51 protein-coding genes (2 of these 51 cut by a window edge) are annotated in these 56,550 nt (G+C 67.7%); 30 read left to right on the top strand and 21 right to left on the bottom strand.

Annotated elements, in window-relative coordinates; all coding sequences use genetic code 11:
- The 6 genes from H0X90_RS05145 to H0X90_RS05120 form a co-directional block, all read left to right on the top strand.
- Positions 1–356 carry the 3' portion of a porin gene (locus H0X90_RS05145; protein WP_034202728.1) on the top strand. Its footprint begins 703 nt before the window's first position, so 356 of the gene's 1,059 nt are visible here — the last part of the coding sequence; the start codon falls outside the window, past its left edge; it ends in the stop codon at positions 354–356.
- Positions 357–395: 39 nt separating this feature from the next.
- Positions 396–797 carry a BON domain-containing protein gene (locus tag H0X90_RS05140; protein WP_077189671.1) on the top strand — a complete coding sequence of 134 codons (402 nt, stop codon included), beginning with the start codon at positions 396–398 and terminating at the stop codon, positions 795–797.
- 46 nt (positions 798–843) lie between these two features.
- A complete protein-coding gene (locus H0X90_RS05135) occupies positions 844–2,178 on the top strand; it encodes a serine hydrolase (protein ID WP_077189672.1) in 1,335 nt (444 codons plus the stop codon).
- A gap of 341 nt (positions 2,179–2,519) precedes the next feature.
- Positions 2,520–3,266 (top strand): SDR family oxidoreductase, encoded by a 747-nt coding sequence (locus H0X90_RS05130; RefSeq protein ID WP_077189673.1) that lies wholly within the window; start codon positions 2,520–2,522, stop codon positions 3,264–3,266.
- 152 nt (positions 3,267–3,418) lie between these two features.
- Complete coding sequence (locus H0X90_RS05125; protein WP_077189674.1) at positions 3,419–4,273, top strand: DJ-1/PfpI family protein; 855 nt, start codon at positions 3,419–3,421, stop codon at positions 4,271–4,273.
- A 68-nt stretch (positions 4,274–4,341) separates the two neighbouring features.
- Positions 4,342–4,815, top strand: coding sequence for an SgcJ/EcaC family oxidoreductase (locus H0X90_RS05120; RefSeq protein WP_006495616.1), 474 nt, complete (start codon positions 4,342–4,344; stop codon positions 4,813–4,815).
- Positions 4,816–4,915: 100 nt separating this feature from the next.
- Here H0X90_RS05120 and H0X90_RS05115 read toward each other — a convergent pair whose 3' ends face one another.
- Together H0X90_RS05115 and H0X90_RS05110 are read right to left on the bottom strand one after the other, a co-directional pair.
- Positions 4,916–5,863: a GlxA family transcriptional regulator gene (locus tag H0X90_RS05115; RefSeq protein ID WP_006485916.1), complete on the bottom strand. Its 948-nt coding sequence runs from the start codon at positions 5,861–5,863 to the stop codon at positions 4,916–4,918.
- 160 nt (positions 5,864–6,023) lie between these two features.
- Positions 6,024–6,545, bottom strand: coding sequence for a GNAT family N-acetyltransferase (locus H0X90_RS05110; protein WP_077189675.1), 522 nt, complete (start codon positions 6,543–6,545; stop codon positions 6,024–6,026).
- A 359-nt stretch (positions 6,546–6,904) separates the two neighbouring features.
- Between H0X90_RS05110 and H0X90_RS05105 the strand changes: the two genes are divergently transcribed.
- Entirely contained in the window at positions 6,905–7,288 is a 384-nt protein-coding gene (locus H0X90_RS05105) for a hypothetical protein (protein WP_006493487.1), read from the top strand.
- A gap of 167 nt (positions 7,289–7,455) precedes the next feature.
- Here H0X90_RS05105 and H0X90_RS05100 read toward each other — a convergent pair whose 3' ends face one another.
- Positions 7,456–8,313, bottom strand: a complete 858-nt coding sequence (locus H0X90_RS05100) for a helix-turn-helix transcriptional regulator (RefSeq protein ID WP_048988324.1) — start codon at positions 8,311–8,313, stop codon at positions 7,456–7,458.
- Between the two features lie 95 nt (positions 8,314–8,408).
- Here H0X90_RS05100 and H0X90_RS05095 point away from each other — a divergent pair, with 95 nt between their 5' ends.
- On the top strand, positions 8,409–9,302 hold the full coding sequence (locus H0X90_RS05095) for an SDR family oxidoreductase (RefSeq protein WP_060212991.1): 894 nt from the start codon (positions 8,409–8,411) through the stop codon (positions 9,300–9,302).
- A gap of 45 nt (positions 9,303–9,347) precedes the next feature.
- Here H0X90_RS05095 and H0X90_RS05090 read toward each other — a convergent pair whose 3' ends face one another.
- The 5 genes from H0X90_RS05090 to H0X90_RS05070 form a co-directional block, all read right to left on the bottom strand.
- On the bottom strand, positions 9,348–10,337 hold the full coding sequence (locus H0X90_RS05090) for a zinc-dependent alcohol dehydrogenase family protein (RefSeq protein WP_077189676.1): 990 nt from the start codon (positions 10,335–10,337) through the stop codon (positions 9,348–9,350).
- A 123-nt stretch (positions 10,338–10,460) separates the two neighbouring features.
- On the bottom strand, positions 10,461–11,363 hold the full coding sequence (locus H0X90_RS05085; RefSeq protein ID WP_077189677.1) for a LysR family transcriptional regulator: 903 nt from the start codon (positions 11,361–11,363) through the stop codon (positions 10,461–10,463).
- 79 nt (positions 11,364–11,442) lie between these two features.
- Positions 11,443–12,822, bottom strand: coding sequence for an FAD-containing oxidoreductase (locus tag H0X90_RS05080; protein ID WP_006485924.1), 1,380 nt, complete (start codon positions 12,820–12,822; stop codon positions 11,443–11,445).
- A gap of 169 nt (positions 12,823–12,991) precedes the next feature.
- Positions 12,992–13,570 (bottom strand): hypothetical protein, encoded by a 579-nt coding sequence (locus tag H0X90_RS05075; RefSeq protein ID WP_077189678.1) that lies wholly within the window; start codon positions 13,568–13,570, stop codon positions 12,992–12,994.
- 47 nt (positions 13,571–13,617) lie between these two features.
- Entirely contained in the window at positions 13,618–14,082 is a 465-nt protein-coding gene (locus tag H0X90_RS05070) for a GNAT family N-acetyltransferase (RefSeq protein WP_006485921.1), read from the bottom strand.
- A 149-nt stretch (positions 14,083–14,231) separates the two neighbouring features.
- Between H0X90_RS05070 and H0X90_RS05065 the strand changes: the two genes are divergently transcribed.
- Positions 14,232–14,870: a LysE family translocator gene (locus H0X90_RS05065; protein ID WP_012493146.1), complete on the top strand. Its 639-nt coding sequence runs from the start codon at positions 14,232–14,234 to the stop codon at positions 14,868–14,870.
- A 126-nt stretch (positions 14,871–14,996) separates the two neighbouring features.
- Here H0X90_RS05065 and iteS read toward each other — a convergent pair whose 3' ends face one another.
- A complete protein-coding gene (iteS, locus tag H0X90_RS05060; protein WP_077189682.1) occupies positions 14,997–17,297 on the bottom strand; it encodes a S8 family anti-phage peptidase IteS in 2,301 nt (766 codons plus the stop codon).
- The gene (gene iteA / locus H0X90_RS05055) at positions 17,245–18,426 is read right to left on the bottom strand and encodes an anti-phage ATPase IteA (protein WP_227739712.1); all 1,182 of its coding nucleotides are present in this window, start codon (positions 18,424–18,426) and stop codon (positions 17,245–17,247) included. Before iteA ends, iteS begins: the two co-directional genes overlap by 53 nt.
- Before the next feature lie 538 nt (positions 18,427–18,964).
- On the opposite strand from iteA, the gene H0X90_RS05050 reads away from it, so the two are divergent.
- Genes H0X90_RS05050 through H0X90_RS05035 form a run of 4 tightly spaced genes read left to right on the top strand, consistent with a single transcriptional unit; the run spans position 18,965 to position 24,094 of the window.
- The gene (locus H0X90_RS05050) at positions 18,965–19,762 is read left to right on the top strand and encodes a DUF3348 domain-containing protein (protein WP_006494007.1); all 798 of its coding nucleotides are present in this window, start codon (positions 18,965–18,967) and stop codon (positions 19,760–19,762) included.
- A 10-nt stretch (positions 19,763–19,772) separates the two neighbouring features.
- The gene (locus H0X90_RS05045) at positions 19,773–22,820 is read left to right on the top strand and encodes a DUF802 domain-containing protein (RefSeq protein WP_077231273.1); all 3,048 of its coding nucleotides are present in this window, start codon (positions 19,773–19,775) and stop codon (positions 22,818–22,820) included.
- Between the two features lie 3 nt (positions 22,821–22,823).
- A complete protein-coding gene (locus H0X90_RS05040; protein ID WP_006491235.1) occupies positions 22,824–23,468 on the top strand; it encodes an OmpA family protein in 645 nt (214 codons plus the stop codon).
- Positions 23,465–24,094, top strand: a complete 630-nt coding sequence (locus H0X90_RS05035) for a DUF2894 domain-containing protein (RefSeq protein WP_062910032.1) — start codon at positions 23,465–23,467, stop codon at positions 24,092–24,094. The genes H0X90_RS05040 and H0X90_RS05035 overlap by 4 nt, the downstream gene beginning before the upstream one ends.
- 33 nt (positions 24,095–24,127) lie before the next feature.
- Here the strand turns inward: H0X90_RS05035 and H0X90_RS05030 are convergent, their stop codons facing one another.
- The 4 genes from H0X90_RS05030 to H0X90_RS05015 all read right to left on the bottom strand — a co-directional run bounded on the left by H0X90_RS05030 (position 24,128) and on the right by H0X90_RS05015 (position 29,752).
- Positions 24,128–24,700 (bottom strand): NADPH-dependent FMN reductase, encoded by a 573-nt coding sequence (locus H0X90_RS05030; protein ID WP_077189681.1) that lies wholly within the window; start codon positions 24,698–24,700, stop codon positions 24,128–24,130.
- A gap of 54 nt (positions 24,701–24,754) precedes the next feature.
- The gene (locus H0X90_RS05025) at positions 24,755–25,345 is read right to left on the bottom strand and encodes a histone acetyltransferase (RefSeq protein ID WP_171984145.1); all 591 of its coding nucleotides are present in this window, start codon (positions 25,343–25,345) and stop codon (positions 24,755–24,757) included.
- Between the two features lie 575 nt (positions 25,346–25,920).
- Positions 25,921–27,204: an isoprenylcysteine carboxylmethyltransferase family protein gene (locus tag H0X90_RS05020; protein WP_006495601.1), complete on the bottom strand. Its 1,284-nt coding sequence runs from the start codon at positions 27,202–27,204 to the stop codon at positions 25,921–25,923.
- Positions 27,205–27,331: 127 nt separating this feature from the next.
- Entirely contained in the window at positions 27,332–29,752 is a 2,421-nt protein-coding gene (locus H0X90_RS05015) for a collagen-like triple helix repeat-containing protein (RefSeq protein ID WP_196438133.1), read from the bottom strand.
- Positions 29,753–30,114: 362 nt separating this feature from the next.
- Here H0X90_RS05015 and H0X90_RS05010 point away from each other — a divergent pair, with 362 nt between their 5' ends.
- Entirely contained in the window at positions 30,115–30,513 is a 399-nt protein-coding gene (locus H0X90_RS05010) for a carboxymuconolactone decarboxylase family protein (RefSeq protein ID WP_006486153.1), read from the top strand.
- Between the two features lie 72 nt (positions 30,514–30,585).
- Here H0X90_RS05010 and H0X90_RS05005 read toward each other — a convergent pair whose 3' ends face one another.
- Genes H0X90_RS05005 through H0X90_RS04995 form a run of 3 tightly spaced genes read right to left on the bottom strand, consistent with a single transcriptional unit; the run spans position 30,586 to position 34,059 of the window.
- Positions 30,586–31,569, bottom strand: coding sequence for an alpha/beta fold hydrolase (locus H0X90_RS05005; protein WP_006486152.1), 984 nt, complete (start codon positions 31,567–31,569; stop codon positions 30,586–30,588).
- Between the two features lie 7 nt (positions 31,570–31,576).
- A complete protein-coding gene (locus H0X90_RS05000) occupies positions 31,577–33,160 on the bottom strand; it encodes an NAD(P)/FAD-dependent oxidoreductase (protein ID WP_006486159.1) in 1,584 nt (527 codons plus the stop codon).
- On the bottom strand, positions 33,157–34,059 hold the full coding sequence (locus tag H0X90_RS04995; protein ID WP_006496098.1) for an SDR family oxidoreductase: 903 nt from the start codon (positions 34,057–34,059) through the stop codon (positions 33,157–33,159). Before H0X90_RS04995 ends, H0X90_RS05000 begins: the two co-directional genes overlap by 4 nt.
- An 88-nt stretch (positions 34,060–34,147) precedes the next feature.
- Between H0X90_RS04995 and H0X90_RS04990 the strand changes: the two genes are divergently transcribed.
- Together H0X90_RS04990 and H0X90_RS04985 are read left to right on the top strand one after the other, a co-directional pair.
- Complete coding sequence (locus tag H0X90_RS04990) at positions 34,148–34,801, top strand: TetR/AcrR family transcriptional regulator (protein WP_034178474.1); 654 nt, start codon at positions 34,148–34,150, stop codon at positions 34,799–34,801.
- A gap of 45 nt (positions 34,802–34,846) precedes the next feature.
- Positions 34,847–35,332 carry a hypothetical protein gene (locus tag H0X90_RS04985; protein ID WP_006496097.1) on the top strand — a complete coding sequence of 162 codons (486 nt, stop codon included), beginning with the start codon at positions 34,847–34,849 and terminating at the stop codon, positions 35,330–35,332.
- A 15-nt stretch (positions 35,333–35,347) separates the two neighbouring features.
- On the opposite strand, the gene H0X90_RS04980 is transcribed toward H0X90_RS04985, so the two are convergent.
- Positions 35,348–36,301 (bottom strand): LysR family transcriptional regulator, encoded by a 954-nt coding sequence (locus H0X90_RS04980; RefSeq protein ID WP_062885332.1) that lies wholly within the window; start codon positions 36,299–36,301, stop codon positions 35,348–35,350.
- Between the two features lie 126 nt (positions 36,302–36,427).
- Here H0X90_RS04980 and H0X90_RS04975 point away from each other — a divergent pair, with 126 nt between their 5' ends.
- The 11 genes from H0X90_RS04975 (at position 36,428) to H0X90_RS04925 (ending at position 52,737) form a co-directional block, all read left to right on the top strand.
- On the top strand, positions 36,428–37,072 hold the full coding sequence (locus H0X90_RS04975) for a glutathione S-transferase family protein (RefSeq protein WP_006496096.1): 645 nt from the start codon (positions 36,428–36,430) through the stop codon (positions 37,070–37,072).
- A gap of 34 nt (positions 37,073–37,106) precedes the next feature.
- A complete protein-coding gene (locus tag H0X90_RS04970; RefSeq protein ID WP_077189985.1) occupies positions 37,107–39,170 on the top strand; it encodes a pyridoxamine 5'-phosphate oxidase family protein in 2,064 nt (687 codons plus the stop codon).
- Positions 39,171–39,290: 120 nt separating this feature from the next.
- A complete protein-coding gene (locus H0X90_RS04965) occupies positions 39,291–39,494 on the top strand; it encodes a DUF2970 domain-containing protein (RefSeq protein ID WP_006486164.1) in 204 nt (67 codons plus the stop codon).
- A gap of 602 nt (positions 39,495–40,096) precedes the next feature.
- Positions 40,097–42,328: a TonB-dependent siderophore receptor gene (locus tag H0X90_RS04960; protein ID WP_077189986.1), complete on the top strand. Its 2,232-nt coding sequence runs from the start codon at positions 40,097–40,099 to the stop codon at positions 42,326–42,328.
- Between the two features lie 59 nt (positions 42,329–42,387).
- A complete protein-coding gene (pnuC, locus tag H0X90_RS04955; protein ID WP_077189987.1) occupies positions 42,388–43,020 on the top strand; it encodes a nicotinamide riboside transporter PnuC in 633 nt (210 codons plus the stop codon).
- A gap of 36 nt (positions 43,021–43,056) precedes the next feature.
- Positions 43,057–44,247 carry a phosphotransferase enzyme family protein gene (locus tag H0X90_RS04950; RefSeq protein WP_077189988.1) on the top strand — a complete coding sequence of 397 codons (1,191 nt, stop codon included), beginning with the start codon at positions 43,057–43,059 and terminating at the stop codon, positions 44,245–44,247.
- A 241-nt stretch (positions 44,248–44,488) separates the two neighbouring features.
- Positions 44,489–45,799 (top strand): TolC family protein, encoded by a 1,311-nt coding sequence (locus H0X90_RS04945; protein WP_077189989.1) that lies wholly within the window; start codon positions 44,489–44,491, stop codon positions 45,797–45,799.
- Between the two features lie 26 nt (positions 45,800–45,825).
- The gene (locus H0X90_RS04940) at positions 45,826–47,292 is read left to right on the top strand and encodes an efflux RND transporter periplasmic adaptor subunit (RefSeq protein ID WP_077189990.1); all 1,467 of its coding nucleotides are present in this window, start codon (positions 45,826–45,828) and stop codon (positions 47,290–47,292) included.
- A gap of 128 nt (positions 47,293–47,420) precedes the next feature.
- Complete coding sequence (locus H0X90_RS04935) at positions 47,421–50,633, top strand: efflux RND transporter permease subunit (protein ID WP_077189991.1); 3,213 nt, start codon at positions 47,421–47,423, stop codon at positions 50,631–50,633.
- On the top strand, positions 50,633–51,316 hold the full coding sequence (irlR, locus tag H0X90_RS04930) for a heavy metal response regulator transcription factor IrlR (RefSeq protein ID WP_006490455.1): 684 nt from the start codon (positions 50,633–50,635) through the stop codon (positions 51,314–51,316). The genes H0X90_RS04935 and irlR overlap by 1 nt, the downstream gene beginning before the upstream one ends.
- Positions 51,313–52,737 (top strand): heavy metal sensor histidine kinase, encoded by a 1,425-nt coding sequence (locus H0X90_RS04925; protein ID WP_006490474.1) that lies wholly within the window; start codon positions 51,313–51,315, stop codon positions 52,735–52,737. Before irlR ends, H0X90_RS04925 begins: the two co-directional genes overlap by 4 nt.
- 79 nt (positions 52,738–52,816) lie before the next feature.
- On the opposite strand, the gene H0X90_RS04920 is transcribed toward H0X90_RS04925, so the two are convergent.
- Positions 52,817–53,104, bottom strand: a complete 288-nt coding sequence (locus H0X90_RS04920) for a DUF4148 domain-containing protein (protein WP_006490475.1) — start codon at positions 53,102–53,104, stop codon at positions 52,817–52,819.
- A 92-nt stretch (positions 53,105–53,196) separates the two neighbouring features.
- Between H0X90_RS04920 and H0X90_RS04915 the strand changes: the two genes are divergently transcribed.
- Positions 53,197–53,640 carry a hypothetical protein gene (locus H0X90_RS04915; protein ID WP_227739711.1) on the top strand — a complete coding sequence of 148 codons (444 nt, stop codon included), beginning with the start codon at positions 53,197–53,199 and terminating at the stop codon, positions 53,638–53,640.
- 200 nt (positions 53,641–53,840) lie between these two features.
- On the opposite strand, the gene H0X90_RS04910 is transcribed toward H0X90_RS04915, so the two are convergent.
- Positions 53,841–55,001, bottom strand: coding sequence for a porin (locus H0X90_RS04910; RefSeq protein WP_077189992.1), 1,161 nt, complete (start codon positions 54,999–55,001; stop codon positions 53,841–53,843).
- Between the two features lie 315 nt (positions 55,002–55,316).
- Between H0X90_RS04910 and H0X90_RS04905 the strand changes: the two genes are divergently transcribed.
- Both H0X90_RS04905 and H0X90_RS04900 read left to right on the top strand, forming a co-directional pair.
- Positions 55,317–55,592 (top strand): DUF4148 domain-containing protein, encoded by a 276-nt coding sequence (locus H0X90_RS04905; RefSeq protein ID WP_077189993.1) that lies wholly within the window; start codon positions 55,317–55,319, stop codon positions 55,590–55,592.
- A 27-nt stretch (positions 55,593–55,619) separates the two neighbouring features.
- The gene (locus H0X90_RS04900) at positions 55,620–56,123 is read left to right on the top strand and encodes a hypothetical protein (RefSeq protein WP_006490470.1); all 504 of its coding nucleotides are present in this window, start codon (positions 55,620–55,622) and stop codon (positions 56,121–56,123) included.
- Positions 56,124–56,148: 25 nt separating this feature from the next.
- On the opposite strand, the gene H0X90_RS04895 is transcribed toward H0X90_RS04900, so the two are convergent.
- Positions 56,149–56,550, bottom strand: partial view of a ZIP family metal transporter gene (locus H0X90_RS04895; protein WP_077189994.1) — the 3' portion only. Its footprint extends 321 nt past the window's final position; only the last 402 of its 723 coding nucleotides appear in the window; its start codon lies off the right edge, out of view; the stop codon is at positions 56,149–56,151.

Raw genomic sequence — 56,550 nt, 5'->3', positions numbered from 1 at the left:
GCTATGCGTCGCTGAACGTGCGCGCGAACAAGGCCGGCGCGCCGTCGCGACGCGACGATATCCCGTCGTTCGGCGTCGTCGTTCAGCCGCTGCCGTCGGTGCAGTTGAGCGCGGCCGCGTTCTACGATCGCGCGCGCAATCTCGGCAACGTATCGGGCGCGGACGGCCACAAGCTGACGACCTACGCGATCGCCGAGTATTTCCTGTCGAAGCGCACCGAGCTGTATGTCGAAGTCGACCGCAACGGGATGACGGGCGCGTACATGCGCGATCCGGCGACGATCGCGGCGCTGAACCTGCGGCGCGGCGCGAGCGCGACGACCGGCGTGTCGATCGGGCTGATGACGCAGTTCTGAAGTCTTCCCTTCAACGATTTTCAGGAGCGTGATCCGATCATGCGTACTTCATCCAGATTTACCATGGGGCTGCTGGTGGCAGCGTGCTGGACCTTGGCCGCCCATGCGCAACCCGATGCCGCGAGCGCGGCGATTCCAGCGTCATCGACTGCGATCGCACCGGAATCCGCGCAAGCGCAAGCACCAGCGTCGGCCGGCGTGCCGCCCGCGCAGCGCAAGGCGGCCGACCGCAAGCTGAAGCGCCGCGTCAGCACCGCGCTCGCTCGCACGAAAAACCTGAACGCGACACGCATCCTCGTGCGGGTGCGCGACGGCGGCGTGACGCTCGCCGGCTCGGTCACCGATACGACCCAGGTGAATCTCGCGGCGGTGGTCGCGCGGCGGGTCGACGGCGTGACGTCGGTATCGAACCAGTTGCGCATCGATGGCCAGCAGCCGTGATGTTGCGCGTATCGCGCGATCCTTTTCCACTACGAGGCATGATTCGATGCGAATTCATCGACGCTTTACCCCGACCCGGCGAGGCCGCCGGCTGGCCGGCACCTTCGCGCTGGCCGGCGGGCTCGCGCTCGCGGCGACGGTTGCCGTCGCAGCCGACGGCGCGGCACCGACCGGCATGATGCAGGGCTTCCCGCCGCCGGCCGACCGGATCGTCGACAAGGCGAACGCGTTCACGCCGGCCCGGTTGCGCTGGGCGTTGAGCAACACGCGGCTGCTCGCGCCGACGGCCGGCATCCGGCATGCGGCCGCGCCGATGCCGCTCCCCGAGCAACCGGCGTCCGGTCTCGACGCGCTGCCCGTGACGATCGGCGGCGAGACGCTGACGCTCGACGCGTACCTGCGTGCGACCCACACCGACGGGTTCATCGTGCTGCAGCGCGGCCGGGTCGTCTACGAGCGCTACTTCGACGGCTTCCGGCCCGACCAGCAGCATGCATGGGCGTCGATGACGAAATCGGTGACGGGGCTGCTCGCCGCGCAGATGATCGAATCCGGCGTGCTCGATGCGAATGCGCCGTTGTCGCGTACGGTGCCGGAGCTGACCGACACGCCGTTCGGCAGCGCGACGCTGCAGCAGAACCTCGACATGGAAGTGCCCACCGCCTATGCGCCGGGCATCCCGCCCGATCTCGGGCTGTTCGGCGCGGTCGGGCTCGTGCCCCACCGCGAAGGCGCGCCGGCGAGCATCGTCGATTTCCTGCTGACCGTGCGGCGTGTGCCGAACGCCGCGCCGGGCAGCGTATGGTTCTACCAGAACGGGTCGCCGGAAGCCGTTTCGTGGGCGATGCAGCGTGCGACGGGGCAGTCGTGGAGCGCGTTGGTCGAGCGGTGGCTGTGGCGCGATTTCGCGGAAGACGATGCGTACGTCGCGGTGGATCGCAATGCAATGGCGATGGCGAGCGGCGGGCTGTACACGACGCTGCGCGACGCCGCGCGCTTCGCGGAACGCGTGCGCACCGGGCTCGGCGGCGCGCGCGGCACGCTGCCGGCCACGACGATCCGCGCGGCATTGCAGCCGGCGCACAACGCGGCGCTGTTCGCGAAGGGCAACGTGGTGCCCGGCAAGGACGGCTACGCGTATCGCGACTACTGGTATCAGGTGAACGACGGTGATGGCTCGTTAGCGGCGGCGGGGCGCTTCGGGCAGGCGATCCTCGTCGATCCGAAAACCGCGCTGACGATCGTGAAGTTCTCGGCGTCGCCGGACTTCGCGCCGCGCGCACTCGATGCGCAGCGCGAGGCGACCCGGCCGCGCGCGGCGCTCGAGCGCGGCGATGCGCTGAGCGCGGTGGCGCGCGCGGTGGCGGAGAGGCTGCGGTAACGCGACGCCCGGACGCGCGATAAGCGGGCTATCGGGGAAAGCCGTATAGCCGCGTCGCGCGTTGCCGTTTGTCAGCTTGCTCATGCAAGCCATTCACGTCAGATCGAAGCGCGCACGGTCCAGCGGGCCTGCGCGCTTTGGCTTTTCCAGCAGCGTCTCCCGCGCCTGCTCACTTTTCGTCCATTCGCTGATAATGGCGTATTTCGAGGGTTATACGACCTTTGAGCCATTTGCGTCCCGTTCCATACTTCACATGAACGAGCAAGCCGGAGCCCGCACACAAACGCGATGACGCGTCGCATATCCGGCCTGATCAATCACGACATGAAAAGGAACGGAAGATGCGACTCAAGAGCAAATCGGCATTGATCACGGGCGGCACCAGCGGCATTGGTCTGGCCACCGCGAAGCTGTTCATTTCAGAAGGCGCGCGCGTCGCGGTGACGGGGCGCGACGAGGCCGTATTCGAGCGGGTGAAGGCGGAGCTTGGCGAGCATGCGATCGTGCTCAAGGGCGACGTACGGTTGCTCGACGACATGCGCGCGATTGCAGACGAGGTCAACGACACGTTCGGCGGCCTCGATGTCGTGTTCGCCAACGCGGGCTGGGCGTTCCCGTCTGCCGTCGACGACATCGACGACACGCTCTACAACGACATCATGGACGTCAACGTCAAGGGCGTGGTGTTCACGCTTCAGGCGGCGCTGCCGTACTTGCGCGAAGGTTCGTCGGTGATCCTCAATACCTCGTTCGTCGCGCAGACCGGCAAGCATGGCATCTCGTTGACCGCCGCAGCGAAGGCCGCCGTGCGATCGCTGGCCCGCAGCTGGTCGTACGAATTTCTCGACCGGAAGATCCGCTTCAACGCGATCGCGCCCGGCGCGATCGACACACCGCTGCTCTCGAAGTGGGGCAAGCCCGCCGAATGGGTGCGCGCCCGCAAGGCCGAATTCGCCGAAACGATTCCGGTGGGCCGCATGGGCACGGCGGACGACATCGCCTACGCCGCGCTCTATCTCGCCAGCGACGAATCGTCGTACGTCGTTGGCACCGAGCTGGTCGTGGATGGCGGCGCGTCGCAGCTTTAAGCCCGCGCGTCACGTTCCCCGAGCCCGGTAGGTCGTCCCGGCGCGTTCCCCTCCCGATTTCACGTCCGCCGCGCGGTTCGCCGTGGCGGTTATTTCATCCGGCCCGGCGGGGTTGCGCTCGCCCATGGGCCGAAGTGCAAGGAGCAATCATCTTGACCGACAGTAGCGACAACCATGCGCCCACCGGGCCACTCACGCGGGCAGGCCGTTCGCGCCGCGATGTCCTGAAGTTCGGCAGCGCCGCCACCCTCGGCGCCGTGCTGGGCGGCAGCGCGTTGCTCGGGCACGCCGCGGCTGCGCCGACACCGACAGGCAGCGCAGGGCTGCTTGCGCCGAACGAGCCGCTCGACATCCTGATCGTCAATTACGACGGCGGCACGCTGCTCGACTTCGCGGGCCCCAGCGAAATCTTTCACCGGCTGCCGAATACGAACGTTCGCTACGCGAGCCTCGATGGCGGCAACGTGACGCTCGAATTCGGCGTCGTGTACGGGAAGACCGAGCGATTGGCGGATATCGACAAGACCGACGTGATCCTCGTGCCTGGCGGGTCCGATTTGTCGGCGCCGATGCGGCCGGCGTATCAGGCGCAGATCCGGCGTCTGGCGGAAAGGGCGAAACACGTGACGTCGGTGTGCAACGGCTCGCTCGTGCTCGCCGCGACGGGCGTGCTCGAGGGCAAGCGCAGCGCGTGCCATTGGGCGTTCGTCAACAAGCTGGCCGAATACGGCGCGATTCCCGTTCCCGACCGCTTCGTCGAAGACGACAACGGCCGCTTCATGAGCGGTGGCGGCGTGACGGCGGGCATCGATTTCGCGCTGCGCGTGGCGGCGAAGCTGCGCGGCCAGCCGGCCGCCGAATACACGCAACTCGTGATCGAATACGATCCCGCTCCGCCGTTCCACTCCGGTCATCCGAGCGATGCACGGCCCGAACTCGTCGCGATGGTCGACAAGAAGCTGCCGGGCGCATCGAAGGGCCTCGCACGCATCCCCGGCGTTCGCTGACACGTTTGCCGGCGACCCGTGCAGGGTTGCCTGCCTCTTCAATTCAAACCCTATTCGGAAATCACTCGATGCGACAGATTCATCCGTGTACGGCTGCGCTTGCAGCCTGCGTGTCCTTTTTCGCACTCGCGACGCCGGCGCTCGCCGCAGGTTCGCAACGCCCGCCCGAAGCGGCCATCAAGGCCGAAAACGCGCGATGGGCGGATGCCTTTGCGCGAGGGGATTACGACGCGATCGGCCGCCTCTATACCGACGACGGCGCGCTCTTGCCGCCGGGAGGCGATAAAGTCACGGGCCGCCGCGCGATCACCGAGTACTTCACCAACGGGTATGCCGGATCGAAACCCGGCACCGTATCGTTCAGCCATTACGAGTTCTACGGCAATGAGCGGGTCGTGACGGAGGTGTCGGATGCGGAGGTTCGCGACGGTGATGGAAAGCTGAAGGTCCGCGCCAAGCAGACGCTCGTCTTTCTGAAGCAGGGCGGCGTGTGGAAGCTGCATCGCGACATGTGGAACGCTTACCCGCCGGTCAAGGATTGACGATCGTCGACGTCCGGCGAAAGGACGCGCGACGTGCCCACGCGCCCATCGCCGGTTAGCGGGAAGCGGGCCACGCAGCGCGCTGATCGGCAGGGCTCGATCAGCGCGCTGCGTTCGTTCTGCTCTCGCGTCGAATTGCTTGCGGCGGATGCCCGTGCAGCTTGATGAACGCTCGGCGCATCCGTTCGGGATCGGTGAATCCCACCGCCAGCGCAATCTGTTCGATCGGTTCGCTGCCGCCCTGCAGGCGCAGCCTTGCGGCTTCGACGCGCAAACGCTCGACGGCCCGCGCCGGCGTTTCACCGGTTTCCCGGCGAAACGCGCGGCCGAACTGTCGCACGCTCAGGCTGGCGGCATCGGCGAGCCGTTCGACCGGCAACGCTTCGGCCAGATGTTCGCGGGCGAAATTCAGCGCAATGCGGATGCGATCCGATTCCGGCTCCATCTGCGACATCGCGGAGAATTGCGACTGCCCGCCGGGCCGCCGATACGGAACGACCAGCAGCCGCGAGACCTCGCGCGCGATCTCCGCGCTCATGTCCCGTTCGATCATGCCGAGCGCCAGGTCGATGCCGGAGGCAATACCCGCCGACGTCCAGACGCGGCCATCGACGACATAGATGCTGTCGCCGTCGACCCGCGTGCGAGGGAAACGCGACTGCAATTGCGCCGCGTATCGCCAGTGCGTCGCGGCTCTCAAACCGTCCAGCGAGCCGGTTTCGGCAAGCAGGAACGCGCCCGTGCACACGCTTGCCACCCGCGACGCCTTGGCGGCCAGTTTTTTGGCCGCGGCGATATTGTCCGAGGTCTGCATCGGCGCGATATCGCCGCCGACGAACACGACGGTATCGAACGCGCGTCTTCCGATCGGCTTCGTGTCGATCGAAAGGCCGGTATTGCCGGGAATCGGGCCGCCGGTTGGCGAGATGACGTGAAGCGCGTAGGGCGTATGGCCGGCGGCCGTGGCCACCTGATTGAAGGCCGACAGCGGGCCGCCAAGATCGAGCGCGTCGTAGCCACGGCAAACGAAAAATCCAATGCGATGCATCACGAAGCCATTGATCGATAACCCCGGAATGGCGAATTCTACCGGGAACCCTCGAATTCTGTCGTTTGACTCGAAACGAGGGAAAACCGTCGTTTACGTCGCCGTCGATCAACTGTATTCGTTTGCGCCGTGCTGATGCGATGCCGACGGAAAGCGATGCTCAGCGACGGTAGATGAACTCCAGATCGGTCGATTCGCCGACCTTGAAATCGTACGTGCCGACCCGCTTGAAGCCGGCCTTCTCGTAGAACGCGATGGCCTTCGCATTGCCGGACCACACGCCCAGCCATACCGGGCCGGGGCGCGTCGCGGCGAGATACGCGAGCGCGGCGTCGAACAACGCCCGTCCGGCGCCGGTTCCCTGCGTGCCGCGGCGCAGATAGATCTGATGGATCTCGCCCGAGCCGTCCGCCACTTCCGGGTGCGGAAGCTTGCACGGCCCCGCGTGCGCATACCCGACCAGCGTGCCGTCGTCGCCTTCCGCGACCCACGTCCGGCACTGCGGGTCGCCGAGCTGTTCGGTGATCGCGGCAACCGAGTAGGTGCGGGCCTCGTACTCGGCCAGATCGTTCGGCGGATAGTCGATGCCGAAGCCGTCCTGCAGAAAGGTTTCGCGAAACGTATCGCGTTTCAGTTCGGCAAGCGGTATGGCATCGGCCAGGGTCGCAACGCGGATCAACATGGCGCTTCTCTCGGTTCGGTATCGGGCCGACAGTTTATCCCGGGTGATGTCGAGCAGCCGCTTCGTCGCCTGCCGACCGGCGACCGCCGCAGTCGGACGCACGGCGGCCTCGTTCACGTCGACATCGGCAGGCCGCGCGATCGCTTCCGGGTCGGGCAGCGATGTTGCGCGCGGTCGTGCAGGCGGCTTCCCGATGCGGAAAAAAGCGCCGATTTTGCAGCGCAGCGAAAGGCGCCGACGCTCGGCTGGCCCGGCCCCCGTAACCCACGGAAACCGCCGGCACGGTCATCATGCGGATGCCGATGGTTGACCGCCGGCGGACATGCTAGGATTTCCGTCAAACAACTCCGGAGACTGCGATGCCGTTCATCTGCGAAAACGTTGAATGTCGTGCCGTGCTGGCTCGCGGGCAGGTCAGGCACCATCAGGAGGGCGCCGGCTGGTGCTTCTACTGCCCGGACTGCAACACCAGAAACGAGTTGATGAATATCGGCACGCTCAGCGGCCCTGTCGAGCTGGTTCAGCCGGAGCGGGCCAGCCCGCCGCACAAGGTCGTCGCGACGGCCCGGCCGCTGGATGACGGCCGATACGCGGCGCAGTTGAGCGTCCAGCGGGCGCTCGCCGTGAAAGGCACCTATGCGGCCGAAGAGCACTGGGATGAACTCGGCGTATTCGGCGACGCGCAGGAAGCCGTCGCGCACGCGAAGTCGTTCGCCACGGACCTGCTGCAGCGCGCCGCGTAGCCGGCGCTTTTCCGTGAACGAACAAAGGGGCGTCGCGCATTCGTGCGCGACGCCCCTTTACGTTTTTCGCGCGCGTTCGTCAGTGGTGGATATCGAACGACGAGGTTTGCCTCGTGATCCGCCGATACGTGTCGTCCTGAATCAGGCTCCCGGGAAAGCGAGAGAGGTCACGCAGCCGGCGCCGGCGTTGCGCGGGCCCGTTCGCGCACCGCGACGAGTTCCCTGATCCGCGCGCGGTCGGCCGGCGTCGCCGGCGTGAAGATCACGAGGCTCAGGTCCGGGCGGCCGGTAACCGAGAACGTCGAATGTTCGAGCGCGATCCGGCCGGCTCGCGGATGGCGGATCTCCTTCGTGGCTTCTTCGTGCGTACGGATATCGTGGTCGCGCCACATCGCGTCGAATTCGGCGCTGGTCGCGCGCATCTCGTCGACGAACGCCTGCACGGCCTGCGTCGCGCCGCTGCGCGCGACGTCCGCACGAAACCCGCCAACCGCGAACCGCGCGACGCGCTCCCAGTCCGACTGGGCATGGCGCACGCCCGCGTCGACGAAGATCAGCCGCAGGATGTTGCGCGCGGCCGGCGGGAGCGTCGCATAGTCGGTGAGCGTCGCGGCCGCCGCGTCGTTCCACGCGGCGACGTCCCACGTCGCGGTGCGGATGATCGCGGGGCTCGCGTCGAGCGAATCGAGCACGTGCTGCAGGCGCGGCGTCACGCCGGCCGGCGCGTGATAGCGCACCTCGGGCGGATGGCCGAGGCCGATCAGGAACAGGTGCTCGCGTTCGGCCTCGTTGAGCATCAGCGCGCGGGCGAGCCGGTCGAGCACGTCGGCCGACGGCGCGCCGCCGCGCCCCTGTTCGAGCCACGTGTACCACGCGACGCTCACGTGCGCGCGCTGCGCGACTTCCTCGCGCCGCAGGCCCGGCGTGCGGCGGCGCGTCGCCGGCAGCCCGAGCGCGGCCGGGTCGAGTTTTTCGCGGCGGTCCCGCAGGTACGCGCCGAGCAGGTTGTCGGGGGCGTCAGCCATATCCTGTTAGTTCGTTTACCGGTAAACCGTCACGACTTCACCGCGCGCGGCCATCGGCAGATAGTAAGCCTCCATTTCATCCGGAGGTGCTGAACATGCGTGTCTTTGTTACGGGAGCGTCGGGCTTCGTCGGCTCGGCCGTCGTGGCCGAACTCGTGGCCGCCGGCCACTCGGTGCTGGGGCTCGCGCGCTCCGACGCGGCCGCGGCGTCGGTTGCCGCGGCCGGCGCCGACGTCCATCGCGGGTCGCTGGAGGATCTCGACAGCCTCACGCGCGGCGCCGAAGCCGCCGATGCGGTGATCCACACGGGATTCAATCACGACTTCTCGCGTTTTGCGCAGAACTGCGAACTCGACCGCCGCGCGATCGAGACGATCGGCGCGGCGCTCGTCGGTTCGGCGCGGCCGCTGATCGTCACGTCGGGCCTTGCGCTCGTCGCGCCCGGCCGCGCGGCGACGGAGGACGATCCGCACGTGCCGGTGTCGGAAAATTATCCGCGTGCGTCCGAAGCGACGGCGGTCGCGCTCGAAGCGCGCGGCGTGCACGCGTCGGTCGTCCGGCTGCCGCCGTCCGTGCACGGCGACGGCGATCACGCGTTCGTGCCGCACCTGATTGCGTTCGCGAGGGAGAAGGGCGTGTCGGCGTACATCGGCGACGGCGCGAACCGCTGGCCGGCCGTGCACCGGCTCGACGCGGCGCGCGTGTATCGGCTCGCGATCGAGCGCGGCGCAGCCGGCGCGCGCTATCACGCGGTCGACGATACGGGCGTGCCGTTCCGCGAGATCGCCGAGGTGATCGGGCGGCGGCTGAACGTGCCGGTCGTCGCGAAGTCGGCGGCGGAAGCCGGTGAGCACTTCGGCTGGTTCGCGAGATTTGCGGGGATGGATGCGCCCGCAACCAGCGAGCGCACGCGGGCATCGCTCGGCTGGGCGCCGACGCAGCCGAAGTTGCTGGCCGATATCGACCGGCCGCGGTATTTCGAAAGCTGACGAGCGGCGCGCGCCGCTCGCCATGGGGGCGGCTCGGACAGCCGCTCACACCGTGACGACGATCTTCCCGACCTGCGCACCGGCTTCCATGTAGCGGTGCGCGTCCACGATGTCGTCGAACGCGAACGTGCGATCGATCCGCGGCTTCAGCGTGCCGGCCGCGAGCCCGTCGACGATGAAGCGCTTCGCGCGTTCGAGCCGCCGCGCATCGCCGGTGATCTCGAACAGCTCGTAGCCGCGCAGCGTCAGGTGGCGCGCGAGCAGGTCCATCACCGGCACCGGGATGTCGCGCGTATCGAGCGCGCCGTACTGGAAGAACGTGCCGTGGGTGGCCAGCGCGCGCAGCAGGTTCGCCGCGTCGGGGCCGCCGACCGGATCGAACGCGAGGCGCGCGCCGACGCCGCCCGTGAGTTCCGCCACCTGCCGCGGCAGGTCGGCGGGGCTGCCGACGATCACGTGCCGCGCGCCGGCGTCGAGCAGTGCCTGGCGCTTCGATTCGCCGCGCGTCAGCGCGATCGGCACCGCGCCGACCTGGTTCGCGACCTGGATCGCGGCCTGCCCGATGCTGCTCGACGCGGCGCCGATCAGCACCGCGTCGCCGCGCTCGAGCCCGCCGAGTTCGATCAGCGCGCCGTAGGCCGTCACGAACATCATCCACGTCGCGGCCGCCTCCTCGAACGACAGGCTGTCCGGATGCTTGACGACCGCATGCGCGGGCACGTTGACCACCTCGCCGTACATCCCGTAGTCGGCGAACGAGAACGCCGGCACGACGCTCACCGCGTCGCCTTCCGCGAACGCCGTCACGTTGCGGCCGACCGCCGCGACGATACCCGACGCCTCGTAGCCGAGCGATGCCGGAAAGCGCGGCATGAACGTGTATTCGCCGCGGCGGAACATGACTTCCGCGCGATTGACGCCGATCGCCTTCACGCGCAGCTGGATGTCGTCGGGGCCCGGCGCGGGCACGTCGACGGTGTCGATCTGCAGGACTTCGGGGCCGCCGATGCGGTGGAAACGGACGATGCGGGTCATGGAGCGCTCCTTCGATGAACGGGTGTCGATGAAGCCGCATCGTAGGCGGGCGCCCGCGCCGGATAAACGCGCGGCCGGATCATTGATTGTTATTTGACGAATAACAATCGACGCGAACCCGTGCTACGCCGGATAACGCCGTGCGAACAGCTCGGTCAGCCAGTCGATGAACGCGCGCACCTTGTCGGGCAGATGCGCGCGGTTCGGGTACAGCACCGACACCGGCTTCGGCACGGCCGGCACGCCGGGCAGCAGCTCGACCAGCTGGCCCGAGTCGATGCTCGGCTGCAGCGCGGGCCGCAACGCGTGCACGATGCCGAGACCGGCGAGCCCGCACGACAGCAATGCTTCCGAGTTGTCGGTGAGCAGGCTGCTCGCGAGCTTCACCGCGACGGTGTCGCCGTGCGGGCGGAACGTCCATTCGAGCACGCGGCGGTTGCGGCCGGTGAAGAAGTTGACCGCGCGATGCATCCGCAGATCGTCGAGCGTACGCGGCAAGCCGTGGCGCGCGATATAGGCCGGCGACGCGCATGTGGCCATCGGCACCGCGCCGACGGTGCGCGCGACCATGCTCGAATCCTTCAGCGTCCCGACCCGCACCACGCAGTCGATGCCTTCGCCGATCAGGTCGGCCGGCTGGTCGCTCGCGCCGAGCACGAGCTCGATCTGCGGATAGCGCTGCTGGAAGTCGGGCAGCGCCGGAATCACGACCGTCTTCGCGAGCGCGAGGGCAACGTCGATCCGCAGCCGGCCCTTCGGCACCGCGCGTTGCTTCGGGAACGACGCGAACGCATCGTCGATGCTGCCGAGCAACTGCACGCAGCGCGCATGGAATGCCTCGCCTTCGGCCGTCACGCTGACGCGGCGCGTGCTGCGGTTCAGCAGCCGCACGCCGAGCTCCTGTTCGAGCTGCTGCACGGCTTTGGTGACGGCCGGCCGATGCAGCTGTAGCGCGTCGGCGGCCTGCGTGAAGTTGCCGCGTTCGACGATCTGTACGTAGATCTGCATCGTTTGCAGGCGGTCCATGGCGTTCCCGGATGGCGTGGCGAGCGGCCATCTTCGCACACCGATGGAACCGGATGCGCGGCCGCCCGCCTGCCGTGCGTCATTCGACCGGATGCAGATCCTGCAGCAGCGTCGGCACCAGCTCCGACACGGTCGGGTGGATATGCATCGCGCGGCTGATCGTCGTGTACGGCGCGCCGGCGGTCATCACGTCGAGGATCCCGTGCACGACTTCGTCGCCGGTCACGCCGAGGATCGACGCGCCGAGAATCGCGTGGCTGTCCGCATCGACGATCACCTTCATGAAGCCCTGGCTTTCGCCTTTCTCGACCGCCCGGCCGACGCGCGTCATCGGGCGCGTGCCGACCAGCAGCCGGCGGCCCGTCTGCTTCGCTTCCGCGAGCGTCATCCCGACGCGGCCAAGCGGCGGGTCGATGTACATCGCGTAGGCCATGATCCGGTCGGACACCTTGCGCGGATCGTCGTCGAGCAGGTTGGCCGCGACGATCTCGTAGTCGTTGTACGAAGTGTGCGTGAACGCGCCGCGCCCGTTGCAGTCGCCGAGCGCCCAGATGCCGGGCACGTTGGTGCGCAACTGGTCGTCGACGGTGATGTAGCCGCGCGCGTCGGTGTCGACGCCCGCGCGGTCGAGCCCGAGATCGTCGGTGTTCGGCACGCGCCCGACCGCGAGCAGCAGGTGCGAGCCCGCGACCTCGCGGCCGCCGCCCGCGCAGTCGAGGCCGACCACGATGCCGTCGCCGTCGCGGCGCGCGCTCAGGCAGTTCGCGTCGAGCTGCACGTCGATCCCTTCCTTTTCGAGGATCTCGCGCACGGCCTGCGAGACGTCTTCGTCCTCGCGGCGGATCAGGCGTGAGCCTTTCTCGATGATCGTGACCCTGGAGCCGAAGCGCCGGTACATCTGGCCGAATTCGAGCCCGACGTAGCTGCCGCCGACGATCACCAGATGATCGGGCAGGAAGTCGACGTCCATCATCGTCGAGTTGGTCAGGTACGGCACCGAGTCGAGGCCCGGCATCGCGGGCACCTGCGCGCGTCCGCCGACGTTGATGAAGATGCGTTCGGCTTCGAGTACGTCATCGCCCACGCGCACCGCGTTCGGGCGTTCGAACCGGGCATGACCCTGAAAGACGGTCGTGTTGTCGAGGCCGCGTACCCATTGCTCGACGCCGTGGTTCGAGCGGCCGGAAATCTGGTCCTTGCGCGCCTTCACGGCTTTCATGTCGACGGTGACGGGGCCGCCGACCGACACGCCGTACTCGCCGGCGCGCCGTGCGAGCTGCGCGGCGTATGCGCTCGCGATCAGCGTCTTGGTCGGGATGCAGCCGGTGTTTACGCAAGTGCCGCCGAAGCGGCCGCGCTCGACGATCGCGACTTTCATTCCGGCGCCGGCGAGGCGCGCGGCGAGCGGCGGCCCGGCCTGGCCGGTGCCGATGACGATCGCATCGAAGTGTTGCGTCATGACGTCCTCCTGTGCGGGTGCAACGAGGAAAGGGGCGGGCGCAAGCCGCATGCCGTGCCGGCGGTCGCCCGCGGGCGACGAGCGCCTATGGTAGACCGGTTGGCCGGGGGCCGCGAGCGGCGCCCGGACGACGCGTCGTATTGAAAAACGGCACTGCCGCGGGCGGCGTCTAGTCCTTGCGCGTCCACTGCCCGAACGACACCGGCCGGTGCGCGTCGGCGCGCGTCACGGTGACGTGGTCGGGCTGGTCGTCGAGCGGAAACGATTCGGTGACGATCTGGCTCGAAAAGAGCCAGCCGTGCGTGCGCGGGTCGTAGCGGAACGTGACGTAGTCGGTCCAGTGCTGGCCGCACGCGACGACGTTCTGCACGGTGAAATAGCGGCCCTTCACCGCCAAGCCGTTGTCGCCCGCATCGTCGGGATCGAACGGATCGCATTGGCCGCCGTCGTTGGCGCGCAGCACAGCCTGGTCGTTGCGGGCCGCGAGACGGTAGGTGCGGTCGGCTTGTTCCTCGTAGATCAGCAGCGGGCGCGGCGACGGCTGGTCGCGCGTATCGACCGCGCGATGCACGACCACCAGAAAGCTGTGCCGCCCGTTGTCGAGATCGGGGCCGGTGTGCGCGATCAACGGCTGGTAGCCGGCCGGCAGTTGCGCGGCGATCGATTTCGGCAGGCTGTCGGCGCGGGCGCCGAGCGGGAGCACGGCGAGCAGCGGGAGCAGCAGGGCAGCAAGGCGAAGAGCACGCATGGCGGGCGGTCCGGTCGAAAGGAGAAAAGGGGATCAGTCGCGCGGCGTTACAGATCGCGCCCGAGAAAGTCCGTGCCCGGCACCGGATTGAACGCGACGGGCGGCGCGGGCGTGAAGCCGAGCGACGCATACAGTTGCCGGGCGGCGACGAATTCGGGCAGCACGTCGACGCACATGCGCGCGTAACCGGCCGCCTTCGCGTCGTGCAGCAGCCGTTCGACGAGCTGGCGGCCGACGTTCAGCCCGCGCGCCTCGGGCCGTACGTACACGCGCTTCATCTCGCAGGTCGCCGGGTCGATTTCGCGGAACGCCGCGCAGCCGACCACGCGCTCGCCGCGCCACGCGAGCAGCAGCCGTCCGCGCGGCGCCGCGTATTTCCCGGGCAGCGCGGCAATTTCGGGCTCGTAGTCCTGGAATTCAAGGCTGACGGTCGGGCTCGCGACGTACTCGCGAAAGATCCCTTCGACGGCGGCGGCATCGTCGGGATAGCGGGCGGCGCGGATCTCGATCATGGGTGGCGCGTGATGACGGGAAAGAGGGCCAGCATAGCAGCGCACGGCCGCTTTCGGCGATGCGCGAAGCGTGCCAGAATCAGCGGCTCGACCGTCGGAAACGACACGCAGGCGCCGGCGCAGCGGCGTCGCTGACCAAGGAGACTTCGATGACCGCATCGGCTGCCGTACTCGCCATCCTGGCTGCGCTGTTTCTCGGCGCGATGATTCCGGGCCCGAGCTTCGTGCTGGTGGCCCGCAACTCGATCGGGCTGTCGCGCCGCGACGGGCTGGCCACCGCGCTCGGCATGGGCATCGGCGGCATCGTGTTCGGCGGCGTCGCGCTGGCCGGGCTGTACACGCTGCTGCAGGCCGTCGAATGGCTGTATGTGGGCCTCAAGGTCGCGGGCGGCGCCTACCTGATCTACATGGCGTCGAAGATCTGGCGCGGCGCCGACCGGCCGATCGCGATGGACGATCCGCAGGCGATGGCCGGCGGCAGCGCGCGCAAGTCGTTCCTGACGGGCCTCACGACCCAGCTCAGCAACCCGAAGACGGCGATCTGGTACGGCAGCATCTTCGCGGCGCTGCTCCCGCAGCATCCGCCGCTGTGGTGCTATCTCGTGCTGCCGCCGCTCGTGTTCGCGGTCGAGTTCGGCTGGTACACGCTCGTCGCGCTGTGCTTCTCGACGCGCCGGCCGCGCGAACTCTACCTGCGCGCGAAGAAGTGGGTCGACCGCATCGCGGCCGGCGCGATCACGCTGCTCGGGCTGCGGCTGATCCTGAATGCGCCGAAAGCGGGGATCTGAGGGCGCTGGGTCTCCGTGCTGCCCTCATTTGCTAGGTTAAGGTTAATTTCTCAATGGCAAATTGCGGTTCGGATTTTGTTTGCGGGTTTAGGCCCCCCCACCTCGCTTGGGCGGAGGGCTTTGAAGTTACGTAATGATCGGGATCCGATAGGGCAGAGTTGTATGAGTCCACGAAGTATTGTTAAGTGCTCGAACACCTTCTTCATAGATGTTAGGGTTCCCGTCTACGGCTCTCAACGTCACGATGATAGTAGCAATCAATGGATCGACTAGCGGGGGCTCGAAAGCGCGAAGGGTAACCCCAGCTTGCAGTGCCCACTGAGTTCCTTCGGTGCCGCTTGGAAATCGCTTGCGGTGTATCTTCACCGGTGCCCATTTGCCTCCGTGTTCTATCTGCGCCATTTCATAACCAGTGGTTCCGATTTCACTTTCGCCTGGAACTCGGCCATGAAACTCACCCGTCGCTGAAAGAATGCCGAACCCTAACTCAACGTTGGCTCTTACATATTCGCTTCCAGCATTCCCATCAAGTGGGGGGTTATAGGTTGCGGTAATGATCACTTCTCCTCTAAATTTTCCATTGTGGATAAGTGACTCGGGAATCGGGTATGGGGATTTTCTCCAGCGCATCGATTGATAAAGTTGTGCCTCGAAGACCAATGTAAAACTATCATCGCTATCGTATAAGGTACGAAGTACATTATCTGGTCTGCCCGCACCAAAATATCGGCGATCGACCTGATTGTAAGCAGGTGAAGACAATTGAGCGGCATGAATCATCAATGCTTTCACAAGGGATGGGTGTGGCGTAAGGTTACTTCGTCCCTTGAGGGCGAACCATGTATGCGCGGCTAAGTTCGTGGCAATTGGGGCAGCAAAGCTAGTGCCGAAAGTATGTGCAATTTGGTTGTTGGGCGTAAGAGCTTTGATGCTGGCGTGTCCAATATCCCAAGGCTTATGAACGCCACCACCGGCATGCACAATGTCCGGCTTCGGAGTGAATACAGGACCGGGGCCGCGGCGTGAATACGGAGGAGGCTCGCCAGCGCTGGTGTAAGAGCCGAATGCGGTCAAGTGGCTAACTGAACCTACAGTGAGGGCTCGGACGGATTCCCCTGGGCTCGAAACGCGATCCGGGAGGGTAATGGTCGGAGGCCAAGTGCGTCGAGGTGTGTCGAGGTAATTTCCAGATGCAACTACAAACAGGACTCCAAATTTATCGCTGATGGAGTCCAACTCTCTGGCAAATTCGCTAAATTCAGTTTCGGAGCACTGATTTGCGCCAAGTGAGAGATTCCAAATTTTGATGTCTGGTCTCTTTTCGACAGATTCTTTGATTCGTTCAAGAAGAATTCCAATTCCAGATCCGTTGGATTCTAGTCCGCAAACATCGTGAATTAAACATCCTGTACTGGGTAGCCAACTATGCCCGCCATTCATCTGGCTGGCGCTAGCAATTAGCGAGGCTACCATTGTTCCGTGTTCGTAGTTTGTGTCCGGAGGCAAGACATAAACTTCTTTGCTGACGACCCATGGCTTCAATGAAGTTGCATTATTAGAGACGCCAGTGTCAAATACGCCAACGGTCGGGATGTCGTGCGTGTTAACGTATTCTTCTGGTGATGAGATTGATGCTGGGTCGGCGACTACGTTGCCGGAAGTTACTCGTGCGGAATATTGGGGTTCAGCATAAATATGTCGAAGCCCCGGATAAGAAATTAACTCTGATAGATCGTTGTCAGTGATCTTTTGTGGATCGCTGATTCGAAGTATCGGCATCGATTTGATGCGGTCAATTATTGAGAAATTTATTTTCTTGCTTTCTAGCCATTTTTTTAGGAAGTGGTAATTTCTTTTGGTTGCTTCTTCCGATAAATATTGAAAGATGTCGACGATGATTCCGTTTGCTTCTCGAAGGGACGAGATTCCATTTGGATTTTTCCTTTTGGAAGACCATGCGGTTATTTTCGCGATGGCGCTGAGATTGGCTTTAATTTCGTGAATGGTTCGAGTTAGGATGACGGATCTCAACACTTGCAGACTGGCGGCATTAGCGGCTACAAGCATCTCGTTGATGTTGCCGTGCCCTGCTGGTTGAACCCCGGATTCTTCAACCAACTTTAGGGGCCTATGGGACTTAGCAACAGCATCTTCACGAAGTGTAAAAACGAGCGGGCCTAGAGCGTTGGGGAATCGGGCTAGGTCACTCGTAAGATCGGCCGCCGCTGAGTCTAGTGAACGGACCAAAGCACGCCGATACTCGTCATCGACAGGAACGTGAATTTTTTTGGCCGATCCCCCAGAGTTCGGAATGGATAGATCCTGACGAGCAAATGGGACGTGGATGAATGGATTTTCAGCGTTGGAGGGCTTGCTAGTCCTTTGCTTTTGTCCCCTCGGACTTTGGATGCTTTTGCGTTGTGCCATCGGTATATTCCCCGTTTAGTATGGTTGACACTTGACGTGTCGAGGAACTATACACCGCAGCAAGTGCACGCAACGAGAAAATTGTTCGACACCATTCTCGCAAATAGGCGATTTCCTGATTCTTCGTATTGAGTATCTTTCCTTGGACAAGTGCAAGTGCGAGACCGAGTCGACGAAATACTTGAAGTTGATCGACGGTCGTTTGACCTGCAATGACTGCGCTGCGCTTCGCATCCAAGCATACTTGTTCAATCAAGGCGCCCGATGCATCATTTGAACATTCAACGAGCACTTTCCAAGATAGATCCTTAGGGGCGTAATCGGCTAGTAGGTGGCGCCAGAGCTTTTCGCGCATAGGAGCATCTGGCAAGCTCATTGGGATCCTAAAGCTGAAGCGACGCCATACAGCAGGATCAAGTAGCTGCTCATGATTAGTCGCGGCAACAAGAATTGTATTGGCGGACAGCGCGTCAATATTTTGCAGGAGCGAAATAACCACTCGTTGCAGTTCTCCGACGTCCCGTTCGTTGCCTCTGGCCCCCGCAAGGGCATCGAACTCGTCCAGGAATAGGACGGAAGTGCTTTGCTCCGCGTAATCCATGACTCTACGAAGGTTGCGACTTGTCTGACCAAGTAAACTACTGATCAGCGTGTCGCACCGCACCGTGAGCAGCGGTAAGTTCAGCCGCGCAGCGATCCAGCGCGCGGTCTGGGTTTTACCTGTTCCGGGCGGTCCATAGAGCAAAAGACGGCTTGGTAAGGCTGCGCGCGCGCGCAGAAGATCTTCGTAATGTTCAACGTTGGCTAAAAAGTCGGCGAGACGGCTTTCGATCGCGTCAGGAACCATCAGAGCGGTCGAATCGACCTCTGGTTTGCTGACGTCGACCGTGTGCAATCGACTTTCACCATCGACAGGAAGACTGTTGAACGAGATTCCGTCAGCGGCGTCCTGTGCGCTTGCTAGCGCGCTTGGCGCTCTTGCGAGTCGTTCCCGAATAAGGCGGGCCTGTTGCCGCTCGCCGGCCTGTTCCAATTTGTCCGCCAAGAGTCCAGCGTAACTGGTTGCCATCGACGCGTTCGAGCGAAGGGCGCCATCGAGGATTTTTAGAACCTCAGAAATATTTTCCATTCTGGTCGCCGGGTTTGATGAAGCGAAAACGGGGGGTATTGTAACGTATTTCGCTATATTTGTTCCGGAAATTGGGTGCCTTGATGCAAGAATCGAAGATTCTGTCTCGCTTGCGACAAGTTGGAATTTGATCCCCCAAACGGGTCAGTATGTCACAATACTGTATGTATATACAGTATTTGGGGGTGTTGTTTTGATCGGAACGGTCTAGTCAGCCACCACCAATGTGTTCGGCCGCCAAGCGACGGTGGTGGTACGACGGCAGAATGCTTCTCGGGTAGGCACCTTGGCTGGACGTTCTGTCTACGACGACTACGTATCAAATAGCCGAAAGTGGTTGGAGCGACATCGCGAACCGCCCCGCCTTCGAAATCGTCTCCGTAATTTCTCGCGAAGGATACGTTGGGTGCCCCGCCGAGCCTTGCGCGACGGGCCTTCGCGTGTGTCGCGCGGCACGCCGAACCGCGCCGCTTCCCCGATTCTGGCGGCCGACCGCCCGACGACGTGTAAACTGCTGCCTTTTTTGACGGTTTGCAGCATGGTGCAAGCATCTCCGCGCCCGGCGTTGAGCGGTCCGACGCTCGTCCGGCTGCTCGCGCGCCTGGCCGATGCCGACGTCGCGGAATCCCGGCAAACGCTGTCCGACCGGCTGAGCCAGTGGCTCGGCTGGACCGACGCGATCACGCTGTCGTCTGCGCTGAACGCGAGCCCGCCGGGCGTCGCGGCCGGCGTGCGCGGCTACGACGCGGAGCGCGACTGCGCGCGCGTGCGCCACGACCTCGCGCAGGCGATCATGGCCGCCAACCGGCCGCGCACGCGGCGCCGGCCGGGCGACCTGCCGCCGCCGGCGGCCGATACGGCGGATTTCGCGGACTTCCGCCAGCGTTATCTGACCCTGCAGCAGGACATGGAAACGGCGATCGGCCAGTTGCGCGGCCGCCTGCGGGTCGCGCTCGCCGCGCGCTCGTCCGGGATGGCGCGGCTCGCGACGCTCGACACGATCATGGAGCGCGTGCTCGGCGCGCGCGAGCGCAGCCTGCTGTCGGCCGTGCCCGCGCTGCTCGGCACGCGCTTCGCGCGGTTGCGCGACGCGGAGCGGCAGGCGCTGGCCGACGCCGAATCCGCCGCTGCTGCGGCCGCCGGTTCCGATGCGCCCGATGCCGCCACTGCGGCCGATGAAGGCGCGGCGGCGGCCGACACCCCGACCGTCGCGGCGATCGTGCCCGGCGCATGGCTCGATACGTTTCGCGACGAGATGCAAAGCATCCTGCTTGCCGAACTCGAAGTCCGGTTTCAAACGGTAGACGGGCTGCTCGCGGCCCTTCGCACCTGCTAATCAACACGCTATGTCCAGAATTCGCCTTGATCTCGTTGTCTTCGTCGCCGGTCTGCTCGCTGTGGGCTGGATCGGTGCCGGCTATGTCGCGTCGAACCCGCTGGCGGCGGCCGTCACGCTGCTGATCGGCGCGTGCTACGTCGCCGGCGCATGGGAACTGCTGCGCTACCGGCAGGCAACCGCCACGCTGTCGCACGCGGTCGCCGGCCTGACCGAGCCGCCCGCGAAGCTCGACCCGTGGCTCGACACGCTGCATCCGGGCCTGCGCGGCGCGGTGCGCGCCCGGGTCGAAGGCGCGCGCGTCGCGCTGCCGGGCCCGGCGCTCACGCCTTACCTCGTCGGCCTGCTGGTGTTGCTCGGGATGCTCGGCACGCTGCTCGGGATGGTCGTCACGCTGAAGGGCACGGGCGCCGCGCTCGAGAGCGCGACCGATCTCGATGCGATCCGCGCGTCGCTGATCGCGCCGGTGAAGGGGCTCGGGTTCGCGTTCGGCACGTCGATCGCCGGTGTGGCCACCTCCGCGATGCTCGGGCTGCTGTCCGCGCTCGTGCGCCGCGAGCGGATCGATGCGGCCCAGCAGCTCGACGCGAAGATCGCGACGACGCTGCGCGTGCATTCGTCCGCGCACCAGCGTGACGAATCGTTCCGGCTGCTGCAGCGCCAGGCCGACGTGATGCCGGCGCTGGTCGACCGGCTGCAGACGATGATGACGACGCTCGAGGCGCGCAGCGTCGCGCTGCACGATCGCCAGCTCGAAAGCCAGCAGGCGTTTTTCGACCGGACCGAGCGGGCGTACGCGGGCCTGGCGTCGAACGTCGGCGACGCGCTGAAGGAGAGCGCCGCCGAAAGCGCGCGCGTGGCCGGCGCCGCGCTGCAGCCGGTCGTCGCCGCGACGATGACGGGGCTCGCGCAGGAGATGGCCGCGCTGCGCGACACCGTGACGGGCGCGGTACAGCGTCAGCTCGACGGGCTGACGGACGGCTTCGAGAAGACCACCGGCAACGTGACGGCCGTGTGGAATCGCGCGCTCGACGAACAGCGTCGCGCGGGCGACGCCGTCGCGCAGCAGTTGCAGACGACGCTCGGCCAGTTCACCGACACGTTCGCGCAGCGTTCGTCGGATCTGCTCGATGGTGTCGCGACGCGCCTCGAATCGACCGAAGGCCGCCTGTCGGACGCGTGGCGCGACGCGCTGGCGCGCCAGGAGCAGGTCGGCGAGACGCTGGCCGGCCAGCATGCGCGCGCGCTGGGCGAAGCCGCCGCGACGTTCGAGCGCCATTCGGCCGCGACGCTTGCCGCGATGCGCGAGTCGCACGCAGGATTGCAGACGCAACTGGCGGCGCGCGACGAAGCACGCTTGTCCGCATGGAACGATTCGCTGGCTGCGATGGCCGCGAAGCTCGGCGACGAATGGCAGCGTGCGGGCGAGCACAGCGCGGGCCGCCAGCAGGAAATCTGCGACGCGCTCACGCAAACGACGCGCGACCTCGCCGCGCAGGCGTCGACGTTCGAACAACGCTCGAACGATCTGCTGACGACGATCCGCGAGTCGCACACCGGTCTGCAATTGCAACTGGCTGCACGCGACGAAGAACGTCTGTCCGCATGGAACGACTCGCTGGCCGCGATGGCCGCGAAGCTGGGCGATGAATGGCAGCGTGCTGGCGTGCACAGCGCCGGCCGTCAGCAGGAAATCTGCGACGCCCTCGCGCAAACGACGCGCGACCTCGCGGCACAGGCATCGACATTCGAACAACGCTCGAACGATCTGCTGACGACGATCCGCGAGTCGCACACCAGTCTGCAATCGCAACTGGCTGCACGCGACGAAGAACGTCTGTCCGCATGGAACGACTCGCTGGCCGCGATGGCCGCGAAGCTGGGCGATGAATGGCAGCGCGCAGGCGTGCACAGCGCCGGCCGCCAGCAGGAAATCTGCGACGCCCTCACGCAAACGACGCGCGACCTCGCCGCGCAGGCGTCGACATTCGAACAACGCTCGAACGATCTGCTGACGACGATCCGCGATTCGCACACCGGTCTGCAATCGCAACTGGCTGCACGCGACGAAGAACGTCTGTCCGCATGGAACGACTCGCTGGCCGCGATGGCCGCGAAGCTCGGCGATGAATGGCAGCGCGCAGGCGTGCACAGCGCCGGCCGCCAGCAGGAAATCTGCGACGCGCTCGCGCAAACGACGCGCGACCTCGCCGCGCAGGCGTCGACGTTCGAACAACGCTCGAACGATCTGCTGACGACGATCCGCGAGTCGCACGCCGGCCTGCAATCGCAACTGGCCGCGCGCGACGAAGCCCGCCTCGCCGCGTGGAACGATTCGCTCGCCGCGATGGCCGCCGCGCTGCGTGACGAATGGGCGCAGACGAGCGCGCAGGCCGCGGCGCGCCATCAGGACATCTGCGACACGCTGACCCGCACCGCGAACGACATCACCGCACAGGCGCAGGTTCACGCGAGCGACACGATCAACGAAATCGCGCGGCTCGTGCAGGCCGCGTCGGAAGCGCCGAAGGCCGCGGCCGACGTCGTCGCCGAGCTGCGTCAGCGCCTGTCCGACAGCATGGTGCGCGACACCGCGATGCTCGAGGAACGCAGCCGCCTGCTCGCGACGCTGGAGACGCTGCTCGGTGCGGTCAACCACGCGTCGACCGAACAGCGCGCCGCGATCGACGCGCTCGTCAGCACGTCGGCCGATCTGCTCGATCGCGTCGGCGCGCGCTTCAACGACACCGTCGAGGCCGAAACGCGCAAGCTCGATTCGGTGGCCGCGCAGGTCACGGCCGGCGCCGTCGAAGTGGCGAGCCTCGGCGACGCGTTCGGGATGGCCGTGCAGGTGTTCGGCGAATCGAACGACAAGCTGCTGACCCATCTGCAGCGCATCGAGGCCGCGCTCGAGAAATCGCTCGCGCGCAGCGACGAGCAGCTCGAATACTACGTCGCGCAGGCGCGCGAAGTGATCGACCTGAGCGTGATGTCGCAGAAGCAGATCGTCGAAGACCTGCAGCAGCTCGCCGGCCGGCGAGCGCCTGTCGGAGCGTAACGCATGCATGACGAAATCGACGGCGGCGCGCAATCGGCGCCGGTATGGCCCGCGTTCGCCGACCTGATGTCGGTGCTGCTCGGCGCGTTCGTGCTGATCCTCGTCGGCGTGATCGGCATGCAGCTCCAGCTCACGTCGAAGCTCGAGGAAGCGGTGCGCGCGCGCCAGCTCGAGGCGCAGCAGCGCAAGTCGCTCGAACAGGCGCTCGCCGGGCCGCTCGCGGCCGGCCGCGTGACGCTCGTGAACGGGCGCATCGGCATCAGCGGCAACGTGCTGTTCGCGCTGAACTCCGACCAGTTGCAGCCCGCGGGCCGTGATTTGCTGAAGACGCTGGCCGTACCGCTCGCCACCTATCTGAAGACCCGTGACGAGATCCTGATGGTCAGCGGCTTCGCGGACGACCAGCAGGTACATGCCGGCAACCGCCTGTTCGCGGACAACTGGGAACTGTCGGCCAAGCGCGCGTTGACGGTCACGCGCGCGCTGATCGATGCCGGCGTGCCGGCGTCGTCAGTGTTCGCGGCCGCGTTCGGTTCCGAACAGCCGGTCAGCTCGAATGCGGACGATGAAGGCCGCGCGAAGAACCGCCGCGTGGAAATCGCACCGGTGCCGCGCAAGTCGGCGTCGAACGGAGGCAACGCAAAGTGACGGACGACGCGACGCAGGTGCGCGCGACGCTCGACGCCTGGCGCGAGCAGGGCGCCGACCGGCTCGATCCCGTGCGCTTTCACCGGATCGACGCGCTCGAACGGCGCGCGGCCGTGCTCGACGGCGCGGCACGCGCGCTGCTCGACGCGCGGCTGGCGACGCTGCTCGACGGGTTTGCGGCGCTCGTCGCGCGCGCCGACGACGATGCCGAAGTCACGCGCGAGACGGGGCAAGCCGCGACGAGCAGGCCCGCGCGCGGCGCGCTGGCCGCGCTCGTCGAAGGGCTCGCGCGCGATCCGCAAGCGGACCGGCGCGGGCTCGATCCCGAGCTGGTCGACTACTTCCGCACGATGTGGTCGAAAGTCCGCACGGAACAGCAATACCGCCAGTCGCTCGACCAGGTGCCGCGCAACGCCGGGCCGCTCAATTCGAACAGCCTCGTGCACCGCTCGCTCGCGACGATGCGCGAGCTGTCGCCGGACTATCTGCAGCAGTTCCTGTCGTACGTCGATGCGCTCGCATGGCTCGAGGATCTCGCCGGCGGCGGCGCGCAGCCCGAGAAGGAAGCGCCGCGTGCGAAGGCGGCCAAACCGGCGAGAAAGACGACGCGCACCAAGGCGCGATAACGCGACGCCCCAGGGGGCAGGCGTGCGGGGTACTTAGCGGCCTGGCGCCGACTCGGCGATCGCCGCGCGCAGCGCGTGCAATGCGTCGACGAGCGCCGATGCGAACGGCGGATGCGCGGCGATGCCCGCCGCGTCGAGCCGGCTTCCGAGGATCGGCAGCGCGATCGAGGCGGGCTCGACGATGCGCGCCGACATCACCGACAACGTTTCGCGCAGCGCCGCGTCCGCATGCGTCGCGCGCGGCGACGCGTTCAATACCGCGACCGGCTTGTACACGATGGCCTCGCATCCCACGACCCAGTCCAGCGCATTCTTCATCACGCCCGATACGCCGTGCGCGTATTCCGGGCTCGCGATCAGCACGCCGTCGGCCGCGTTCAGGCGGTCGATCAGGTCGCGCACCGCGGCGGGCGTCGGGTATTCGGCATCGGGATTGAACAGCGGGAATGCGCCGAGACGATCGAAGCGCGCGATGCGCATGCCGTGCGGGGCAACGAGCGCGGCTGCGTCGAGGAGTGCCGCGTTGTACGACTGCGCGCGCAGGCTGCCGCACAGCGCGACGATGTCGAGCGGGCGGCCGACGTCGGTTCGGGGATCGATGGTCATCGCAGGGCGTTTCGATTGGCGGGGCGAGCCGGCGCGTCGCGCGGGCTCGGCGGATTATCGCATCGGCGTTCGGGCCGCGTCGCTCATCCCGGCCGCCTGCGCGAATTCTCCGATGTCCCAGCCGCTCCCGAGCAACAGCCGCCGTGTATGCAGTGCACCGTGCACGTCGTCGGCAACGGTATCGCCGAGATAGCGCAGCGCGCGGCCTTCGACATCGACGAAGCCGTGCCGGTAGTGCTGCGCGAGCGCCGTCCACAACCGCGCGGCGCCGACCGACTGGCGCGCGCCGCTGATCAGGCACAGGCCCGCGTCGAGCCCCCAGCGGTACAGCGTCGTCGCAAGGCCCTTGCGTTGCGACGAGCCGCGCAGCCGCGTGTGCGGCGCGCGCAGGTAGCGGTCCGCGCGGCGCGGGATTTCGGGCAGGCGGTTGAACACCGTGTAGCCGGCGAGCTGGCGCGCAGCGAGATCCTCGACATACAGGAAGTATTCGCCGTCCGCTTCGCGATGGCGGACGACCAGGCCCGAGCGGCCGAGCGCGACGCCCGGCAGGCCGTGCAGGCGATGGCCCGGCTGGTGGAGGCGTTCATAAAGGGTGTCGAGTTCGTCGTCGATATCGTGCTGGGAATGCTGTACGTCGATACGCATGGCGAAAGGCGCCCGTCTCGGGCGCATCGAGAAAGGAGTGCATGGCAACGGGGAAGCGGAAAGGGAAGCGGCCCCCGGGCTCGGCGAAGCGAGCCGGGGCCGCGCATCAGCTGGGGATGTGCTGGAAACCGGCGGCGATCGCGGCGAGGCCCGCGATGCAGAGTGCGAACAGGATCAGGACTTTGTGGATCACGCCTCTTTCCTCATGAATGCGCGGCGCCGGCGGGCGGCGTCGCGGAGACGGTGAGCGGCGGGCACGGCGCGCACGGCCGTCGTGCGGGACGACGGTCGGGGTCCGGCGACGGATCGTGCGCGGACGGCCAGCACCATACGCGACGCGTCGGGGGCGGGCAATCGGACTGGGGGAGAAAAGCGACGAAAAGCGGAGAATCGCGCTGTTTCGCGACAATTGGCCGCATGGGAGCGCTCAAACGTTCGGGCGATCCACGCGAAAGCGCATCGCCCAGCGCCGGAGAGCATGCGTGCAACAGTGTCGTTGCGGATGCGAAGTCCGCGACCGATCCGACACCCACGCGAGGGACCGGAGCGGCATGGCGGCCGCCCCGGCCGCTCCGTCACACCGCCTGCCGCCCGCCGAACGTCTGCCTGATCCGCGCGAACAAGCCGTGCTGCGCGATCCATTCGGCATACGCGCGATAGTCCGGATCGCGCATCAGGTGACGCTCTTCCGTCTTCGCGCGCGTGTAGTAGATCAGGTTGACCGCGACGAGCCCCGCGCAGTGCATGAGCCCGATCTGCCAGCCGAGCGGCTCGACGAACGGCACCGACACCATCCAGTACGACAGGTTCTTCGTGATGTACGCCGGGTGCTTCGTGAAGCGGTACGGGCCCGACGTGATGATCCCGCGGTTGGTGAGGTTCGAGAACCGCAGCCCGAACGAGATCGTGCACAGCGCGTAGGTCAGCAGCAGCAGGATGATCACCGTGCCCCAGATCACGCGCAGCGTCGGCGCCGACAGCAGCCAGTTGTCCCAGAACACCGACCCTTCGTAGCGGATGTAGTTGTTCGAGATCAGCGACCAGAACGGCTGGTAGCAGATCAGCGCGGCCACCCAGCCGAGCGTCGTCGGCTCGACGGTGCGCACGTGGCTGTCGAGGATGCGGAACGTGCACAGGTAGCCGACGGTGCCGAACATCAGGTCCATCGTGAACGACAGGTCGTACATGAACACGAAGGTCGCGATCGTCATCGGCGCGTGCATCGCGTTCGCGAGCGACGCGCTCAGGTGATCGGCATCCTTCGACAGGTAGACGGTCATCAGCGGCAGGAAGAACGCCTTCACGCCCCAGCCGGCCAGCATCTCGCGCACCGGCTTCCAGCTCGCGGGCTGCTCGCGGCGAAACAGGAAGCGGCCCCACAGCAGGTACGCGTCGTCGGTCTCGCGCTGGTGGCGGTCCATCCACGCGAAGTAGAACGGCGCGGCGACGATCACGTACGGCGCGAGCGAGCGCAGCAGCGACCAGAACGGCAGGTAGAACGCGCCGTGGTATTCGGGCAGCAGCCAGTAGATCGCGCCGATGCCCGCGTAGATCGACGTCAGCGCGCCGAGCCGCGTCGCGACGCGCGCGAGGCCGAGCGGCCGGACGGCCTGCCGCGACAGCCCCGCGCTCGGGCGCAGGTAGACGCGCGAGATGAAGAGTTCGTGCAGCGCGATCGTGCCGATGATCGCGAGGCTCGCGATGACCGCGCGGGTGGCCGCATCGAGGGCCGGATGGTCGCGCGTGATCCACAGCGCGAAGAGTCCGGCCGTGATGCCGAGCAGGCCGGCGCGGAACGGCGTGGCGGAACGGGGTGGGCGGTCCGGGGCAGCGACGATGCCGTCGAGCGTGGAGTTCATGATCGGATCCTCGTAGGGATGAGGGCCGGCGCCCCCGCTTGGCGGGTGACGCCGGCCGTCGGCCGGGCTGTTTATCGATGTGTGCCCGGCCATTGGCCTGTCGTTCTGGTACGTGATGCGTTAAAGCTTACTTCTTGGTGCCGGCGCCCAGCAGACCGCCGAGCAGGTTGGTCACCGGCGAAAGCAGGTTGCCGGTGCCGCCTGCGGCGCCGCCGCCCGTGCTGCCGGTCAGGCCGGTCACCACCGAGCCGCTGCCGCCCGGCGTCGTCACGGTGCCGGCTGCACCGCCGGGGCTGACCGTGCCGGTGGCGCCGGCCGAGCCGGCCGGCGTGCCCAGCGCACCCGTGAGCGTGCCGACCGGGCCGCTCGTCAGCACGCCGCCGAGCGTGCCGGACAGGTTGCCGCCCGGCGTCGTGACGGTGCCGGTGAGGCTTGCACCGAGCGGCGTCAGCGAGTTGACGAGGCCGGTGACCGGTGCGAGCAGACCGCCGAGGCCTGCGCCGCCGGTGCCGCTGGTCCCGCCGGTCCCGCTCGTGCCACCCGTACCGCTGGTGCCGCCCGATCCGAGGCCGCCGAGTGCGCCCGTCACCGTCCCGAGCAGGCCGGTGATCGGCGCGAGCGGGCCGCCGCTGCTGGTGCCGCTCGTGCCGCTGGTGCCGCCCGACCCGCTCGAGCTGCCGCCGCCGAGGCCGCCCGTCAACGTGCCGAGCAGGCCCGTGATCGGGGCGAGCGGGTTGGTGCCGCCCGTGCCGCTGCTGGAGCTGCCCGCGTTGTTGTCGTGGACGAGGCCGCCGGTCGACGTCACCGTATTGCCGAGCTGCGTCACGACGCCACCGAGGCCCGTGCCGACCGGGTTGTCGGTCGCGCCGCCGACCTTCGTGCCCGCAAGCGCGAGACCGTTGCCGAGCGTGCTCAACAGGCCGTTGAGCGGGGTGCCGAGCAGCGTCACGCCGCCGAGCGTCTGCGTCGCGCCGGGCGTCGTGACGCCGCCGGTCAGCGTGTTCGTGATCGGGTTGATCACCTTGCCGAGCTGCGTTTCGAGCTGCTGGACCGGCGAGCTGTTCAGCGCCGTATTCAGCGCCGAGGCGGTCGAGTTGACCGCGGTGCCGACCGTGTTGACGAGGCTGCCGACGAGGGTCGTCGCCGGCGCGAGCGGCGACAGCGGACCGGTGCCGAGGCTCGTCACTGCATTGCCGAGGTTGTTGACCGCGCCGCCGGCGCCCGTCAGCAGGCCGGTGGTCGACGTGAGCGTCGGTCCGAGCGGGTTCGCCGACACGCCGATCGAGCCGAGGCCGGCCGCGATGCCGTTGCCGAGCGACTGCACGCCGTTGCCGAGGCTGCCGACCGCGTTGCCGACACTGGTGGCCGTCGTCGGGTTCGTGCCGGGGATCTGCACGCCGCCGATCTGGCTGCCACCGTTGACGACCGTCGTGCCGAGCGCCGTCACGAGGTTGCCGGATTTCTGGAGGACGTTGCCGAGCGGGGTGACGCCGGTGCCGGACGTGCCTGAGGTGCCGGACGTGCCCGAGGTACCGGAAGTGCCGGACGTGCCGGACGTGCCCGAGGTGCCGGACGTGCCCGAGGTGCCGGAAGTACCCGAGGTGCCAGAAGTGCCCGAGGTACCGGAAGTACCCGAGGTGCCCGAAGTACCGGAAGTGCCCGACGTACCGGAGGTGCCCGAAGTACCGGAAGTGCCCGACGTGCCGGAAGTACCCGAGGTACCGGAAGTACCCGACGTACCGGAAGTACCCGAGGTGCCCGAGGTGCCCGAGGTGCCCGAAGTGCCCGAAGTGCCCGAAGTGCCCGAAGTGCCCGAAGTGCCCGAAGTGCCCGAAGTGCCCGAAGTACCCGAAGTACCCGAAGTACCCGAAGTACCGGAGGTGCCCGAAGTACCGGAAGTGCCCGAGGTGCCGGAAGTGCCCGACGTACCGGAAGTGCCCGAGGTGCCGGAAGTACCCGAGGTGCCAGAAGTGCCCGAGGTGCCAGAAGTGCCCGAGGTACCGGAAGTGCCCGAGGTACCGGAAGTACCCGAGGTGCCGGAAGTACCCGAGGTGCCAGAAGTGCCCGAGGTACCGGAAGTGCCCGAGGTACCGGAAGTACCCGAGGTGCCGGAAGTACCCGAGGTGCCGGAGGTGCCCGAAGTACCGGAAGTGCCCGAGGTACCGGAAGTGCCCGAGGTGCCGGAAGTACCCGAGGTGCCAGAAGTGCCCGAGGTGCCAGAAGTGCCCGAGGTACCGGAAGTGCCCGAGGTACCGGAAGTGCCCGAGGTGCCAGAAGTGCCCGAGGTGCCGGAAGTACCCGAGGTACCGGAAGTCCCCGACGTACCGGAAGTCCCCGACGACCCCGAAGTCCCCGAACTACCGCCACCCGAAGTCCCCGACGAACCGCCGCCCGACGTACCCGAAGTCCCCGACGTGCCGCTCGTCCCGGACGTGCTCGGCTTGATCGTCGGCGGGGTCGTCGGTCCATCGACCGAGCCGCAGCCGTACAGCGCGAGCAGTGACGAGACGGCCATCGTTACCGTCGTCTTCTTGAAGAGATTCTGCATGTTGGCCTCGACATTGGAAGTGTGTCCAGGCCTTCTCTGCAAATTCCGCGCCACGACATGTTTGGCGAAACGGTGTCGCGATTTGTTGCGGAAATCGGGACTATCGACGCGATTTAAACGGAGGAAAGGCGGTTTCGCGCGACAGGCACGTGCGGTGCGCGAACGTCGCGGCTGCGATGTTCCCGTAAGGCGCCGTAACGCGCGGCCGGATGTTACGTAGCGTCCGGCCGCCGGTGACGCGGACCGCCGCGAACCGAGCGCCGCATCTTTGACGAAACGCGCGGTCGCGCTGAACATGGCGCGACATCCCCGGCCGCCGGCAGCGCGACAGCGGCCACGACTCCAACCACCAGGACACCGACATGAGCGAACAGGACAGGGAATACGGCAAGGCGCGGCGGATCGACGTGATGGGCGAGGCGTTCGTCGAGCGCGCGATGCGCGACCTCGACGGATTTTCGCGTCCGCTGCAGAACTGGCTGAACGAACATGCGTGGGGCAGCACGTGGCAGCGGGGCGGGATCGACCTGAAGACGCGCAGCCTGTGCACGTGCGCGATGCTGGCGGCGCTCGGCCGCGGCACGGAGCTGAAGGGGCATATTCGCGGCGCGCTCAACAACGGCGCGAGCCTCGTCGAGATTCGCGAGGTCTTGCTGCACAGCGCGCTGTACGCGGGGGCGCCGGCCGCGGTCGAGGCGTTTCGCAGCGCGCGCGAGGTGCTGTCGGATCTCGGACTGTCGATACCCGACGACGAAGCCTGATTCCGTCGCGGCGCCGGCTGCCCGGCGGCGGGAGCGGGGAAGCAGGATCAGGCGCCGCTTCGCTGCCGCGATCTACGCGATGCGTACCGTCTGCGTGGCCGTGTCGGCCGGCGCGGCGGCGACTTCGAGCAGCCAGTCGGCCGTCGCGTCGGGAATCGTGACCGGCAGCATGTGGCCGCCCTCGACGACCTTCAGCCGCACGCGCGCCGATTTCTTCGCGAGCGCGTCGCCGTGCTCGCGCCAGTTCAGGATCGGATCGGCGCGACCGTACAGCACGTCGACCGGCAGCGCGAGTTCCGGATAGCGACGCTCCATCGCGGGCAGGTCGACGGGCGCCGACAGCAGGTCCGTCGCCGTCGCGTAGAACACGTGCGGGCGCATCCCGAGCAGGCCGCCGCCCTTGACCGGGAAGTCGCGCGGCACGTCTTCCGGCGCGAACACCTGGCGCACGGCCTGGCGGCCCGTCAGGATCGTCAGCGGAATCGCGAAGGTCCACGACACGAAACGGCGCACGAGCGGCGACGGCAGCATCAGCGGCTTGAACGGCGCAGGCGGCTCGGTCTGCTCGTGCGACAGCGGCGCGATCAGCGCGAGCCGGCTCACGCGGTCCGCATGGTTGAGGCCGACCGCGAGCGCGATCGCGCCGCCGAGCGAGTGGCCGACCAGCACGGGCTTGTCGAGCTTCAGCGCGTCGATGAACGCGGCGACCGTACGGGCCTGCGCGAACACGTTCGCCTGCGACGCCGCGCCGCGCAGCGACCGGCCGGCGCCCGGGCGATCGAGCAGGATCACGCGATGCTGCTGGGCGAGCCGCGTGAGCGGCAGGTACGCGAAATTGCGCCATTGCCCCGCGAGCCCGTGGACGAACACGATCGGCGGGCCGTTGCCGTATTCGACGTAGTGGATGCGGTCGCCGCCGATGTCGACGAAGCGGCCTTCGGGTGGAAACGCGCGGGTCACGCGCCGGGCCACGTAAGCGGAAAACAGCGCGAGCGCGGCGAGCACCGCGACGACGCCGAGCAGCACGTTCTGGATCAGATGGAGCGTAGGAGTCATGTCGGCCTCAGCGGGTTTCGAGTGCGGGTTCGGCGGCCGGCGCGGTGGCCGCCGGGCCGGTCGTGGCGCGGCGCTCGAAATGCATCGCGGAATCGGCGAGCGCGCTGAACTTCAGCGACGCGAGATCGAGCACGTAGTTCTGGTGGAATTTCCATGGCTTGCGGTGCCCCTGCTTCGGCAGGATGCCGGCCGCGCGCTGGATGTAGCCCGAGCTCAGGTTGACGGCCGGCACGTCGCCGAGATCGCCCGCGCCGAGCCGCGGCACGCACGTGTCGTACCCGTTCGCGCGCATGTGGTTGAGCAGCCGGCACACGTAGCGCGCGATCAGCTCGGCTTTCAGCGTCCACGACGCATTCGTGTAACCGAACGACGACGCGAGGTTCGGCACGTCGCTGTACATCATGCCCTTGTACGACACCGTCTCCGGCAAGTCGACCACGCGGCCGTCGACCGTCACGCGCGCACCGCCGAGCATCTTCACCTTCAGCCCGGTCGCGGTGACGATCACGTCCGCGTCGAGCTGCTGGCCGCTCTTCAGCTGGAGGCCGGTCGGCGTGAAGCGCTCGATCTCGTCGGTGACGATCGATGCGCGGCCCGCGCGGATCGCCTTGAACAGGTCGCCATTCGGCACGAGGCACACGCGCTGGTCCCACGGCATGTAGCGCGGCGTCAGGTGCTTCGCGACGTCGAAGTCGGGGCCGAGCTGCCTGCTGGCCGCGCGGATGATGAATTGCTTCGTCCGGTCGGGCTTGCGGCGCGACACGTTGTACAGGTACATCGTCAGCAGGACGTTCTTCACGCGTACGAGCCGGTGCGCGAGCCGCGACGGCAGCACGCGGCGCAGCGCGTTCGCGATCTTGTCGCGCGCGGGCAGCGACACGATATAGGTCGGCGAGCGCTGCAGCATCGTCACGTGCTGCGCGTCGGCCGCCATCGACGGCACGAGCGTGACGGCCGTCGCGCCGCTGCCGATCACGACCACGCGCCGGTTCGCGTACGACAGATCCTTCGGCCAGTGCTGCGGATGCACGAGCTTGCCCTCGAACGTGTCCATGCCGGCCCAGTCGGGCAGGTAGCCGGCGTCGTAGTCGTAGTAGCCGCTGCACATGAACAGGAAGCGGCAGGTGTAGACGAGCGTGTCGGTCGCGCCGTCCTGCGTGCGCTCGATGCGTACCGTCCAGCGCGCACGATTCGAATCCCAGTCGGCCGCGACGACCTTCTGGCCGTAGCGGATCGTCTTGTCGATGCCGTAGGTGCGCGCGGTGTCGCGGATGTAGTCGAGGATCGTCTGTCCGTCGGAGATCGCCTTGTCGCTGTGCCACGGGCGGAAGCTGTAGCCGAGCGTGAACATGTCGGAATCCGAACGAACGCCCGGATAGCGGAACAGGTCCCAGGTGCCGCCGATCGCGTCGCGCGCCTCGACGATCGCCACGCTCGCATGCGGGCAGCGCTGCTTCAGGTGATACGCGGCGCCGATGCCGGACAGGCCGGCGCCGACGATCAGCACGTCGAGGTCGCGGTTGTCGCCGCTGTCGCGGCGGGCGCCGGGGGCGGGCGGCGCATCGCGCCGGTCGGTCGTCGTCGAGGTCATGCGGGGTCCTTGGTCGGCGTGATCGGGCGCGCGGCCGGGGCGGGCGCGCGTTCGAGATTGCGTGCGCGGGCGCGGCGCACGTGGCGCAGCACCAGCCACTGGTAACCGGCGCCGAGCAGGCGCGCGATCCGGTCGAGCCGGCGTGCGTCGGCGCCGACCAGCACGCGGCGCGCATTGCGCTCGACGCCCGCGAGGATCTGCCGCGCGGCCTCGTCGGCCGTCGTCGCATTGATCAGGCGGTTCGCCTGGCGGCGATGGGTCGCTTCGTCCTGGCCCGTCAGCGCGTGGATGCTGGTATCGACGCGGCTCGCGTCGACGATGCCCGTCGCGACGCCGCCCGGATGCACGCAGGTCGCGCTCACCGGCGCACCGTCGAGTTCGAGTTCCATCCGCAGCGCCTCGGTGAAGCCGCGCACCGCGAACTTGGTTGCGTTGTACGCGCTTTGCGTCGGCATCGCGACGAGCCCGAACAGGCTCGACGTGTTGACGACGTGGCCGTCGCCCGACGCGCGCAGATGCGGCAGGAACGCCTGCGTGCCGTGCACGACGCCCCAAAAATTGATGCCGACGATCCATTCGAGATCGGCGAGACGCGCGGTTTCGGCGCTGGCGGCGAGCGACACGCCCGCGTTGTTGAAGATCAGGTTGACCTTGCCGTGCTCGGCGCGAACGAAATCGGCCCACGCGAACACCGCGTCGCGATCGGCGACGTCGAGCCGGCGCTTGCTCACACGCACGCCGTGCTGCGCGCAGAGGGCCGCCGTGCCGGCGAGCCCCGTTTCGCTGACGTCGGCGAGCGCGACCGCGCAGCCGCGCCGCGCCAGTTCGACCGCGAGGCTGCGGCCCATGCCCGAACCGGCGCCCGTGATCGCGGCAACCTTGCCGGAAAATCCCTTCATCCGTCGTTCCTCCCGTTCCGCTTGCGCTGCACCGGCGGCGCGTCTATTGTGGTGTTGTGTGTCACCACTTTAGTTTTCGGGTGTCCTGATGTCAAATAGCGGAATGGAGAAAGCACTCGAAACGGAAAAAAGGGGCCGGTCGTACGGCGGCGTGGCGCCCGAGGTACGGGCCGCCGAGCGGCGCGACGCGTTGATTCGCGCGGCGACGCGCGTGTTCGGCACGGTGGGTTTTCGCAAGGCGACCGTGCGGTCGATCTGCCAGGAAGCGAAGCTGAACGATCGCTACTTCTATGCGGCGTTCGACAGCACCGAGGATCTGTTGCGCTGCACCTACCTGCATCACGCGCAGCAACTGCATGACGCGGTCGCGCAGGCGGTCGCCGCGCGCGGCGGCGAACTGCGCGAGCGCGTCGACGCGGGGCTCGCCGCGTTCTTCGCGTTTCTGCGCGACCCGTGCGCGGCGCGCGTGCTGCTGCTCGAGGTGATGGGCGTGAGCGCGGATACCGACATGACGTATCAGCGCATGCTGATCGACTTCGGCAAGCTGATCATGGCGATCGGCGCGCCGCGCGAGGCCGTGACGCCGGCGGAGCGCACCGAGCAGCGGCTGATCGGGCTCGCGCTGGTGGGCGCGATGACGAACGTCGGCGCGGCGTGGCTGCTGACCGACTATCGCGATCCGGAGGCGCAGATGATCTCCAGTTGCAGGAAGGTGCTGCTGGGGACGTTGCAGGCGGCGTAGATTCGCGGGGACGGGGCCGTTCGCCGCGCACATCAATGGTGGTCGATGAATAACAAGGAAATCATGCAAGCACGCAACCGATGGGGGCGCCGCGTGACGTCGGCGGGGATGGCCGTTTCCGTCCTGATGCTGACGGGCTGCGGCTGCTGGCCGTTTAGCGAGACCACGCGCTATGAAACCGAGTGGAAATCGCAAACGGTCGGGGCGCTGTTCAGGGATGCGGACCGGACAGGCGATGTCTGTCGCGACGCCCTCTATACGCAGCACCTCAAGGACGCGGTATCGGCCTGCAAGGACGGGGCGTATGAAAAAATCCGCAACCGCATCAGCGGCGAGCCCGTCAGGCTGTCGCTCGCGAAGGCGACCTGTGCGGAAGCGCAAGCCCAGCTGGACCAGGGCATCCCCGCCAATATCCAGGACCGGATCTTCAATCTGAACCCGTTCCCCGACGAATTTACTGCCTGCATGAGCGAAAAGGGATTCAAGCGCGAAGAAGTCGAAAAAAAGGCGTGCTACGTGAAGTTCATGTGACGGGCGAGCGACCGGTCAGCCGTTCGCGCGTTTCGGCCGACCGGGGCGTGCGCGCGGCGTTGCAGGCGTCTCCCCGAGCCTCGCCTTCATCGCATCGATGAACGCTCGCACCTTCGGCGAAGGCAGCCGCGTCGACGGATACACCGCGTGAATCCCGGCCGGCGCCGTACGCCAGCCCGGCAACAGCCGCACGAGCCGGCCGGCGGCGACGTCGTCCGCGGTCGAGAAATCCGTCAGCAGCCCGAAGCCGCCGCCCGCGAGCACGATCGCGCGGCACGCGGTCGCGGTGTTCGACACGACCGGCGCGACGCAGCGCACCGATGCGTGGCCGCCGCGCGCATCGTCGAGGTCGAGCGTATGCGGGCGCGGCAGCGACGACAACATCACGAACGGCAGCGCGGCGAGCGCATCGGGGGCGCGCGGCAGTCCGTGCCGCGCGACGAACGCCGGGCTCGCGACCAGCCATTTCTCGTAGGTGCCGAGCTGCACCGCGCGATAGTTCGAATCGGCGAGGCGGCCGATGCGGACCGCGACGTCGAGGTTGTCCGCGACGAGATCGATCACGCGGTCGTTCGCGACCAGTTCGACATCGAGCCCCGGATGCCGGTCGCGTAGCGCGACAACGGCCGGCGCGACGACCAGCGCGCCGTAGTCGATCGGCACGCTCACGCGCAGCGTGCCGCGCAGCGGCCCGGCGTCGGACGACACCGCGTCGAGCGCGGCTTCGGTGGCGCGCACGATGTCGCGGCACGCGTCGTAGAACACGCGTCCGGCATCGGTCACGCTCAGCCGCCGCGTCGTGCGCACCAGCAGGTTCGCGCCGACCTCGGATTCGAGGCGCTGCATGTGCGTGCTGACGACCGTCTTCGCGAGGCCGAGCCGCTCGGCCGCGGCCGTCAGCGAGCCGGCCTCGACCACCGCGACGAAGATCGCCAGCCGGTTCAGGTTCACGTCGCGCAGATCGGCCATCGTCGATTGTCCTATGAAAGCGGAGAATGTTTCCACGATTATCCGTCTTCTGGCGACGAACGGCGAGCGCTACGCTGGAGCCGTTCGTCGCCGATCCCCGGCGGCGCGAGATTCCGGAGTGTTTCCATGTCTGCCGCCAGCAAGCCTGCCTCGCCGATCCGTGTCTATTCGTTCCTGTTGTCCGGCCACGCGCACCGCGTCCGGTTGTTCCTGTCGCTGCTCGGGTTGCCGTCGAAGACCATCGACGTCGATCTGGCGGCCGGTGCGCAGCGCGAACCGGCGTTTCTCGCATTGAATCCGCTCGGGCAGGTGCCGGTGATCGACGACGGCGGCACCGTGATCGCCGATTCGAACGCGATCCTCGTGTACCTCGCGAAGCGCTACGGCGATGCGCACTGGCTGCCGGACGACCCGGTCGGCGCGGCCGTCGTGCAGCGCTGGCTGTCGTACGCGGCCGGCCCGATCGCGTCGGGCCCCGCGGCCGCGCGGCTCGTGACCGTGTTCGGCGCGCCGCTCGACCCGGAAGCGGCCAAGCGCACGGCCGCGAAGGTGCTCGACGTGATCGATCGCGAACTGGCCGGCAAGCCGTTCGCGGCCGGCGCGCAACCGACGATCGCGGACATTGCCGCGTACACGTACATCGCGCATGCACCGGAAGGCGGCGTGTCGCTCGAACCGTATCCGCACGTGCGCGCATGGCTCGCCCGAATCGAGGCGTTGCCGGGCTTCGTCGCGATGCCGACGACCCGCGCGGGCCTGCTTGCCGCCTGACGCCTCTGCCACCGCGCCTGTTCAGGAGAATGCGATGAATGCGCCGACCGCCGTCGTCCCGGGTTGGGAACTCGATACCGCGCCGTTTCATGCGGGCGAGCTTGCCGTGCAGCAGCGCGCAGGCGTGACGGACGCGGCGAGCGCGGCCGGCCGGCGCGGGATCCGGCGCTTCATGCCGGACCAGCACCGGACGTTTTTCGCGCAACTGCCGTTCTTCGTGCTCGGCGGCGTCGATGCGCACGGCCAGCCGTGGGCGACGCTGCGAGCCGGCGCGCCGGGGTTCGTCACGTCGCCGGACCCACGCACGCTGCGCATCGCGGCGCGTGCGCTGCCGGGCGATCCGCTGGCCGGCGCGTGGCACGTTGGCGCGCCGCTCGGCGGGCTCGGGATCGAATTCGATACGCGCCGCCGCAATCGCGTGAACGGCGTCGTGCGCGCGGTCGACGGCGATGCGCTGACGATCGCGGTCGAGCAGAGCTTCGGCAATTGCGCGAAGTACATCCAGGGCCGCAAGCCGACCTTCGTCGCGCGGGACGTCGACGCGTCCGTCGCGCCGGACGTGTCGGACGCGCTGGGCGACGCGGATCGCGCGCTGCTCGCGCAGGCCGATACGTTCTTCGTCGCGAGCGCGAACACGTCCGCGGGGGCGGGCGCGGCGCGCGGCGCGGACGTGTCGCATCGCGGCGGGATGCCGGGCTTCGTGCGCGTCGACGACGCGCGCACGCTGACGACGCCCGATTTCAGCGGCAACCGGTTCTTCAACACGCTCGGCAACCTGCAGCACGATCCGCGCGCGGGGTTGCTGTTCGTCGATTTCGACAGCGGCGATCTGCTGTATGTCGCCGCGCACGCGGAGATCGTGTGGGACGGGCCCGTCGTTGCGTCGTTCGACGGCGCGCAGCGCGTGGTGCGCTTTCATGTGCGGGAAGTGCGGCGCATGCGGGCGGTGCTGCCGTTCCGGTGGTCGGCGGTCGAGCGCGCGCCGCAGTTCGCGGCGATGGCGGCGGCGTCGAGCGGGGCGGCGGCAACGGCCGGAGAGGTGCCGTCCGCGGCCGCGCCGGCATCGGCGCCCGCATGGCGGTCGCTGCGGATCGCGAAGATCGTCGACGAAGCGCGTGCGATCCGGTCGTTCCATTTCGAGCCGGCGGACGGCGGCGCATTGCCTGCGTACGAAGCCGGCCAGCATCTGATGTTGCGCATCGCGCTGCCGGACAGCGACGCGCCAGCGATTCGCAGCTACACGCTGTCCGATGCGCCGGGCGGCGCGCATTACCGGATCACCGTGAAGCGCGAAGGGCGCGTATCGGCATGGCTGCACGATCACGCACAGGCCGGCATGACGCTCGACGCGCAGATGCCGCGCGGCCGCTTCACGTTCGATGTCGCGAGTCCGCGGCCGGCCGTGCTCGTGTCGGCCGGCATCGGCATCACGCCGATGGTCGCGATGCTGCGCCGGGCACTGGCCGATGGCACGCCGTCGCGCCGCGTCGTGTTCGTGCATGGCGCACGCGAAGCGGCCGACCGGCCGTTCGCGGCGGAACTGGCGCGCAGCGCGGCCGCCGATGCACGCGTGTCGCTTCACTGGTTCGACAGTCATCCTCACGAAGGCTCGGCCGCGCGGGGCGGCCGGATCGACATCGGGCAACTGAAGCGGGTTTTGTCGTTCGACGACTACGACTTCTACCTGTGCGGGCCGTCGGCGTTCATGCGCGACCTGTACGACGGGCTGCGCGCGCTGAACGTGCCGGACGAACGCATCCGCTTCGAGGCGTTCGGGCCGTCGAGCGTGTCGCGCAGTGCGACCCGCGCGGCTGCCGCGCCCGCGGCGGCAAGCGTGCCGGTCGTGTTCCGGCGCACGGGGCGCGAAGCTGCATGGACGCCCGCCGACGGCACGCTGCTCGAATTCGCGGAAGGGCAGCGCGTGGCCGTGCCGGCCGAATGCCGCTCGGGTTCGTGCGGCACGTGCGCGACGCGCGTGCTGTCCGGCGCGATCGACTACGCGCAAACGCCCGATGCGCCGGTCGAACCGGGCTGCGCGCTGCTGTGCGTCGCACGGCCCGCGCAAGGCGCGACGGCGCCGCTCGTGCTGGATTGCTGACGCACCTGCGACATGCGGCCGCGGAGGGCCTGCTGCGCAAAAAGCGCGCGCAACTGCTTCTTTTTTCGGATGCCGTCCGGATCGACGATAGCGTCAACCGATTCGATAAAGGAGCCCATCATGAAACTGCTCGGCATGGTCCGCCTGGTCCTGTGGAGTTTCTTCGGCGTGCGCAACAGCAAGGCGCACGCGACCGACCTCGCGAACGCCAACTTCACGCTGCTGCCGTTCGTGGCGATCCTGCTTGCGCTGCTGGTCGGCGCGGTGATTTACGGCGTCGTGCATCTGGTCGTCGATCCGACCGTGACGATGCAGGGTTTCTGAGCGAGCGGCCGGTGAGCCGGTAGCGGGCCGCCATTGCCGCTCCGGTTCGAGGTCGCCTGATCGGCGCACGATGGCGCCGATGTCAGTGGCCGGTACGGCACCACCGGCATCGCGGCCACATCGCGACCACATCGCCACCGTCGTCGCACCGCCCGAACCGCCTGTCCCTGTTCCCGCCTTCCCCGTTTCCCGTTCCGCCCGATTCCGCGGCCCTTTGCCGCGCCCGGGGTAAAATGCGCGCCACGCCGCGATGTCGCGCGCCGGGCAGGCCGCCGTTCCGATGAACGGCCGGCGTGAGTGCCCGCCGCCCGCACCGGGGCGTTCGAAGCGTCCCCCGCATGACACGACCGCGCGAGGCAGCCGGCCGGCCGACAGGCATCCGACGAACCCGTCGGCCGCTGCGTCGGTTCCCGGCGCGTCATCCGAATCCGATGTCCCATCCTGCGTTGTTCCGACCGGTCGGCCCGCCTGCGTGCCGCAAGGTCCGGTTCGTCTGATGAATATCGTGTCGACGCACGTGTCCGGCGGCATTCGCGGGCGCACGCTTCGCAGCTTCGTAACGGGTTTCGACAGATCGAGTGGCGAGTTTTCCATCCAGAACAATGACGGTGAATAGAACAACAGCGGCGCGCGCACGGCGGCGGCGCGCGAAGGTCGGGCTCGGTGTCGGTCTCGGCGTCACGCTTTTCGCGGCGCAGGCGGCCGCGGCCCAGGGCGACACGCCCGCGCCGGGCGCCGATGCGGCGGGCAATGCGACGCTGCCCACGATCACGGTGAGCGGCGAGCGCGGCCACCCGCTGCGCGTGCGCGAAGCGTCGGTCGCGGGGCTCGACGACGCGCCGCTGCGCGACACGCCGGCGTCGGTGAACGTGATCACGCGCGCGCTGATCGACGACCAGCAGGCAAAGCGGCTGAGCGACGTCGTACGCAACGATGCGTCGGTCGTCAACGACTATGCGCCGGTCGGCTATTTCGAAGGCTTCGCGATCCGCGGTTTTCCGGTCGATCTCGCGAGCGCGATCCGGATCGACGGGCTGACGGTGTCCGGCGAGCAGAACGTGCCGCTCGAGAACAAGGAGCGCGTCGAGATCCTGAAGGGCCTCGCGGGCATCGACAGCGGCGTCGTCGCGCCGGGCGGCGTGATCAACTTCGTGACCAAGCGCTCCGCGAACGTGGCGAGCGTGACGGGCGGCGTCGACAGCCGCGGCTCGACGTCGGCGGCCGTCGATCTCGGCCGGCGCTTCGGCCCCGACCATCAGTTCGGGTTCCGGATCAATGCGGCGAAGGAGAACATGCACTCCTATATCGACGGCACGAACGGGCGACGCACGTTCGGCTCGATCGCCGCCGACTGGGACATCAGCCCGCGCGCGAGCCTGCAGCTCAATGCCGAATTCCAGCAATGGATCCAGCGTTCCGCGCCGGGTTACCAGTTGCTCGGCGGCACCGTCGTGCCGTCGGTCAAGACGACGTCGAAGGCGCTCGGCACGCAGCCGTGGGCGAAGCCGGTGACGACCGATGCGCTGAACCTGAATGCGCGTTTCGACTACCAGTTCAACGACGACTGGAAGGCGTATATCGCCGCGGGCCGCAGCCGCACGATGATCGACGACAACAGCGCGTTCGCGTACGGCTGTTCGTATGCGGCAAGCTGCGCGGCCGGCGCGACGTCGCCGTTCTTCTTCGGCGCGAACGGCGACTACGACGTGTACGATTTCCGCAGCCCCGGCGAATACCGGCGCAACGACGATCTGCGCGCGGTCACGACCGGCAAGTTCACGACGGGGCCGCTGCGGCACGAGCTGACGCTCGGCGTGAGCGTGCAGCGCCGCGTCGTGCACATGGCCGACGCCGTGTACGACTACGTCGGCAGTGAGAACGTCTACGGGCCCGACCTGACCTTTTCGCCGTCGCCGAATTCGCCCGGGCCGTCGTACCCACGCCTCGACGCGTGGCAGTACGGCGTGTTCGGGCTCGATCGCATCAGCATCGGCGAACACTGGCAGGTGCTCGCGGGCGGCAAGGAAGTGCTGCTGCGGCAGCGCAGCTGGAGCAGCCTCGACGGCGAGACGACGCATACCGACCGGTCGGTGTTCCTGCCGCAGGTCGCGCTCGTCTACAAGCCGGTGAACGTGCTGTCGCTGTATGCGTCGTACAGCAAGGCGCTGTCGCTCGGCGATCAGGCGCCGGTGCGCGCGACCAACGCGTATGCGTTCCTGCCGCCCGTCGAATCGCACCAGTTCGAGGTCGGCGCGAAATACGACTGGCTCGACCGGCTGAGCCTCACGGCCGCCGTGTTCTCGATCAGCAAGCCGTTCCAGTTCGCCGATCCGGACGCGTCGGGCACGTCCTACACGTTCGTGCAGCGCGGTACGCAGCGGCACCAGGGGATCGAACTCGGCGCGGCCGGGCGCGTGACCGAGCGCTTGGGGCTGACGGCCAGCGTCGCGGCGATTCGCGCCCGCGCGGTCGATTCGGGCTCGCCTGCCTACGAAGGGCACCAGATCATCAACGTGCCCGCGCTGCGCGCGTCGCTGTATGCGGACTACGCGGTGCCGGGCGTCGCGGGCCTGAACGTGCTCGGCGGCGTGGAATACAGCGCGGCGCGCAACGCGAACGAGGAAGGCACCGCGCGCGTGCCGTCGTGGTTCGTGTTCAATCTCGGCGCGCGTTATACGACGAAGATCGGCGGCCATCGCACGGTGTTGCGCGTGTCGGTGGACAATCTGTTCAACAAGTTCTACTGGCGCGACGCAGGCGAGCAGCAGGGCGATGCGTACCTGTTCCCGGGTGCGCCGCGCACCGCGCGCGTATCGTTGACCTATGATTTCTGACCGACCGACATCGGCCGCGTGACGCGCGGCCCCGGCAGCCCACCAGGAGAGCACAGACGATGTCCCCACTCGAAATCGCCGGCGTGATCGTCAGCGCGCTCGCGATCTGGCTGACCGCGAAGCGGCGCATGCTGTGCTGGCCGGTCGGCCTCGCGTCGGTCGCGCTGTACGGCTGGATCTTCTTCGACGCGAAGCTGTACTCGGACATGTTGCTGCAGGGTGCGTTCGCGGTGCTGCAGGTGTACGGCTGGCAGCGCTGGCTCGCGCAGCGCGCGAGCGAGGCCGACGGCGAGGCGGCGCCAGCCGGCGATGTCGCGCCCGTCACCGGCGTACGGCCGCTCAGGATGCTGCCCGACCTGGTCGCGGCGGCCATCGGCAGCGCGTTGCTTGGCGGGATGATGGCGCGCTGGACCGATGCGGCGCTGCCGTTCGTCGATGCGTCGCTGACCGCGTTCAGCCTCGTCGCGCAATACTGGACCGCGCGGCGCTACATCGCGTCGTGGGGGCTGTGGATCGTCGTGAACGTCGTCTACGTCGGGATGTTCGTGTTCAAGGAGCTGTATCTGACGGCCGGACTCTATGCGCTGTTCATCGGGCTGGCGGTGGTCGGCTGGCGCGACTGGAGCCGCACGGCCGCCGCATTGCGGGCAGCCGCGGGCGGCCCGCGCGCATCGGGCGGCGGCGCCCGATGATTCACGCACGGATTCAACTACGGAGCAACGTCGGTCATGTCATTCCCCCTCGAGCCGGACGGCCCCCTGTCGCGTGACGTCGCACCGCCGCAATTCGGCGTGGACGGCGAGCAGGCCGAACGCGACTGGCCGCTGATGACGCACGACGAGGTGGCGGCCGTGCTCGCGCGGATCGACGGTGCGGGCGAGCCGGTGCGGCTGACGTGGCACAGCCCGCGGCAGTTCGCGGCAGCGGTGCTGGTGCGGATGGCGGACGGGCGCGGGTTGTTCGTCAAGCGTCATCACGCGAGCCTGCGCGATGTCGCGGGGCTGGAGGAAGAGCATCGCTTCATCGCGCATCTGCGCGAGCGCGGGATGCCGGTGGTGGACGTGCTGGCCGATCGCAATGGTGCGACCGCGTTCGCGTCGGGCGAATGGACATACGAGGTGCATGTTCTCGCGCCCGGCGTCGATCCGTATCGCGGCGTGATGTCGTGGCAGCCGTTCACGCATCCTTCGCATGCATATGCGGCCGGCCGCGCGCTGGCCGAACTGCATCGCGCGTCGGCCGGCTACGATGCGCCCGCACGGCCCGTGCGCACGCTGTTGTCGAGTTTTCGCGTGCTGTCGTCTGCCGATCTGGCGGGCGCGCTCGAACGCTGGGTCGATGCGCAGCCGCTGCTGGTGCGCGCGCTGGGCGCGCGCGACTGGCGTGGCGACGTGGCCGATGCGATCGGCCCGTATCACGCGCGCCTCGTGCCGCTGCTGCCCGCGTTGCCGCCGCTGTGGACGCACGGCGACTGGCATGCGTCGAACCTGCTGTGGACCGATGCGGGGCCCGGCGCGCAGGTGCGCACCGTGCTCGATTTCGGCCTGTCGGACCGCACCTGCGCGGTGATGGACCTCGCGCTCGCGATCGAGCGCAATACGGTCGACTGGATAGCGCCGGCCGATGCGCGGCGCGTCGAATACGACCAGATCGACGCGCTGCTCGACGGCTACGAATCGCTCGAACCGCTAAACGACGACGCGTATGCGGCGCTGGTCGCGTTGTTGCCGATCGTGCATACGGAGTTCGCGCTGTCGGAAGTCGCGTATTTCGGCTGCATCATCGACGCGCCGGCGATCGTCGACATCGCGTACGACGGCTACCTGATCGGGCACGCGCGCTGGTTCGGCGAACGCGACGGGCGGCAACTGCTCGACTGGCTCGTGCGGCGACGGCGGGGGAAGCAGCGCATCACCTGATTCACGTGCGGGGCGTGCGGCCTGCGCGTGCCGCATTCCCGAACCTCCGCATGCTGTCGTGCGGCCATCGCGCCGCGCGCTCACGGAATTTTCCCGTCATCCACGGGGGACACCGTTCCCGCGGGGCGTCGCACGCGTGCGTGCTGCCGCGCCCCACATGACGGAAATATCATCTTCGCCTCATGTTCGCACTGCGGCTGGTCCGTAGCATCGGTCGCAAACCGTTACCGCAGAACCGAACATGCTCAAGCCCTACCTCGCCGTGGCCATCGTTTTCGCGATGGCCGCGACGGCTCATGCGCAGCCATCGCTGTCGCCGGGGCCGGCCCCGGCCGCCGCCGCCGCCGCGCCGATCGGCGCACCGCCGTCCGATGCGCTTCCTGCGTCGTCGTTGACGTTGTCCGACGCGCTCGCGGTCGCGGCCCGGAACAATCCGGCGCTGCGCGGCGCCCGCGCGGATGTCGATGCATCGGCCGGCGCGCTGATGCAGGCCGGCGCGCGGCCGAACCCCGAAGTGTCGTTCCTGCAGGAAGGTTTCAGCCGCGCCGAACGCACGTCCACCGCGGTGATCAACCAGACCATCGAGCTGGGCGGCAAGCGCCGCGCGCGGCTCGACGTCGCGTCATACGGCCGGGAGGCGGCCAGCGCGTCGCTCGACGAGCAGGGCGCCGCCGTGCGCGCCGACGTGATCGCCGCGTTCTACGGGCTGCTCGCCGCCCAGCGCCAGCTTCAGGTGACCGAGGAGTCGGCCGCGATCGCCGCGCGTTCGGCGGACCTCGCGGGGCGCCGCGCGCAGGCCGGCAAGGTGTCGCCGGTCGAGGCGACCAAGGCGCAGGTCGCGGCGGCCGGCGTGCAGATCGAAGTCGTGACCGCGCGCGGCCGTGTCGAGGTCGCGCGCGAGAAACTGAACGCGGTGATGGGCGAGGCGCGCAACGACCGGCTCGCGGTGCTCGGCGACCTGGAAACCGTGCCGCCGGTCGAGCCGTTGTCCGCGCTGACCGCGCAACTCGACGATGCGCCGCTCGCGCGGGTCGCGCGCGCCGAGATGCTGCGCTCGAACGCGGCCATATCGCTCGAACGCGCGCGGCGCATTCCGGACGTGACGGTCAGCGCCGGCGTGAAGCGCGTGACCACCGGCGGCGTGCCGGACAACCAGGCGGTGGTCGGCGTGTCGATCCCGATTCCGCTGTTCAACACGAACAAGGGCGCGCTGCTCGAGGCGACGCACAAGGCCGAGCGCGCGAACGCCGATCTCGATCGCGAACGCACCCGCCTGCGGCTGGAGTTGACGCAGGCATACGCGAATTTCGAGGCGGCCGAGCAGGAAGCGCAGCGGCTGAAGTCCGACATCCTGCCGGCCGCGCGCCTTGCGCTCGATGCGATGTCGCGCGGCTACGAACTCGGGAAGTTCAGCTTCCTCGACGTGCTCGACGCCCAGCGCACGCTGTTCCAGGGGCAGTCGCAATACGTGCGCGCGCTCGCCGGCGCCCATGCGGCTCGCGCCGATATCGGCCGCCTCGTCGGCACGCCGCTCGCGGCCGTCGCGCGATAAGCGCCCCTCCTACCTGAAGGATCATCATGTCACGCAGCAGAATCTTCGTTATTGCGGCGGCCGTGCTCGGCGGCGCAGGAATCGTGATCGGCGCGCTCGCCGTCACGCGGGGCGGCGGCGCATCGGCGCCGACCGCCGCCGAAGTCGCGCAGCCGGCCGACGGCGCCGGCGCGCGCGGCGGTGTTGTACTCAAGCGCGGCAAGCTGTCCGTCGAGATCGTGATGACGGAAAAGCCCGGCGACGCGCGGCTCGTCGTCTATCCGTTCGTCGACGGCAAGCCGGTGGACAAGGGCGTGACCGTGTCCGGCACGCTGGTGCGCTACGACCGCACGCACGAACCGTTGCGGTTCGACGCGGCCGGCCCGAAGTTCGTGTCCGCGCAGTCGATCGCGAAGCCGCACGTGTTCGATGCGACGATCGACGTGAAGGCCGGCAACGACGCCGCGTCGTTCCCGTTCGCGCGCGCCGACGGCGCGATCGCGCTGACCGACGCGCAACTGGCGACGTCGAAGATCGCGCTCGCGAAAGCCGGCCCCGCGCAGATCGCGACGCCGTTCCAGCTTCCCGGCGAAATCAGGTTCAACGAGGATCGCACCGCGCACGTGGTGCCGCGCGTGGCCGGCATCGTCGAGCAGGTATCGGTGTCGCTCGGGCAGAACGTCGCGAAGGGGCAGGTGCTCGCGGTGATCGCGAGCACCGATCTGGCCGACCGCCGCAGCGAGTTGCTGACGGCCGAGCGCCGGCTGTCGGGGGCGCGCGCAACCTACGAGCGCGAACGCACGTTGTGGCAGGAACGCATTTCGGCCGAGCAGGACTATCAGCAGGCGCAGGTGCAGTTGCGCGAGGCCGAGATCGCCGTGCAGAACGCGCGGCAGAAGCTCGCCGCGCTGAATGCACCGGTCGGCGCGGGCGCGCTGAACCGGTATGAACTGCGCGCGCCGTTCGCGGGCACGATCGTCGAGAAGCATGCGACGCCCGGCGAGGCGATTGCCGCGGACGCGAGCATGTTCGTGATTTCCGATCTGTCGACCGTATGGGCCGAGATGGCGGTGCCCGCGCAGCGGCTCAACGACGTGCGCGTCGGTCGCGACGCAACGGTGATCGCGACCGCGTTCGAATCGCGCTCGAGCGGCCCGATCGCGTACGTGGGTTCGCTGCTCGGCGAGCAGACGCGCACCGCGCCGGCGCGCGTCGTGCTGCCGAACCCCGACCGCGTGTGGCGGCCGGGGATGTTCGTGAACGTGTCGGTCGACGCGGGCAAGCAGGGTGTGCCGCTCGCGGTCGCGAGCGACGCGCTGCAGGACGTCGACGGCGCGCCGTCGGTATTCGTGCGCTCGCCGAAGGGCTTCGTCGCGCAGGCCGTCGAAACAGGGCGGCGCGACGAACGCGCGACCGAAGTGCTGAAGGGGCTCAAGCCCGGCCAGGAATACGCGGCATCGAACAGCTTCGTGCTGAAGGCGGAACTCGGCAAGGGGAGCGCGGAACATGAATGAGCAGCAATACGCGTGCGTCGTGGCGCGACTGGCGGCCCGCTATGCGGCCCGCTTTCCGGTCCGCCGGGTGACGGGCCGCGCGGCCCGCCCGGTACGGGCGACCGTGCCTCGTTTCAAGGAATCCCGACATGTTTGAGCGCCTGATCCGCTTCGCGATTGCGCACCGCTGGCTCGTGATGCTGGCGATCGCGGCCGTGGCCGCGCTGGGCGTGTTCAGCTACCAGCGGCTGCCGATCGACGCCGTGCCCGACATCACCAACGTGCAGGTGCAGATCAATACGTCCGCGCCCGGCTACTCGCCGCTCGAGGCCGAGCAGCGCATCACGTATCCGGTCGAGACCGTGATGGCCGGGCTGCCGGGGCTGGAACAGACGCGCTCGATCTCGCGCTACGGGCTGTCGCAGGTCACCGTGATCTTCAAGGACGGCACCGACATCTACTTCGCGCGGCAACTCGTCAACGAGCGCATCCAGGAGGCGAAGGACAAGCTGCCGGCCGGCATCGCACCCGCGATGGGGCCGACCTCGACCGGCCTCGGCGAGATCTACCTGTGGACCGTCGAGGCCGACGCCGACGCGCGCAAGCCCGACGGCACGCGCTATACGGCGGCCGACCTGCGCGAGCTGCAGGACTGGGTCGTGCGGCCGCAGTTGCGCAACGTGCGCGGCGTGACCGAGGTGAACTCGATCGGCGGCTACGTGAAGGAATATCGCGTCGCGCCGAATCCGGCGAAGCTGATGTCGTACGGGCTGACGCTCGCCGACGTCGTGCGCGCGCTGGAGCGCAACAACGACAACGTCGGCGCCGGCTACATCGAAAAGCGCGGCGAGCAGTATCTGGTGCGCGTGCCGGGCCAGGCGCGCACCGTCGACGACATCGCGAACATCGTGCTGACCAACGTCGGCGGCGTGCCGGTGCGGATGAAGGACGTCGGCGTGGTCGACATCGGCCGCGAACTGCGCACCGGCGCCGCGACGTCGAACGGCGAGGAAGTCGTGCTCGGCACGGTGTTCATGCTGATGGGCGAGAACAGCCGCACGGTGTCGAAGGCCGTCGCGGCGAAGATGGAGGACGTGAACCGCACGCTGCCGGCCGGCGTGAAGGCGATTCCGGTGTACGACCGCACGGTGCTCGTCGAGAAGGCCGTCGCGACGGTGAAGAAGAACCTGCTCGAAGGCGCGGTGCTCGTGATCGCCGTGCTGTTCCTGTTCCTCGGCAACATCCGCGCGGCGCTGATCACCGCGCTCGTGATTCCGCTGTCGATGCTGATGACCTTCACCGGGATGGTCAACGCGAAGGTGAGCGCGAACCTGATGAGCCTCGGCGCGCTCGACTTCGGGATCATCGTCGACGGCGCGGTGGTGATCGTCGAGAACTGCGTGCGGCGGCTCGCGCATGCGCAGTCGGCGGCCGGGCGGCCGCTCACGCGCGAAGAGCGTTTTGCCGAAGTGTTCGGTGCGTCGCAGGAGGCGCGCCGCGCGCTGATCTTCGGGCAACTGATCATCATGGTCGTGTACCTGCCGATCTTCGCGCTGACCGGCGTGGAAGGAAAGATGTTCCATCCGATGGCGACGACCGTCGTGATGGCGCTCGCCGCCGCGATGGTGCTGACCGTCACGTTCATTCCGGCGGCCGTCGCGTTGTTCATCGGCGAGCGGGTCGAGGAGAAGGAGAACCGGCTGATGGGCTGGGCGCGGCGCGCGTACGAACCGGTGCTCGCCGCGTTCATGACGCGCCCGACGCGCGTGATGATCGGCGCGGGCGCGATCGTGCTGGTCACGCTCGGGCTCGCGACGCGGCTCGGCAGCGAATTCATCCCGAGCCTCAACGAGGGCGATCTGGCCGTGTCCGCGCTGCGGATTCCCGGCACGAGCCTGTCGCAGTCGATCGAGATGCAGAAGGCGATCGAGAAGACGCTGAAGGCGCGCTTCCCGGAGATCGAGCGCGTGTTCGCCCGCACCGGCACGGCCGAGATCGCGGCCGACCCGATGCCGCCGAACCTGTCGGACGGCTACATCATGCTGAAGCCGGCCGACCGGTGGCCCGACCCGAAGAAGCCGCGCGACCAGCTCGTGCGCGAGATCGAGGAAGCGCTCGCCGAGCTGCCGGGCAACGCATACGAATTCTCGCAGCCGATCCAGCTGCGCTTCAACGAACTGATTTCCGGCGTGCGCAGCGACGTCGCCGTGAAGATCTTCGGCGACGACATGGCCGTGCTGAACCAGACCGGCGAGCAGATCGCGGCCGCGTTGCAGAAGGTGCCGGGCGCGTCGGAGGTGAAGGTCGAGCAGACCACGGGCCTGCCGGTGTTGACCGTCAACCTCGACCGCGACAAGCTCGCGCGCTACGGCGTGAGCGTGGCTGACCTGCAGGATTCGGTGGCCGCGGCCGTCGGCGGGCAGAAGGCCGGCACGCTGTTCCAGGGCGACCGTCGCTTCGACATCGTCGTGCGGCTGCCCGACGAGCTGCGCTCCGACATCGAGGCGATCAAGCGGCTGCCGATCGCGCTGCCCGCGCCGGCCGCCGGCGCCAGCGCACCGCTCGCGGCGGCGCCGTACGTGCCGCTCGCGGAGCTCGCGACGATCGACGTGGCGCCGGGCCCGAACCAGATCAGCCGCGAGGACGGCAAGCGGCGGGTGGTGGTCAGCGCGAACGTGCGCGGTCGCGACGTCGGCTCGTTCGTCGCCGATGCGCGCGAGCAGTTGCAGCAGGACGTGCGCGTGCCGGCCGGCTACTGGGTGTCGTGGGGCGGCCAGTTCGAGCAGTTGCAGAGCGCGAGCGAGCGCCTGAAGCTCGTCGTGCCGCTCGCGCTGTTCATGGTGTTCGTGCTGCTGTTCGTGATGTTCAACAACGTGAAGGACGGGCTGCTGGTGTTCACCGGCATTCCGTTCGCGCTGAGCGGCGGCGTCGTGTCGCTGTGGCTGCGCGGAATTCCGCTGTCGATCACGGCGGCGGTCGGCTTCATCGCGCTGTCCGGCGTGGCCGTGCTCAACGGTCTCGTGATGATCTCGTTCATCCGCAACCTGCGCGACGAAGGGATGCCGCTCGACGCCGCGGTGCACGACGGCGCGCTCACGCGGCTGCGCCCCGTACTGATGACCGCGCTGGTCGCGTCGCTCGGCTTCCTGCCGATGGCGTTCGCGACCGGCACCGGCGCCGAAGTGCAGCGTCCGCTTGCGACGGTCGTGATCGGCGGTATCCTGTCGTCCACGGCGCTGACGCTGCTGGTGCTGCCGGTGCTGTACCGGGTCAGCCATGCGGTGTCGTGGCGCGCGGCGTTGCGTGGCGGCTTCGGCGCAGGCGTGCTGCGCCGGCTGGGTTTCTTCAAGGGTAATGCGTGATGCGAATTCTGATTGTCGAGGATGAACCGAAGACGGGCGCGTATCTGCGCAAGGGCCTGACCGAGGCCGGCTACGTCGTCGACTGGGTCGAGGACGGCATCACGGGCCAGCACCAGGCCGAAACGGAGGAGTACGACCTGCTCGTGCTCGACGTGATGCTGCCCGGGCAGGACGGCTGGACGCTGCTGCAGAACCTGCGGCGCAGCAAGTCGACGCCCGTGCTGTTCCTCACCGCGCGCGACGACGTCGGCGATCGCGTGAAGGGGCTCGAACTTGGCGCGGACGACTATCTCGCGAAGCCGTTCGACTTCGTCGAGCTGACCGCACGCATCAAGTCGATCCTGCGGCGCGGCCAGCCGCGCGACTCGAACACGCTGCGCGTGGCCGATCTCGAACTCGACCTGACGCGCCGCAAGGCCACGCGGCAGGGCGATACGATCCTGCTGACCGCGAAGGAATTCGCGCTGCTGTGGCTGCTGATGCGCCGCGAAGGCGAGATCCTGCCGCGCGCGACGATCGCGTCGCAGGTGTGGGACATGAATTTCAACAGCGACACGAACGTCGTCGATTCGGCGATCCGCCGGCTGCGCTCGAAGATCGACGACGCGTACGAACCGAAGCTGATCCACACGGTGCGCGGCATGGGCTACGTGCTCGAAGCGCGCGGCGGCGCGGCCGCATGATCGCGCGCCTGCTGCCGCGGACGCTGCGCGGCCGCCTGACCGCGCTGATCATCCTGTCGACGTCGGTGATCCTCGCGTCGAGCGGCGTCGCGCTGTACGAGGCGCTGAGCAACCGCGTCGAAACGACGGCGGCCGAGCAGATGGCCGGCATTTCCGCCGCCCTGGGGGCGCACCTGGCCGAGGCGCGCACGACGGCCGACGTCGCGCGCAACACCGATATCTGGATCGACCAGTTGCACGGTCATCCGAACATGGATCTCGCGATCTTCGATGCCGCCGGTACGCGCCTCGTCGGCACGCCCGGCTTTCGTCCGTATGCGCCGCTGATGTCGATGAACGCGGGCCGCGTGCCGGTCGGCGTCGCGCCGCCGGCCGCGCGGCACCAGTATCTGCTGACGACCGTGCCGCTGGCCGGCGCCGGTGCGCCCGTGGTGCGCGTCGCCGTGCAGTACGATCGCAGCGCCGACGTGCTGCTGTTGCGCACGCATGCTTATACGATCGTCGTGATCGAGGTGTTCGGCGTGGTGCTCGCGGCCGTGATCGCCTATGGCATCGCGGCGCTCGGGCTGAGCCCGCTGCGGCGGTTCGCGGCGCGCGCGGAGCAGATGTCGACGAGCCGGCTCGCGCATCCGCTGCCGGAACTCGATACGTCAGGCGAGCTGAAGGAGCTCGAGCACGCGTTCAACGGGATGCTCGCGCGGCTGAACGAATCGTTTACGCGGCTGAGCCAGTTCTCGTCGAACCTCGCGCACGACATGCGCACGCCGCTGACGAACCTGCAGGCGGCCGCGCAGGTCGTGCTGTCGCAGCCGCGCGGCGCGGACGAATACCGGAGCGTGATCGAGTCGAGCATCGACGAATACCAGCGGCTGTCGCGGATGATCGAGGACATGCTGTTTCTCGCGCGTTCGGAGCAGGCCGGCACGTCGATCAGCGTGCGGCGCCTGAATGCGGCGGAGGAGGCGGAGCGCGTGGCCGGCTACTACGAGCCGCTGGCGGAAGACGAGGGCGTGACGGTGAAGGTCGACGGCCACGCGTGGGTCGATGCGGACCTGACGCTGTACCAGCGCGCGTTGAGCAACCTGCTGTCGAATGCGCTGACCTATGCGCCGCGCGGCAGCGTCGTGACGATCGACTGCGTCGAGCAGGGCGGCGCGACGACGATCGCCGTGTCGGATACGGGGCCCGGCATCGCCGCGGAACATGCCGGGCGGATTTTCGAGCGCTTTTATCGCGTCGATCCGTCGCGGCACAATTCGGCGTCGGGCACGGGGCTCGGCCTCGCGATCGTCCGGTCGATCATGGACAATCACGGCGGCGAATGCGGCGTCGACAGCGAGCCGGGCCGCCGCACGACCTTCTGGCTGCGCTTTCCGCGCCGGCCGGCCGAACCGCAACGGCCGGCCGCCATCAGCACCTGACAGCGCGGGCGGCGACGCCCGCGCGTTTGCCGCAAGAGGGCCGCGCGCGGCGCGCTGCCCGCGGCCATGTGGCCGGTCATCATTGCTTCGCGGTCAGGTTGTCGTGATTGTCGGTCTGCGGCTTCTTCTCGCCGCCATGCACCGAAATCCCGTGAAGTTCCTTGTTGCGCGCGACGATCTCGCCGGTCGGCGGGTACTGCGTCTTGCTCGTCGGCACGACGCCGTCGTGCTGCGCCTGCTTCAGTTCGTTGACGACCTGCGCGCGGGACTTGCCTTGCGGTTGCGTCTGGGCGAACGCCGCCTGGGTGGCCATGCCGAGCGACAGCGTGGCGGTGACGAACAGTGCTGCGAGTTTTGCCGTTTTCATCGAGTGCTCTCCTTGATCAGGGCCGCCGGGTGGCGAACCATGGACCCAGTATGCGAAAGCAGCCGTGCGTGATCGTGATCGCGAGATGAAAAATGCGTCAGATTGCGGAGGCAAGAACGCGTCATGCGGTCTCGAACGACATGACGCAACCGTCATGTTCGCGTCATGGGTGCGATGAGCGGGAAGCGGAACATGAAGCCTGCCGCTGGCCGACCGCGCCGGCGGCGTTCGTGCCGGTCGCGCCAGCAGCATCGAGCGCGGACGGCGTCGTTCAGACCTTCATTCCGGACCGAAAATTGCATCGTCCCGCCATTCGCCTCGCCTTGATCGCAGTCCTGATCGTCCCGTTGTTCGCGGGTTGCGCATCGACACGTTCCGGCACCACGGTCACCTCCCCTGCTGCCGCGCGCAAGCCCGCGCCGGCCGATCTGACGCCGGGCGAGCAAATCGACTATGCCGGGCATCGCTGCGGCAATCCGAACCTGTATGTGAAAACGCATCCGTGCGTGTACCCGCGGCGCAATTCCGCACCGTGATCGTCGGATCCGCGTAAAAAAGAGCCCGGTACTCGACGAGCCCGGGCCTAATGCGTGATCGTGCCGTGCGGCAGCGACCCGCTGCGTGGACGGAAACGGGCATGGCCCGCTACCGTTCCGATCGTAGCGACGCGACGCATCGCGAACCTGATCGGAACATGAAATTTTCGTCACGCAGCGCGCAGGGTTGGCTGTCGCAGTCAGAACCGGTGGCGCAACCCGAGATTGAGGATGCCCTGCGTACGCGTGCCGCCGTAGCCGTACGAGCCGATCGACGCCTGGGCCGCCTGCGTGCCGCCGTCGGGCGTGCGCTGTTCGCCGTTCGCGCGCTGCCACGCGCCGACCGCATAGAGATCGGTGCGCTTCGACAGCACGTAGTCGGCGCCGGCGGACACCTGATGGTAGGTCGCGCTCGTATCGCCGCGGGCTTTCGTGTAGCTGTAGCCGACGCCGACGAGCAGGCTGGCGGTTGCCTGATAGTTGAAGAATCCGCGCGCGGTGTCGTATTTCTGCGTGCTGCGAAAGGCCGACATCGCATCGGCCTTGTACTGCGCATTGCTGTAGTCGATACCGACCGTGAACGGCGCGAAGGTGTAGCGCAACGCGCCGCGTGCGATGCCGATCGACTTCGCGGAGAGGTAGCCGCCGTTGACCAGCGACCCGTCGAACGTGCCATCCGACGTGCCGTTCCAGCCGGTCCGGACGCCGTTGGCGAGCGAGGCGCGGTTGGCCGCATAGTAGTAGCCGCCCGCCGCGTCGAACGGGCCATGGTTGTACGACAGGCCGGCCGACCAGGTTTGGCCGGCGCCGCTCTTGCCGGCCACACCGCCGAGCGCGTACATGCCGACGAACTGGAAGCCGCCGACCACGGGCGACGTGTACTTCACCGCGTTGTCGGTGCGCGACGACGTGTCGTAGTTGTCGACGTCGCCGGGTGTCGCGTACACGCTGCCGAAGTAGAAATCGCCGGTGATCGGCCACGCGACATCGGCGAGCGCATCGTACTGGCGGCCGATCGTCAGCGTCCCCCAGCGCGCGCTTTCCAGCCCGACGAACGCTTGCCGGCCGAACATCCGGTTGCCTTGCCCGAGCGCGCCGGTGTTCGGGTTGAAGCCGTTTTCCAGCGTGAAGATCGCTTTCAGCCCGCCGCCGAGATCCTCTGCGCCTTTCACGCCGAAGCGGTTGCCGAGCAGGTTGCCGTTGCCGAGGCCGACGAGGTTATTGCCCTGCGCATCGGCGTTCCACACGACCGTCAGCGACGTATCGAACAGGCCGTACAGCGTGACTTCCGTTGCCTGCGCCGCATGCGCGGTCGTCAGCAGCGCCCCTGACATCATGACGAGTCGAACCGGAGTTTTCATGGTGTGTCCCTGAAGTTCAAGATGATCGTTTCGTGCATCGTTCGATGCCGGCGCCGAACCTGTGTCGCGACGGGCCGGAATATCGCGATTGCGGTGGCGATTCTGGAAAGCGTTCGGATCGTGACGGTGAGGGACAAATGAGAAAAATGTCATCGCAATGTCATGCGCGCTGAAACGTGCGGTGAATTTCATTCGCACTGCGATGTGAAAGATGCGTGAACGATGACGAAACCGTCATCAGGCGATCACGGATCCGCACCGCCGCGGGATCAAAGTGAAGGCTCCAGTCACGGCATTCCAGCAAGGAGCCCCAACATGAACATCCCGCGTCCGATGATCGTCATTGCCGCCGCCGCGCTGTCGATTGCAGCGTTCTCCCAAGCCGTGGCCGCGCAGCCGAAGAGCCGTCAGGAAGTGATTCAGGAACTGGTGCGCGCGCGTCACGACGGCGTGATTCCGAGCCCGAATCACGACTATCCGGCGAGTCCGGCCGCCGTCGCGTGCAATCAGGAGATTCATCGCGCGACCGTTCATCGCGGCGAGAAGATGCCGATGGTCGATGCACACGACAACCGCTTCGCGGTGCTTTGAACGTTGATCGACGGAAAGGAGAGCGCGATGCGCAATGTCGCGAAGGGAATCGTGCTGGCGGCATGCCTGATGTCGACGGCCGCGATGGCGGCAGGCTGGCCGGAACGCGCACTGTCGCACGCGCCGGCGCACGACGCCGGCAGCCGTGCGAACGAGCGGATGCGCTGTGAGTTCGCGGCCGTGCCGGCCGGCGCGTGGACTGCGACGTTCACGCGTGGGCGATGCGAAGTCGCCAACGGCCGGCTGACGTTCGTGCCAGCCGATGCCGGCGACGAGTCGACCGTCGCGGCGAAGGCGATCGTGCTCGGCGACGTTCGCACCGCATCGCATCAGTCATGCAAGCTGAAGGAACAACTGCAACTGACCACGCGCGACGAAGTGGTCGCGCTGAACGTGCTGACCGACGACGGCAGCCGCAAATCGCGCGAACATGCGATCGACCTGTGGACCGCGCTGCGCAACGCGGGTGTCACGCCTGTCAACGGCACGCGGATCGTCGATACCTATCCGACCGGCGCGACGACCTGGTAGCCGTCGCGCCGTCGAGCGCGGCGCGTCAGGCTTTCACCGATCCTTCGATCAGGAAGAACACGATGAAGCCGATGAAGAACGCAGCCGTCGCGAACGGTGTCTCGGGTACTTCGTGCGCTTCGACCAGCAGTTCCTCGGTGACGAGGTACAACAGCGCGACCGTGCCGAGCCCCAGCAGCGCCGCATAGATATTCGCCGGCAGCCCGGCGAACGCCGCATTGCCGGCCACGGCCGCGACGCTCAGCAGCGCCGCGAGCGCGACCGGCACGACGATCGACAGCAAGCGGCCGATGCCGGCCGCGGCCAGCGCCGCGCTGACCGACAGCGCGAGGAACAGCACCTCGAGCGTCAGCGCGACGGTCAGGATGATGCCGCTTTCGTCGCTCGCGGAAAAGGCGATGCCGAGCACCAGGCCGTCGACGACGAG

This window comes from Burkholderia sp. 9775_39 (assembly GCF_015712225.1).
In the GTDB taxonomy this organism is placed as follows: domain Bacteria; phylum Pseudomonadota; class Gammaproteobacteria; order Burkholderiales; family Burkholderiaceae; genus Burkholderia; species Burkholderia cenocepacia.
The sequence above is the reverse complement of the archived record's forward strand: the minus strand, read 5'-3'. Positions and strand labels throughout refer to the sequence as shown.

Coding starts and splice junctions, on each gene's coding strand:
- pnuC (WP_077189987.1), top strand. CDS start 42,388: ATGTCCCCACTCGAAATCGCCGGCGTGATCGTCAGCGCGCTCGCGATC.
- H0X90_RS05000 (WP_006486159.1), bottom strand. CDS start 33,160: ATGACCTCGACGACGACCGACCGGCGCGATGCGCCGCCCGCCCCCGGC.
- H0X90_RS05120 (WP_006495616.1), top strand. CDS start 4,342: ATGCGACAGATTCATCCGTGTACGGCTGCGCTTGCAGCCTGCGTGTCC.
- H0X90_RS05025 (WP_171984145.1), bottom strand. CDS start 25,345: ATGCGTATCGACGTACAGCATTCCCAGCACGATATCGACGACGAACTC.
- irlR (WP_006490455.1), top strand. CDS start 50,633: ATGCGAATTCTGATTGTCGAGGATGAACCGAAGACGGGCGCGTATCTG.
- H0X90_RS05015 (WP_196438133.1), bottom strand. CDS start 29,752: ATGCAGAATCTCTTCAAGAAGACGACGGTAACGATGGCCGTCTCGTCA.
- H0X90_RS05010 (WP_006486153.1), top strand. CDS start 30,115: ATGAGCGAACAGGACAGGGAATACGGCAAGGCGCGGCGGATCGACGTG.
- H0X90_RS04975 (WP_006496096.1), top strand. CDS start 36,428: ATGTCTGCCGCCAGCAAGCCTGCCTCGCCGATCCGTGTCTATTCGTTC.
- H0X90_RS04965 (WP_006486164.1), top strand. CDS start 39,291: ATGAAACTGCTCGGCATGGTCCGCCTGGTCCTGTGGAGTTTCTTCGGC.
- H0X90_RS05040 (WP_006491235.1), top strand. CDS start 22,824: ATGCATGACGAAATCGACGGCGGCGCGCAATCGGCGCCGGTATGGCCC.
- H0X90_RS04905 (WP_077189993.1), top strand. CDS start 55,317: ATGAACATCCCGCGTCCGATGATCGTCATTGCCGCCGCCGCGCTGTCG.
- H0X90_RS05110 (WP_077189675.1), bottom strand. CDS start 6,545: ATGTTGATCCGCGTTGCGACCCTGGCCGATGCCATACCGCTTGCCGAA.
- H0X90_RS04995 (WP_006496098.1), bottom strand. CDS start 34,059: ATGAAGGGATTTTCCGGCAAGGTTGCCGCGATCACGGGCGCCGGTTCG.
- H0X90_RS05045 (WP_077231273.1), top strand. CDS start 19,773: ATGTCCAGAATTCGCCTTGATCTCGTTGTCTTCGTCGCCGGTCTGCTC.
- H0X90_RS04915 (WP_227739711.1), top strand. CDS start 53,197: ATGCGTCAGATTGCGGAGGCAAGAACGCGTCATGCGGTCTCGAACGAC.
- H0X90_RS04950 (WP_077189988.1), top strand. CDS start 43,057: ATGTCATTCCCCCTCGAGCCGGACGGCCCCCTGTCGCGTGACGTCGCA.
- H0X90_RS05130 (WP_077189673.1), top strand. CDS start 2,520: ATGCGACTCAAGAGCAAATCGGCATTGATCACGGGCGGCACCAGCGGC.
- H0X90_RS05135 (WP_077189672.1), top strand. CDS start 844: ATGCGAATTCATCGACGCTTTACCCCGACCCGGCGAGGCCGCCGGCTG.
- H0X90_RS05140 (WP_077189671.1), top strand. CDS start 396: ATGCGTACTTCATCCAGATTTACCATGGGGCTGCTGGTGGCAGCGTGC.
- H0X90_RS05020 (WP_006495601.1), bottom strand. CDS start 27,204: ATGAACTCCACGCTCGACGGCATCGTCGCTGCCCCGGACCGCCCACCC.
- H0X90_RS04925 (WP_006490474.1), top strand. CDS start 51,313: ATGATCGCGCGCCTGCTGCCGCGGACGCTGCGCGGCCGCCTGACCGCG.
- H0X90_RS04910 (WP_077189992.1), bottom strand. CDS start 55,001: ATGAAAACTCCGGTTCGACTCGTCATGATGTCAGGGGCGCTGCTGACG.
- H0X90_RS05005 (WP_006486152.1), bottom strand. CDS start 31,569: ATGACTCCTACGCTCCATCTGATCCAGAACGTGCTGCTCGGCGTCGTC.
- H0X90_RS04940 (WP_077189990.1), top strand. CDS start 45,826: ATGTCACGCAGCAGAATCTTCGTTATTGCGGCGGCCGTGCTCGGCGGC.
- H0X90_RS05085 (WP_077189677.1), bottom strand. CDS start 11,363: ATGGACCGCCTGCAAACGATGCAGATCTACGTACAGATCGTCGAACGC.
- H0X90_RS05095 (WP_060212991.1), top strand. CDS start 8,409: ATGCGTGTCTTTGTTACGGGAGCGTCGGGCTTCGTCGGCTCGGCCGTC.
- H0X90_RS05070 (WP_006485921.1), bottom strand. CDS start 14,082: ATGATCGAGATCCGCGCCGCCCGCTATCCCGACGATGCCGCCGCCGTC.
- H0X90_RS05080 (WP_006485924.1), bottom strand. CDS start 12,822: ATGACGCAACACTTCGATGCGATCGTCATCGGCACCGGCCAGGCCGGG.
- H0X90_RS04945 (WP_077189989.1), top strand. CDS start 44,489: ATGCTCAAGCCCTACCTCGCCGTGGCCATCGTTTTCGCGATGGCCGCG.
- H0X90_RS05090 (WP_077189676.1), bottom strand. CDS start 10,337: ATGACCCGCATCGTCCGTTTCCACCGCATCGGCGGCCCCGAAGTCCTG.
- H0X90_RS05050 (WP_006494007.1), top strand. CDS start 18,965: ATGGTGCAAGCATCTCCGCGCCCGGCGTTGAGCGGTCCGACGCTCGTC.
- iteA (WP_227739712.1), bottom strand. CDS start 18,426: ATGGAAAATATTTCTGAGGTTCTAAAAATCCTCGATGGCGCCCTTCGC.
- iteS (WP_077189682.1), bottom strand. CDS start 17,297: ATGGCACAACGCAAAAGCATCCAAAGTCCGAGGGGACAAAAGCAAAGG.
- H0X90_RS04935 (WP_077189991.1), top strand. CDS start 47,421: ATGTTTGAGCGCCTGATCCGCTTCGCGATTGCGCACCGCTGGCTCGTG.
- H0X90_RS04960 (WP_077189986.1), top strand. CDS start 40,097: ATGACGGTGAATAGAACAACAGCGGCGCGCGCACGGCGGCGGCGCGCG.
- H0X90_RS04900 (WP_006490470.1), top strand. CDS start 55,620: ATGCGCAATGTCGCGAAGGGAATCGTGCTGGCGGCATGCCTGATGTCG.
- H0X90_RS04920 (WP_006490475.1), bottom strand. CDS start 53,104: ATGAAAACGGCAAAACTCGCAGCACTGTTCGTCACCGCCACGCTGTCG.
- H0X90_RS05065 (WP_012493146.1), top strand. CDS start 14,232: ATGACCGCATCGGCTGCCGTACTCGCCATCCTGGCTGCGCTGTTTCTC.
- H0X90_RS04980 (WP_062885332.1), bottom strand. CDS start 36,301: ATGGCCGATCTGCGCGACGTGAACCTGAACCGGCTGGCGATCTTCGTC.
- H0X90_RS05105 (WP_006493487.1), top strand. CDS start 6,905: ATGCCGTTCATCTGCGAAAACGTTGAATGTCGTGCCGTGCTGGCTCGC.
- H0X90_RS05030 (WP_077189681.1), bottom strand. CDS start 24,700: ATGACCATCGATCCCCGAACCGACGTCGGCCGCCCGCTCGACATCGTC.
- H0X90_RS04970 (WP_077189985.1), top strand. CDS start 37,107: ATGAATGCGCCGACCGCCGTCGTCCCGGGTTGGGAACTCGATACCGCG.
- H0X90_RS04985 (WP_006496097.1), top strand. CDS start 34,847: ATGAATAACAAGGAAATCATGCAAGCACGCAACCGATGGGGGCGCCGC.
- H0X90_RS05115 (WP_006485916.1), bottom strand. CDS start 5,863: ATGCATCGCATTGGATTTTTCGTTTGCCGTGGCTACGACGCGCTCGAT.
- H0X90_RS05100 (WP_048988324.1), bottom strand. CDS start 8,313: ATGGCTGACGCCCCCGACAACCTGCTCGGCGCGTACCTGCGGGACCGC.
- H0X90_RS05075 (WP_077189678.1), bottom strand. CDS start 13,570: ATGCGTGCTCTTCGCCTTGCTGCCCTGCTGCTCCCGCTGCTCGCCGTG.
- H0X90_RS04990 (WP_034178474.1), top strand. CDS start 34,148: ATGTCAAATAGCGGAATGGAGAAAGCACTCGAAACGGAAAAAAGGGGC.